The sequence below is a fragment of the Chondromyces apiculatus DSM 436 genome (assembly GCF_000601485.1).
Lineage (GTDB): Bacteria > Myxococcota_A > Polyangia > Polyangiales > Polyangiaceae > Chondromyces > Chondromyces apiculatus.
The window spans coordinates 1-55884 of sequence record NZ_ASRX01000021.1 but is presented as its reverse complement, the minus strand read 5'-3'; the positions used below and the strand labels follow the sequence as shown (position 1 = coordinate 55884).

At 70.4% G+C, this 55884-nt stretch carries 54 protein-coding genes and 2 pseudogenes; 37 read left to right on the top strand and 19 right to left on the bottom strand.

All coding sequences use genetic code 11. The features are described from left to right. Positions 1-160: 160 nt before the first annotated feature. The 5 genes from CAP_RS15525 to CAP_RS15505 all read left to right on the top strand — a co-directional run bounded on the left by CAP_RS15525 (position 161) and on the right by CAP_RS15505 (position 7818). Positions 161-742, top strand: coding sequence for a hypothetical protein (locus CAP_RS15525; RefSeq protein WP_156040843.1), 582 nt, complete (start codon positions 161-163; stop codon positions 740-742). Positions 743-773: 31 nt separating this feature from the next. Beyond that, positions 774-2174: a hypothetical protein gene (locus tag CAP_RS15520; RefSeq protein WP_044241352.1), complete on the top strand. Its 1401-nt coding sequence runs from the start codon at positions 774-776 to the stop codon at positions 2172-2174. 126 nt (positions 2175-2300) lie between these two features. Continuing rightward, positions 2301-4817: a U32 family peptidase gene (locus CAP_RS15515; protein WP_044241350.1), complete on the top strand. Its 2517-nt coding sequence runs from the start codon at positions 2301-2303 to the stop codon at positions 4815-4817. Positions 4818-5307: 490 nt separating this feature from the next. Next, entirely contained in the window at positions 5308-7086 is a 1779-nt protein-coding gene (locus tag CAP_RS44685; protein WP_052375334.1) for a tetratricopeptide repeat protein, read from the top strand. 108 nt (positions 7087-7194) lie between these two features. After that, the gene (locus CAP_RS15505; RefSeq protein WP_081864920.1) at positions 7195-7818 is read left to right on the top strand and encodes a Uma2 family endonuclease; all 624 of its coding nucleotides are present in this window, start codon (positions 7195-7197) and stop codon (positions 7816-7818) included. A 33-nt stretch (positions 7819-7851) separates the two neighbouring features. Here the strand turns inward: CAP_RS15505 and CAP_RS15500 are convergent, their stop codons facing one another. The 3 genes from CAP_RS15500 to CAP_RS15490 form a co-directional block, all read right to left on the bottom strand. Then, positions 7852-8652 (bottom strand): nucleotidyltransferase family protein, encoded by an 801-nt coding sequence (locus CAP_RS15500; RefSeq protein WP_044241346.1) that lies wholly within the window; start codon positions 8650-8652, stop codon positions 7852-7854. Positions 8653-8803: 151 nt separating this feature from the next. Then, the gene (locus tag CAP_RS15495) at positions 8804-9643 is read right to left on the bottom strand and encodes a hypothetical protein (protein WP_231511494.1); all 840 of its coding nucleotides are present in this window, start codon (positions 9641-9643) and stop codon (positions 8804-8806) included. Positions 9644-9701: 58 nt separating this feature from the next. After that, positions 9702-10184: a GNAT family N-acetyltransferase gene (locus CAP_RS15490; RefSeq protein ID WP_044241342.1), complete on the bottom strand. Its 483-nt coding sequence runs from the start codon at positions 10182-10184 to the stop codon at positions 9702-9704. Between the two features lie 126 nt (positions 10185-10310). Here CAP_RS15490 and CAP_RS15485 point away from each other — a divergent pair, with 126 nt between their 5' ends. Continuing rightward, positions 10311-11564 (top strand): threonine/serine exporter family protein, encoded by a 1254-nt coding sequence (locus tag CAP_RS15485; protein WP_197041194.1) that lies wholly within the window; start codon positions 10311-10313, stop codon positions 11562-11564. A gap of 461 nt (positions 11565-12025) precedes the next feature. On the opposite strand, the gene CAP_RS15475 is transcribed toward CAP_RS15485, so the two are convergent. Continuing rightward, a complete protein-coding gene (locus CAP_RS15475; protein WP_052375325.1) occupies positions 12026-13138 on the bottom strand; it encodes a threonine aldolase family protein in 1113 nt (370 codons plus the stop codon). Positions 13139-13283: 145 nt separating this feature from the next. Here CAP_RS15475 and CAP_RS15470 point away from each other — a divergent pair, with 145 nt between their 5' ends. From CAP_RS15470 to uraH, 5 genes are read left to right on the top strand one after another with little or no spacing between them, the layout of a single operon-like run. Continuing rightward, the gene (locus CAP_RS15470) at positions 13284-14699 is read left to right on the top strand and encodes an FAD/NAD(P)-binding protein (RefSeq protein WP_044241338.1); all 1416 of its coding nucleotides are present in this window, start codon (positions 13284-13286) and stop codon (positions 14697-14699) included. 10 nt (positions 14700-14709) lie between these two features. Beyond that, positions 14710-16113 carry an allantoinase AllB gene (gene allB / locus CAP_RS15465; protein ID WP_044241336.1) on the top strand — a complete coding sequence of 468 codons (1404 nt, stop codon included), beginning with the start codon at positions 14710-14712 and terminating at the stop codon, positions 16111-16113. A 33-nt stretch (positions 16114-16146) separates the two neighbouring features. Further along, positions 16147-17169 carry an allantoicase gene (gene alc, locus CAP_RS53635; protein ID WP_044241335.1) on the top strand — a complete coding sequence of 341 codons (1023 nt, stop codon included), beginning with the start codon at positions 16147-16149 and terminating at the stop codon, positions 17167-17169. Beyond that, entirely contained in the window at positions 17166-17726 is a 561-nt protein-coding gene (uraD, locus tag CAP_RS53630) for a 2-oxo-4-hydroxy-4-carboxy-5-ureidoimidazoline decarboxylase (protein WP_231511493.1), read from the top strand. The genes alc and uraD overlap by 4 nt, the downstream gene beginning before the upstream one ends. Continuing rightward, positions 17723-18073 (top strand): hydroxyisourate hydrolase, encoded by a 351-nt coding sequence (gene uraH / locus CAP_RS15450; RefSeq protein WP_044241334.1) that lies wholly within the window; start codon positions 17723-17725, stop codon positions 18071-18073. The genes uraD and uraH overlap by 4 nt, the downstream gene beginning before the upstream one ends. Positions 18074-18144: 71 nt before the next feature. On the opposite strand, the gene CAP_RS15445 is transcribed toward uraH, so the two are convergent. Together CAP_RS15445 and CAP_RS15440 are read right to left on the bottom strand one after the other, a co-directional pair. Continuing rightward, entirely contained in the window at positions 18145-19206 is a 1062-nt protein-coding gene (locus CAP_RS15445) for a saccharopine dehydrogenase family protein (protein WP_044241333.1), read from the bottom strand. A 98-nt stretch (positions 19207-19304) separates the two neighbouring features. Next, positions 19305-20738 (bottom strand): DUF6986 family protein, encoded by a 1434-nt coding sequence (locus tag CAP_RS15440; RefSeq protein WP_044241469.1) that lies wholly within the window; start codon positions 20736-20738, stop codon positions 19305-19307. A 45-nt stretch (positions 20739-20783) separates the two neighbouring features. Between CAP_RS15440 and CAP_RS15435 the strand changes: the two genes are divergently transcribed. The 4 genes from CAP_RS15435 to CAP_RS15420 all read left to right on the top strand — a co-directional run bounded on the left by CAP_RS15435 (position 20784) and on the right by CAP_RS15420 (position 23292). After that, positions 20784-21176, top strand: a complete 393-nt coding sequence (locus tag CAP_RS15435) for a c-type cytochrome (RefSeq protein WP_044241467.1) — start codon at positions 20784-20786, stop codon at positions 21174-21176. Positions 21177-21180: 4 nt separating this feature from the next. Beyond that, entirely contained in the window at positions 21181-21399 is a 219-nt protein-coding gene (locus CAP_RS15430) for a hypothetical protein (RefSeq protein ID WP_044241332.1), read from the top strand. 239 nt (positions 21400-21638) lie between these two features. Further along, on the top strand, positions 21639-22127 hold the full coding sequence (locus tag CAP_RS52325) for a thioredoxin family protein (protein WP_052375321.1): 489 nt from the start codon (positions 21639-21641) through the stop codon (positions 22125-22127). 70 nt (positions 22128-22197) lie between these two features. Next, positions 22198-23292: an oxidoreductase gene (locus tag CAP_RS15420; RefSeq protein WP_231511492.1), complete on the top strand. Its 1095-nt coding sequence runs from the start codon at positions 22198-22200 to the stop codon at positions 23290-23292. A gap of 78 nt (positions 23293-23370) precedes the next feature. Here CAP_RS15420 and CAP_RS15415 read toward each other — a convergent pair whose 3' ends face one another. After that, entirely contained in the window at positions 23371-24015 is a 645-nt protein-coding gene (locus CAP_RS15415; protein WP_044241329.1) for a glutathione S-transferase family protein, read from the bottom strand. 204 nt (positions 24016-24219) lie between these two features. Here CAP_RS15415 and catB point away from each other — a divergent pair, with 204 nt between their 5' ends. Then, the gene (gene catB, locus CAP_RS15410) at positions 24220-24864 is read left to right on the top strand and encodes a type B chloramphenicol O-acetyltransferase (RefSeq protein ID WP_044241328.1); all 645 of its coding nucleotides are present in this window, start codon (positions 24220-24222) and stop codon (positions 24862-24864) included. A 58-nt stretch (positions 24865-24922) separates the two neighbouring features. Here catB and surE read toward each other — a convergent pair whose 3' ends face one another. Beyond that, positions 24923-25642 carry a 5'/3'-nucleotidase SurE gene (surE, locus tag CAP_RS15405; protein WP_044241327.1) on the bottom strand — a complete coding sequence of 240 codons (720 nt, stop codon included), beginning with the start codon at positions 25640-25642 and terminating at the stop codon, positions 24923-24925. 109 nt (positions 25643-25751) lie between these two features. On the opposite strand from surE, the gene CAP_RS44675 reads away from it, so the two are divergent. Continuing rightward, positions 25752-26609: a diacylglycerol/lipid kinase family protein gene (locus tag CAP_RS44675; protein WP_052375319.1), complete on the top strand. Its 858-nt coding sequence runs from the start codon at positions 25752-25754 to the stop codon at positions 26607-26609. Between the two features lie 31 nt (positions 26610-26640). Here CAP_RS44675 and CAP_RS15395 read toward each other — a convergent pair whose 3' ends face one another. Continuing rightward, positions 26641-27027, bottom strand: a complete 387-nt coding sequence (locus CAP_RS15395) for a Spx/MgsR family RNA polymerase-binding regulatory protein (protein WP_044241326.1) — start codon at positions 27025-27027, stop codon at positions 26641-26643. A gap of 116 nt (positions 27028-27143) precedes the next feature. Here CAP_RS15395 and CAP_RS44670 point away from each other — a divergent pair, with 116 nt between their 5' ends. From CAP_RS44670 to CAP_RS15360, 6 genes are all read left to right on the top strand, one after another. Continuing rightward, positions 27144-27926 carry a hypothetical protein gene (locus CAP_RS44670; protein WP_052375316.1) on the top strand — a complete coding sequence of 261 codons (783 nt, stop codon included), beginning with the start codon at positions 27144-27146 and terminating at the stop codon, positions 27924-27926. Continuing rightward, a complete protein-coding gene (locus CAP_RS15380) occupies positions 27853-28593 on the top strand; it encodes an MYXO-CTERM sorting domain-containing protein (protein WP_044241325.1) in 741 nt (246 codons plus the stop codon). The genes CAP_RS44670 and CAP_RS15380 overlap by 74 nt, the downstream gene beginning before the upstream one ends. 126 nt (positions 28594-28719) lie before the next feature. Beyond that, the gene (locus CAP_RS15375) at positions 28720-29451 is read left to right on the top strand and encodes an MYXO-CTERM sorting domain-containing protein (RefSeq protein WP_044241324.1); all 732 of its coding nucleotides are present in this window, start codon (positions 28720-28722) and stop codon (positions 29449-29451) included. After that, entirely contained in the window at positions 29396-31723 is a 2328-nt protein-coding gene (locus tag CAP_RS15370; RefSeq protein ID WP_156040841.1) for an Lcl domain-containing protein, read from the top strand. The genes CAP_RS15375 and CAP_RS15370 overlap by 56 nt, the downstream gene beginning before the upstream one ends. 235 nt (positions 31724-31958) lie before the next feature. After that, positions 31959-32285, top strand: a complete 327-nt coding sequence (locus tag CAP_RS15365) for a 2Fe-2S iron-sulfur cluster-binding protein (protein ID WP_044241321.1) — start codon at positions 31959-31961, stop codon at positions 32283-32285. A 78-nt stretch (positions 32286-32363) separates the two neighbouring features. Further along, positions 32364-33563: a cytochrome P450 gene (locus tag CAP_RS15360; protein ID WP_052375314.1), complete on the top strand. Its 1200-nt coding sequence runs from the start codon at positions 32364-32366 to the stop codon at positions 33561-33563. On the opposite strand, the gene CAP_RS50425 is transcribed toward CAP_RS15360, so the two are convergent. The 4 genes from CAP_RS50425 to CAP_RS15340 all read right to left on the bottom strand — a co-directional run bounded on the left by CAP_RS50425 (position 33535) and on the right by CAP_RS15340 (position 36742). Continuing rightward, positions 33535-34422, bottom strand: coding sequence for a hypothetical protein (locus CAP_RS50425; RefSeq protein WP_156040840.1), 888 nt, complete (start codon positions 34420-34422; stop codon positions 33535-33537). The two genes, CAP_RS15360 and CAP_RS50425, sit on opposite strands and share 29 nt — an antisense overlap. Positions 34423-34505: 83 nt before the next feature. Continuing rightward, positions 34506-34748 (bottom strand): hypothetical protein, encoded by a 243-nt coding sequence (locus tag CAP_RS15350; protein ID WP_156040839.1) that lies wholly within the window; start codon positions 34746-34748, stop codon positions 34506-34508. 222 nt (positions 34749-34970) lie between these two features. Next, the gene (locus tag CAP_RS15345) at positions 34971-35780 is read right to left on the bottom strand and encodes a hypothetical protein (protein ID WP_044241318.1); all 810 of its coding nucleotides are present in this window, start codon (positions 35778-35780) and stop codon (positions 34971-34973) included. A gap of 32 nt (positions 35781-35812) precedes the next feature. Next, positions 35813-36742, bottom strand: coding sequence for a LysR family transcriptional regulator (locus CAP_RS15340; RefSeq protein ID WP_044241457.1), 930 nt, complete (start codon positions 36740-36742; stop codon positions 35813-35815). A gap of 136 nt (positions 36743-36878) precedes the next feature. Here CAP_RS15340 and CAP_RS15335 point away from each other — a divergent pair, with 136 nt between their 5' ends. The 4 genes from CAP_RS15335 to CAP_RS15320 all read left to right on the top strand — a co-directional run bounded on the left by CAP_RS15335 (position 36879) and on the right by CAP_RS15320 (position 43597). Further along, on the top strand, positions 36879-37763 hold the full coding sequence (locus tag CAP_RS15335; RefSeq protein WP_044241316.1) for an alpha/beta fold hydrolase: 885 nt from the start codon (positions 36879-36881) through the stop codon (positions 37761-37763). A 149-nt stretch (positions 37764-37912) separates the two neighbouring features. Further along, positions 37913-38665 carry an SDR family NAD(P)-dependent oxidoreductase gene (locus tag CAP_RS15330; protein ID WP_044241315.1) on the top strand — a complete coding sequence of 251 codons (753 nt, stop codon included), beginning with the start codon at positions 37913-37915 and terminating at the stop codon, positions 38663-38665. A gap of 146 nt (positions 38666-38811) precedes the next feature. Further along, the gene (locus tag CAP_RS15325) at positions 38812-43125 is read left to right on the top strand and encodes a DUF6531 domain-containing protein (protein WP_044241314.1); all 4314 of its coding nucleotides are present in this window, start codon (positions 38812-38814) and stop codon (positions 43123-43125) included. 40 nt (positions 43126-43165) lie between these two features. After that, entirely contained in the window at positions 43166-43597 is a 432-nt protein-coding gene (locus CAP_RS15320) for a DUF4240 domain-containing protein (RefSeq protein ID WP_044241311.1), read from the top strand. Positions 43598-43643: 46 nt separating this feature from the next. Here CAP_RS15320 and CAP_RS15315 read toward each other — a convergent pair whose 3' ends face one another. Beyond that, on the bottom strand, positions 43644-44624 hold the full coding sequence (locus tag CAP_RS15315; RefSeq protein ID WP_231511491.1) for an NmrA/HSCARG family protein: 981 nt from the start codon (positions 44622-44624) through the stop codon (positions 43644-43646). Positions 44625-44658: 34 nt separating this feature from the next. On the opposite strand from CAP_RS15315, the gene CAP_RS15310 reads away from it, so the two are divergent. The 3 genes from CAP_RS15310 (at position 44659) to CAP_RS15300 (ending at position 46754) form a co-directional block, all read left to right on the top strand. Further along, a complete protein-coding gene (locus CAP_RS15310) occupies positions 44659-45624 on the top strand; it encodes an AraC family transcriptional regulator (RefSeq protein WP_044241309.1) in 966 nt (321 codons plus the stop codon). A gap of 202 nt (positions 45625-45826) precedes the next feature. After that, positions 45827-46276 (top strand): hypothetical protein, encoded by a 450-nt coding sequence (locus CAP_RS15305; RefSeq protein WP_044241307.1) that lies wholly within the window; start codon positions 45827-45829, stop codon positions 46274-46276. A 121-nt stretch (positions 46277-46397) separates the two neighbouring features. Continuing rightward, positions 46398-46754: an ImmA/IrrE family metallo-endopeptidase gene (locus CAP_RS15300; RefSeq protein ID WP_156040838.1), complete on the top strand. Its 357-nt coding sequence runs from the start codon at positions 46398-46400 to the stop codon at positions 46752-46754. A 293-nt stretch (positions 46755-47047) separates the two neighbouring features. Here CAP_RS15300 and CAP_RS55750 read toward each other — a convergent pair whose 3' ends face one another. Beyond that, positions 47048-47578: an HNH endonuclease family protein gene (locus CAP_RS55750; RefSeq protein ID WP_197041193.1), complete on the bottom strand. Its 531-nt coding sequence runs from the start codon at positions 47576-47578 to the stop codon at positions 47048-47050. On the opposite strand from CAP_RS55750, the gene CAP_RS53625 reads away from it, so the two are divergent. After that, a complete protein-coding gene (locus CAP_RS53625) occupies positions 47492-47809 on the top strand; it encodes a hypothetical protein (protein WP_231511490.1) in 318 nt (105 codons plus the stop codon). The two genes, CAP_RS55750 and CAP_RS53625, sit on opposite strands and share 87 nt — an antisense overlap. Positions 47810-47838: 29 nt before the next feature. Here the strand turns inward: CAP_RS53625 and CAP_RS55745 are convergent. The 3 genes and pseudogenes from CAP_RS55745 to ggt form a co-directional block, all read right to left on the bottom strand. Then, positions 47839-48006, bottom strand: a pseudogene (locus tag CAP_RS55745) (AAA family ATPase); the annotation flags it as partial. Between the two features lie 121 nt (positions 48007-48127). Continuing rightward, positions 48128-48796: a class I SAM-dependent methyltransferase gene (locus CAP_RS15290; protein WP_052375309.1), complete on the bottom strand. Its 669-nt coding sequence runs from the start codon at positions 48794-48796 to the stop codon at positions 48128-48130. A gap of 41 nt (positions 48797-48837) precedes the next feature. Then, complete coding sequence (gene ggt / locus CAP_RS15285; RefSeq protein WP_156040837.1) at positions 48838-50628, bottom strand: gamma-glutamyltransferase; 1791 nt, start codon at positions 50626-50628, stop codon at positions 48838-48840. A gap of 320 nt (positions 50629-50948) precedes the next feature. Here ggt and CAP_RS55740 point away from each other — a divergent pair. Beyond that, positions 50949-51260, top strand: a pseudogene (locus tag CAP_RS55740) (ArsR/SmtB family transcription factor); the annotation flags it as partial. 30 nt (positions 51261-51290) lie between these two features. Beyond that, positions 51291-51770 carry an SRPBCC family protein gene (locus tag CAP_RS55735; RefSeq protein ID WP_044241455.1) on the top strand — a complete coding sequence of 160 codons (480 nt, stop codon included), beginning with the start codon at positions 51291-51293 and terminating at the stop codon, positions 51768-51770. Positions 51771-51777: 7 nt separating this feature from the next. On the opposite strand, the gene CAP_RS15275 is transcribed toward CAP_RS55735, so the two are convergent. Next, positions 51778-52545 (bottom strand): SDR family NAD(P)-dependent oxidoreductase, encoded by a 768-nt coding sequence (locus tag CAP_RS15275; protein ID WP_231511488.1) that lies wholly within the window; start codon positions 52543-52545, stop codon positions 51778-51780. Between the two features lie 608 nt (positions 52546-53153). On the opposite strand from CAP_RS15275, the gene CAP_RS54970 reads away from it, so the two are divergent. The 4 genes from CAP_RS54970 (at position 53154) to CAP_RS15260 (ending at position 55756) form a co-directional block, all read left to right on the top strand. Continuing rightward, complete coding sequence (locus CAP_RS54970; protein ID WP_269324308.1) at positions 53154-53285, top strand: hypothetical protein; 132 nt, start codon at positions 53154-53156, stop codon at positions 53283-53285. A 211-nt stretch (positions 53286-53496) separates the two neighbouring features. Next, the gene (locus CAP_RS15270) at positions 53497-53880 is read left to right on the top strand and encodes a hypothetical protein (RefSeq protein ID WP_044241294.1); all 384 of its coding nucleotides are present in this window, start codon (positions 53497-53499) and stop codon (positions 53878-53880) included. 122 nt (positions 53881-54002) lie between these two features. Beyond that, a complete protein-coding gene (alr, locus tag CAP_RS15265; protein ID WP_231511487.1) occupies positions 54003-55328 on the top strand; it encodes an alanine racemase in 1326 nt (441 codons plus the stop codon). Between the two features lie 8 nt (positions 55329-55336). After that, on the top strand, positions 55337-55756 hold the full coding sequence (locus CAP_RS15260) for a VOC family protein (protein WP_052375307.1): 420 nt from the start codon (positions 55337-55339) through the stop codon (positions 55754-55756). The last annotated feature ends 128 nt before the right edge of the window (positions 55757-55884 follow it).

Here is a 55884-nt window from a genome sequence, read left to right as displayed (position 1 = left end):
GCCTCGACGCGCGAGGGGGTGCCGGTAACCGTGGTGTCGATCGCGCCCCTCCCTGCGCCCGCGGAGCCGTCCTCGCAGCAGGCGCCCGCGGCACCCGCGAAGCCTCCGGAGCGCTTCACGCTCGCGGCGGAGGGGCGCTTCGTGCAGCTTCTGCCTTTCGATGGCGGCGCGTTGCTCGTGGGTCTGCCCGGAGACGCGCAGGCCGTGGTCGGGCTGGTGGGCCCACGGGCGGGTCACCGCCCCCGAGGCGGCCATGCTCACCGGGCTCGACGTGCAGGGGGGCGTGATCGAGGGCGTGCGCGGGGTGGGGTTTCCCGACGAGGTCCTGCTGACGAGCCGCCCGTTCGACAGGTGGGGGCCGGTCGATGCCGTCGACGTGCACCGCTTCGTGGGAGACCGCTGGGTGAAGGTGCACGGCGGGCAGCGCCACGCGCAGGTGCTGGACGCGGTGCCCTTCGGCGAGGGCGGGCTCCTCGTCGAGCGGCGCGACAAGCCCGCCCGGGAGGAGCGCTCGCGACGCTCGGGAGCACGCCATACCAGCCTGCGCTCGCGCCTCCCGGAGGGGGAGCGACGGGGCCCGGCTCCAGCCGCGCCACCTGCACGTCGAGGCTCTTGCCCACCTCGGCGCGGGTGGGGCCTCGGATCGCGTGTGGACCGCCAGCGATGGGTCGCCCCGTCACGCCTTCATCCGCCCATGGGGACGGCCGGATCCGCCGGCCCTCCCTTGCACCAGATACTGTAAGCTCCTCCCGTTGAGCCCCGTTCTTCCGCCCATGCCCCCCTCGGTTCTCACCGGCGCCCGTGTCCTTGCGGTCGGCGCCCTGTCGGGTGGCGTGAGCGTGGCCGCCCTGGTGGTCACGGGCAGCTTCGCGGCAGCACTCGACCTCCCCTTCCCTGCCCTCTTCGCGGCGGCCCTGCTCGCCGCGACACCGCTGCTGGCGAGCGTCGCACGCTGGGCGGGCGTGGACAGGCCGTACACGGCAGCGGCGTTCGCGCCTCTCGCGCTCTTCCCGATGCTCCTGCTCTACGCGAGCTACGGTCTCTCCCAGCCCCACATCGTCTCGCACTGGCGCTGTGGCACCGGAGACGTCGGGCTCCTGATGCTCGCGCCCTTCGCGTTCGGCATGCTCGGCTCCCTCGGAGGTCTCCTCGGGGTGGCGCTGGCGGGCCGCGAGCGGCGCACGATGGACACCGTCCTGCGCGCCTTCGCCCTCGCCAGCACGGCACTCGCGGTGGCGCTCTGGGCAATGTCCGCGGTGAAGGCCGCGCGCTACCCCGTCATCGCGGACTACGTGGAAGCGCTTCCGGGAGCGGTCACCGTGCCCCCCGTCGCAGGCGAGCCCCTGGAGCGTCGGCCGCGTACGGAGATGCCCGGGGGACTCGCCCTGCCGTCTGGCGAGGAGGGAGCGAAGAAGCCGCTCGTGGAGGAGCGGTTCGTGGATCCCGTGCCGGGGCACCCCGTCACGCTGGTGCGTGCCTGCGTCGACGAGCACTGCACGTTCACGCTCTTGCCCACGGCCGGCGGCGGGACACCGTCCGAGGCGCTCCCCGATCATCTGGCGGGCGGCACGTCGAAGCGCGCGCAGCCGATCGTCGTCCGGCACGATCCCGCGCACCGGCTGTGGATCCTGGGCGGCGTACACGACGTGCAGGCCGTGGCCTTCGAGGAGTCCGGAGGCAAGCTCTCGCTCGCGGACGTCGGCCCGCGGGACGTGGGCGACGCCCTCAGCCCTCCCCTGGACTGGCTTGTCGCCGGGGCGCTCGGCCTCCTCTTCGCCGTGCTCGCGCAGGCCTGGCGCTGGCGTGAGGCGGCGCGGCTCACGCACGTGGGACGCGCCCTGGAGGGCACGCTCGGCGAGCAGGGGTGGGTGAGCTTCGCAGGCGCGATGCCAGCGCGGCGGGTGGCGCCCGAGCTGAGCCTCCCGCCAGGCCCGGTGCTGGTGCTCGACGCGCCCTCCAGCTCCGACGCGCACGCGGACGCTCCGGCGCAGGGAGCGGCAGGAAGCGGGGTGTACCGGGATGGCTTGCTGCTCGGCGCAGACACGGTGGTGGCCGGCGAGCGGACAGCCGTGATGGCACCGCTGCGCGCGCAGTGCGTCATGCTCGACGGGCTCACGCTCTCGGCCGTGCTGCTCACCGCCGCGCCCCTGCTCTGCACCTGGCTCTTCGCCTGAGTCTCTACGCGGAGAGGCGAGGCGCCTCGCGCTGCGTTCCCCTGGAGCGGGGCAGGCGTCCTGGGCCTCGCCTGGGGGCGCCCCGCGCGGGGTGCGCTCGCGGATCCGTGGTAGATACGGCGCCCCATGAGCACACCCCTGCCCCCGCGTCGACGTCCCGAGGTCCTCGCGCCCGCCGGTGACGAGGCCGCGCTCGATGCAGCCATCCGCGCCGGCGCCGACGCGGTGTACTTCGGGCTGCAGGGGTTCAACGCCAGGGCCCGCGCCAGGAACTTCGATACCGCCGGTCTCGCGCGCACCCTGGCGCGGCTGCACGAGCGGGGCGCCAAGGGGTACGTCACCCTGAACACGCTGGTGTTCGACGACGAGCTTCCGTCGGTGGAGGCCGCGGCGCGGGCCTGCGCAGCGGCCGGGGTGGACGCGGTGATCGTGCAGGACCTCGGCGTCGCGCGGCTGGTGCGCGCGGTGGCGCCGGACCTGCCCATCCACGCCTCGACGCAGATGACCTGCACCGACGCAGGGGCCGTGGAGCTGGCCCGGGAGCTGGGCGTCGAGCGGGTGATCCTGGCCCGGGAGCTGTCGCTCGACGACATCGCCAAGATCCGGTCGCAGACGGACATGGATCTCGAAGTGTTCGTGCACGGCGCGCTGTGCATCGCCTACTCGGGGCAGTGCCTGACCAGCGAGGCGCTCGGGGGCCGCAGCGCCAACCGGGGAGCGTGCGCGCAGGCGTGCCGGCTCCCCTACGAGCTGGTGATCGACGGCGTGCTCCAGGACCTCGGCGACCGCGCCTACCTCCTGTCCCCCGAGGACCTGGAGGCCAGCACGCTGATCCCGAAGCTCGTGGAGCTGGGCATCGCCTCGGTGAAGATCGAGGGCCGCCTCAAGGGGCCCGAGTACGTGGCGGCGACGACGCGCCTCTACCGCGCAGCCGTGGAGGCGGCCGTCGCGGGTGACGCTGGCGCGGGCTCGGAGACGCGCGTCGCCCCCGGGCTGCGCGAGGCGGCGCTGCAGATGTACTCGCGCGGGTCGGGGCCCGGGTTCCTGGCGGGAATCGACCACCAGCGGCTCGTGGAGGCCCGGGCGTGCGACCACCGGGGTCTGCTCACGGGCGCATGCCTCGGCGTGGCACGGCACCGGGGTCGGCCGCACCTGCAGGTGCGCCTCGAAGCCCCCATCGCACGCGGGGACGGGGTGCTCGTGGAGGGCGGCTTCGGGGGCGAGGGTGAGGTGGGGGGACGGGTGTGGGGCGTGCTGCGGCGCGGCGAGGACGTGGAGCGCGCCGCGGCGGGGGAAGAGGTGCTGGTCTGGCTGGGCCCCGAGGTGAACGTCGCGGGCGCGGCCTCCGGGCGCCGGGTGTGGAAGACGAACGATCCCGCGCGGGAGAAGGCGGTGCTCGCGGAGATCGAGCGGGCACCGCACCGGCTGCGGGTGGACGTGCGGGTCAGCGGCGAGGTCGGCGAGGTGCCGCGGTTCGAGGCCCGCGCCGAGAACGGGCTCGCGGCCGAGGTGACAGGCGACATGGCCGTCTCAGAGGCGCGCAGCGGGACGGGGGCATCCCTCGCGGAGGCTCTGAGAGACAAGCTCGGGCGCCTCGGAGACACGCCCTTCGAGCTCGGCGCGCTCACGGTGGCGCTGCCGGCCGGGAGCCTGGTGCCGCCGTCGTCTCTCAACCGGGCGCGCCGCGCACTCGTGGAGCAGCTCCTTGCGTCGGCGTCGCGGGCCTGGCCGACCACGGCGCGGGGCGGAGCGGACCTGCTCGCCTCCGCGAAGCCGCCGGACCGCGAGCCGCCCCGTGGCGGCCTGTTCGTGCTGTGCAGGAGCGTGGCGCAAGCCGAGGCCGCGCTCGATGCGGGCGCCGACGGCGTGTACCTGGACCTGCTGGAGCTGACCGGGACCGGCCCCGCGGTGAGGACGCTGCGCGCCCGGGGCGCGGGCTTCGTGGGCGTGGCGCCGCCGCGGATCCGCAAGCCAGGAGAGGAGAAGATCGACCGCTACCTCGCCTCGCTGGAGCCCGACGCGGTGCTCGTGCGGGGGCTCGGCGCCCTGCGCGACGGCGCCGGCTCGGGGATCCCGCGCATCGGCGACTTCTCGCTCAACGTCACGAACCGCCTCAGCGCCGCGGAGGTGCTCTCCCACGACCTCGCGGCGTTCACCCCCTCGTTCGACCTCGACGCCGCGCAGCTCGCAGCCCTCCTCGACGGCCCCTTCGCGCCGTTCGCGGAGGTGGTCGTGCACCACCCGATGCCGCTCTTCCACATGGAGCACTGCGTGATCGCGGCGCTCCTCTCGGAGGGGAAGGACCACCGTGACTGCGGCAGGCCCTGCGAGAAGCACCAGATCGCGCTGCGCGACAGGACAGGGATGGATCACCCGGTGGAGGCCGACGTCGGCTGCCGGAACACGGTGTTCCACGCGGCGGCGCAGAGCGCAGCGGGCGTCGTGGCAGCCGCGCAGCAGGGCGGGGCGCGGCGCTTCCGGATCGAGCTGGTCCGCGAGGCGCGCGACGAGGTGGGGCGCCTCGTGAGCACCTACCGGAAGCTCCTCAAGGGCACCATCGGCGCCGCGGAGTTGCGGCGGACGCTGAAAGCAGAGGGCGGCTACGGGGTGGTGTCAGGGTCGCTGCGGGTGCTGCAGGCCTGAGCCGGGAGCCCGGGGAGCGCGGGGTGGCTCCGGCGCTCCGGCGCTCCGGCGCTCCGGCGCCTCCCCGGCGTCGCTTGACGGGCCGACAGCGCAGCCATCCGGAATCTCCGTGCCATCCAGCTCTGGCCGGGCACGGGGAGCCTGGTCCAGAAGGTGGGCGCCGTGCCTCGCTCCAGTTCGACGACCCTCCTCGCAACGCCTCCCTCGGAGAGGTGCCCCGCGCCTTCAACCGTCCCGTGGAGGTGCGCTGGTTCGACGAGTACCGCATCGCCCTCGATCGCGCCCGCACCCGCTACCGCATCCGGGGCTGAAGACGCGCGCGCGAGCACCCCTGGCGCAGTCTTCCCGTACGCGCAGATCACGCTTCATTCCCCTCAGGTTTCTCCCGAGCGCCCGCGCCTCTGCGGCACCTCCATCCAGATTGCGCCTGGAAACTGCCCGGATACCATCCCCGCCCATGCGAAATCGGGGACTCTTGGGCTTGTCTCTCGTGCTGTCTCTGCCGGGCTTTGCGGGCTGCGGCGCCGGCGCTCCGGCGGAGGCGATCCGGCCGAAGGAAGCCTCGTCGGCCGAGGCGCTCGGCGAGGCGGAGTGTCGTGACGTGAGCGCCGGCGGCGAGCCGCTGGTGGTGGACTGGAAGCCGGACCAGCGCGGCGACCTGGAGATCGCCATGCGCGAGGGCGTGGCCGTGGTGTCCTACAGCTGCGAAGGGATGAAGCTGCTCAAGGACTGCCACATCGACGGCAATTACGGGTTCATGGGGATGACCCGGAAGGAGCAGGTGGTGCGGCTCCAGGGCGCCGACGAGCTGCGCGCGAACCTCCCCTTCAGCGGCGGCTCGATCGGTGGGGAGCTGGCGCGCGGCTCGACGCTCGACGTGGCGATGGTGATGGTGGGCCGCTCCAAGACCACCTGGACCTCGCCCACCAAGGACGATCTCAAGGGCCAGTGCGACGGTGCCACCCACTTCGTGCGGGGAGCGACGCTCGGGGCCTTCGCGGTGGGCACCGGGACCAGCGCCAAGGTGCGCGCGGCGGCGGAGATCTTCGGGGCCGGGGCGTCCGGCGGCTCCACCAGCGACAAGCAGGTGAACACCAAGGAGGGAGACCTCACCGACTGCGCCAAGGCGACCCCGGCCGCCGACACACCGCCGCCCCAGTGCGGCGCGCTCATCCGGCTGGTCCTCCAGCCCATCGCCAAGGAGGCCCCCAAGGCCCCGGCGGAGCCGGCGCAGGCAGCCCAGGCAACGCCGGAGGTGGCCTCTGCCGAGCCCTCGTGCCCCAAGGGGCTGGTCCTCGCGGAGGGCAAGTGCACCGCGGCAGCGTCGGCGCCTGCGTACCAGTGCGACCCCAAGAACGCCGACGAGTGCAAGGCGCAGTGCGGGAAGAAGCACGCGGGGAGCTGCGCGGCGCTCGGCGCCCTGTACCTGAGCGGGTCGGAGCGCGACCCTGCGAAGGCCGCCGAAGCCTTCAAGACCGCGTGTGACGGCGGCGCCGCGGCCGGCTGCGTGCGGCTCGGCGTGCTGACGGCGGAAGGGGCGGGCGTCACCAAGGATGCAGCGGCGGCCACCAAGCTGTTCGAGAAAGGGTGCACCGAGGGCGAGGCTGCGGGCTGCGGGCTGCTCGGCAAGGCGTACCTCACCGGCGAGGGCGTCACGGCAGATCCGGCGAAGGCGGCAGCGCTCCTCGCGCAGGCCTGCGACGGCGGCGATGACAGGAGCTGCGGCGCGGCGGGTCCCCTCTACGCAGAGGGCCGCGGCGTCCCGGCCGACGCCAAGCGCGCCGCGGAGCTTTACAAGCGCGCCTGCGACGGCTCGGACGCCCCGAGCTGCGACGCGCTCGGGATGATGCACGAGACCGGCAACGGAGCCCCCAAGAACGCGATCATGGCGGGGATCCTCTACCAGCGCGGCTGCATCCGCGGCCACGGCGACTCCTGCGCGGACCAGGGCCGGATGGAGCTGGCGAAGCCGGGCGGTGGCAACGCCGACATGGCGCGCCGCAGCTTCGAGCAAGCGTGCACCTGGCGCTCCGCGGTCGGATGCGCGGTCCTGAAGTCCGTCTACGGGCAGAACCGGCCGGTGATGCCCGACGTGCAGAAGAGCCAGGCGCTCCGGAAGAGCTGCGACAGTGGCAACGTGCGCGACTGCGCGACGCTGGGCATCCTCTCTGCCGCTTCAGGGAACAAGGCTGGCGGCAAGATGGACCTCGATCGGGCCTGCACGCGCGGTGACGCCTGGGCCTGCTCCGTGGCGAAGCAGCTCAAGTGACCGCCCCGCCCCGCTGACCCCTCCTCGACTCCGGCCCCACGGCGGCGCCCGCCCATGCTGCACTCCGGCAGCCAGAGGGCCAGCCCGCCGCGTGTGGTACGCTGCCGCATGCGTTCCAGAGCGACCGCCGAGGTGTTGCGACCGACCCCCATGACGCTCGAAGCCTGGGCTGGTCTCGACGAAGACGAGCCCGGTGAGCTCGCCGACGGTCACCTGGCGGAGGAAGAAGTGCCCTCGAACCTGCATGAGCTGGTGGTCGCGTGGCTGCTCCGGGTGCTGGGCACCTGGGCCGCTCCACGCCGGTACGTCGTCTTCGGCTCCGAGCACAAGCTCGCGATCTCCGCGACCCGGGGGCGCAAGGCCGACGTGTGCATGTACCCCCCTGGAACGCGCCTGGGCGCGCGCGCGGCGCTCTCACGCACCCCGCCCGTGGTCGTCATCGAGGTGCTCTCACCGCGCGCACGCGACGTGCGGCACGACCGCATGGAGAAGCTCGGCGACTACGCGCGCTTCAGGGTGCAGTGCTACTGGCTCCTGGACCCCGAGGCGCGCCTGCTGGAAGTGCTGGAGCTGGCCGACGACGGCATCTACCGTCACGTGCTCTCCGCGGGCGAAGAGCAGGTGAATCTCGCCAGGTTCGAGGGACTCACCCTGGATCTCCAGGCCCTCTGGAGCGAGGTGGATACTCTCCTCACGGACGAAGAAGAGGGGCCTGAAAGCGAGGAGGGCTGAAGCGCAGCCCCCCCTGCGCTCCCCTCCCCTCTCTCAGTGGTGCTCGTCGATCGCCGCCGTCCAGTGGGCGATCTCTTCCTTGCTCATGTGCCCGTTGGCGAGGCGCGCGTCGACGTAGTCCCACCGGCTGACGTCGACCAGGTACTGCTGGCGCGAGAGCAGCGTTCCCTGGCAGAGGGGCTCGCCGCCCGAGCTCTGCTCGTCCGCGAGCCTGTCGAGGAGGGTCTTGAAGGGCTCCGAGGGGATGCGGTGCCGCTCGCCCGGGTAGACGAAGCCGAACATCACGAGGTGCATGAGCAACACGCGCCAGTGCTCCCCGAAGCGCTCGATGAGGCGATCCCAGTTGAGCTTGTCGGCGCAGGCGCGCAGGACGTGGGCCACGTCGGCACCGTCGAACCGCTCGCGTTCCATGATGTACGCCTTGCTCCAGATCATCTCCTCGGCAGGCGTGAGGAGCACCGGCACCCCGAGCACCTCCCCCTTCGGCGCGAACTCGAACCAGCGGTCGTCCACGCGGGCGACGTTGTTGCCGGAGCTGAAGATCACGTCGACGAAGTCCTCGGCGCACCGGGCCTTGCCGAGCCAGTGGGGAAAGATCAGATCGCACTGGTAGCCCGCCTCCGAGAGGGCATCGAGGGCTGGTTGCGCGTCCTCCGGCCTCACGAACACATCGAGGTCCTTCGTGTGCCGGCCGATCCCGGTGTACCGGGCAAGCGCATAGGCACCTCCGACGAGATAGGGCACCCCGGAGGCATTCAGTGTCCGCAGCGTGTGGATGTAGAACTCCCGCGCGTGCGGCTCGATCACAGGTTGTGCGGAAGTCGCCGAATTCACGTTGAAACCCTCCTGGACATCAATCGAAAGGTGGCTCTGCCGGAGGGGATCGTCGATTCGGTGGATCCCTGTACATGCCGTTCAGGAGGCTCGGCGAGCGCAGCTCAGGCCCCGTCAGGCCCTGGATCCCACCTCGTACGCGCCACGCGCCTCAGGAGCCCGGCGCTCCTCGCGACCCTTGCGATGACGCGCCGCTCCGGGAGGCGCGGGCCAGCTTGCGGAGGATCGCGCGCGTCAGGGCGAGGAGGTTCGGGCCGGTGAAGCGGAACCAGAAGCCGACGTAGCAGCCGTTGGTCCGGTACTCCGGGTTCACGGTGGCGTAGACCCTCGCCGCCGGACGCTCGAAGAAGCTCGGCGGATAACGGCGCAAGGTCTCCTCCGTCATGAAGATGTCGACGAAGGCGAGGCCGGTCTCTTCATCGATGCGGTAGTCGCTCCTCCGGGCGAGCGAGAGGAAGGCCTCGCGCACTGCCTCCGCTTCCTCGCCCCGCGCGCGCGGGTCGAAGAGCGTGTACGCGGCGAGGCTCTCCGTGAGGGAGACGAAGCCGAAGAGGCTGGCGAGGGAGAGCCGATAGAAGCGGGTGCGCGGCTGCCTGAGCTGCAGCTCCAGGTAGTAGAGGAGACCCGCGAGCAGGTGCAGGCCACGGCTCCTGAACGCGGGCAGGATCCGGAGCTTGCCCCCCACGATGATCCGGCTCCGGGGCAGATCGATGGGCTCGGTGCTCCAGAACTGGAACCCGACCAGCGCCCCCGAGTCGGCGCGCCGGAAGAGGTAAGCGCGCTCGTTGCTCTCGGCGTGCACCCGGAAATGGTCGAAGTCCTCGGCCATGAGGGTGTTCGCCAGGGTGTGCAGCTCGCGCAGGAGGGGCTCCGTGAAGTCTTCCCGCCGGAGGATCTCCATGCGGGTAGCGGGGCGGAGGGCTTCCAGTCGGCGCAGCAGTCGGCGCAGCAGTCGGCGCAGCAGATCGAGCATGGCGGGGCGCAGTAGCACGCGCGCCTCTCCAGCACGCGGTACAGCGGCACCCGCGATCCATCGGTACAGCGCCGTCCTACAGGGAGAGCTTCATGCCCTCGTGGCTCTTCGTGAACCCGAGCCGCTCGTAGAACTGGTGGGCGCGCTTGCGCACCTTGTTGGTGGTGAGCTGGACCCGGAAGCAGCCGCGCCGGCGGGCCTCGTCGATCGCCCAGCGCATCATCACCTCGCCCACGCCGCGGCTGCGCAGCTCCGGCTCCACGATGACGTTCTCGATCATCGCCACCCGCCCTCCCATGTAGGCCACGTACTGGATGATGGTCAGGTGAAAGGCCCCCACGATGCGCCCCTCGAGGTCGGCGACGAGGAGGGCATTGTGCGGATCGTCGGCGATGCGCTCCAGCGCCTCCGCGTAACAGGCGGGCAGCGGAGGGCCCGGGTCCTCGCGCTTGGTGTTGCCCTCGTCAGGCAAGGAGAACAGCCGGACCACCTCCGGGAGATCGTCCAGGGTGGCACGGCGGATCGCAGGCTGAAGCGGGTGCGCGGCAGTGTCGGTCATGGCGCAGCTTAGATCGCCGCGGCGGAGGCGACCTCCTCGGGCGTCATCCTCTCCCGTTCATCCTCGGGGTGCCCGTTCATGGTACAGGGCCTCCGCCACCGTGGCCCTGCAATGCTCCGCTTTCCCATGTCCCTCGACGCGCCCCTGAGCACCGATCCCAGCCACCCGCTCCGGGTGGATCGCGCCCATGCGGAGGCATTCATCCTCACGCTCGCCGAGGCGCTCCACGCCCATGGCGCCGCCGCGCACCGGCTGGAGGGCTTGCTCACGCTGGTGGCAGCGCGGCTTGGCATCGAGGCGCGCTTCTACTCGACACCCACCGTGGTGCTCGCGTCGTTCGGCGTGCTCGCCGAGGGGCACACCTGCCTCGTGCGGGTGCAGCCGGGGGCGATCAACCTGGAGAAGATCTCGCTGCTCTACGAGACCACGGTGAGCGTCATCCGCGCCGAGATCGGCCCCGAGGAGGGACGCGCCAAGGTCGCCGCCATCGTCAGCGCGAAGCCGCGCTACGGGGCCCCCTGGACCGTGCTCTCGTCGGCCGTCTTCTCGGCCTCCGCAGCGGTGCTCTTCGGGGGTGGAGGCCGCGAGGTGCTGGCCTCCGGCGCGGTGGGGCTCGTGGTGGGCCTCATCGTCCAGGCCATGCGGCGCTGGTCCGCGCGCTCCGCGGTGGTGGAGCCCGTCGCTGCCGCCGTCGCTGCCGTGGCGGCATCCCTCGCCGCGCACCTGACGGGTCCACTGTCGACGCTGATCGTGACCCTGGCGGGCGCCGTGATGCTCCTGCCGGGCCTCGGCATCACCACCGCCATGACCGAGCTGGCGACGCGCAACCTGGCCTCGGGCACGGCGCGCTTCTCGGGGGCGCTCGTGCAGCTCGCAGGGCTGGGGTTCGGGGTGGCCTTCGGCACCGGCCTGGTGCGGCTCCTGCCCGCGCTGCCCGCGCCCCCTCCCCCCACCGAGTGGTCCACGCTGGCCCTCGGCTGCGCCGTGCTCGCCGCCTCGACGGCCATCTCCACCTACCTCCAGACGCGCCCCCGGGACCTCCCCTGGATCGTCGCGGTGTGCGGCCTCGGCTTTCTCGGCACCCGCCTCGGCGGGCGGCTCCTCGGCCCCGAGCTGGGCGCCTTCCTGGGCGCGCTGGTGATCGGCCTCGCGAGCAATGCCGTCGCCCGCAAGTACGATCGTCCCGCGTCGGTGGGGGTGGTCCCCGGCCTGCTCCTGCTCGTGCCCGGGAGCCTGGGCTTCCGCGGGGTGGTGTCGATGCTGGAGAACGACGTGGCCTCCGGCGCGGAGGCCACCTTCAAGGCGGGGATGATCTCGGTCTCACTCGTGGCGGGGATCCTCTTCGCCAACCTCTGGCTCCCGCCTCGACGCGCGCTTTGAGCGGCCGGGTGGGAGTAGCGCTCACGACAGCCCCCATCCCCTCACCCGATGGAGAGCACGGCTCGCGAGATTCGAGCGCCCTTCAGGTCAGAAGAACGTCACCTCGGAACGCTCCGACCTCTCTTCCTTCCAGAAGAACGTCGCCCCGGAACGCTCCGACCTCTCTTCCTTCCAGAAGAACGTCGCCTCGGAACGCTCCAACCTCTCTTCCTTCCAGAAGGACGTCAGGGGGAAACGCTCCGACCTCTCTTCCTTCCAGAAGGACGACGCCTCGGAACGCTCCGACCTCTCTTCCTGCTTCCAAGCCCACGCCTGTTGGCACGGCGTATGCACTCATTGAGCTGCACTGCAAGCCGCTGCGAGCCTCGGTTCATGAGCGCACGGCTGCGACGGTCGGCGCTGTGGGCTCCTCTCCTGCCGGGCGCATGCCAGCAGCACGCTCCCGCTTCCTCTCGACAGGATCAGGGCATTTCTCGTCCCCCGTGAGCGCGCTCCAGCAGCGAGGTGAAGATCTGGCCGATCTCCTCGGTGTCCATCGCCAGCCCCCCCTCGCCGACGGTCACCTCCACGCGCTGTACCGAGGGCACGCCCGTGCGCATCACCTTGCCGAAGAGCCACACCTTGGTCTCGTCGGCGATCTCCAGCGCGGCGCGCTCCAGACCCTCGGGCGTGCCGCGCAGGGCGAGGTGCATCATGTTGGTGTGCGGCGGATCGGGAATGACCTCGACGCCGGGAAGGAGGGCGAGGCGCGCTGCAATGGCGACGGCTTTGTCCCGGTAAGCCGACATCTTACCGAGGTGCGCGTCGAGGCCGGCCATGGCGGAGAGGAAGTAGGGATAGAGAGCGAAGAGATTGCCACCGTGGCGGCGCTGCCAGACGCGGGACTCGGCAATGAAATCCGCGGGCCCCGCGAGGAGGCAGCCGGCAATGCCGCCGAGGCCCTTGTACGTGGAGACGTACACGGAGTCGAACAGGGCAGCGATCTCGGCGTAGGTGCGGCCGTAGAACGGGGCGCTCTCCCAGAGGCGCGCGCCGTCGAGGTGGAGGGCGACGCCGTGCGCGCTGGCCCAGGCGCGGATGGCGAGCAGGTCTTCCCAGGGAGGCAGGACGCCGCCGATCTCGCGCTGGGGAAGCTCCAGCAGGAGGGCGGTGATGGGCTCGCGGAGCTTCTCGACGTGAGCCGGCGTGAGCAGGCCGTCGGGAGGGCCCACGAGGACGGCGGAGAGCTGGTGGAGGCGCGCGTAGCCGCGCTCCTCGTGGATCTCCAGGTGGCACTTCGGGTGGAAGGCGACCACGGGGTGATGGCGCCGGTCGCACCAGATGCGGAGCGCGATCTGCTGGGCCATGGTGCCGCTCGGCATGAACACGGCGGCCTCCTTGCCGAGCAGGTCGGCGATGCGCCGCTCGAAGCCGGCGAGAAGCTCGCCCTCGCCGTAGAAGTCCTGCTCGAAGTCGGCAGGGGCGAGCGCCGCCAGGGCGGCCAGGCGTGCCGCGGCGCGGCGCTCGGCAGGAGCTTCGTGGGAAAGGGCGCGGGTGCAGCGGGCGCGGATGGCGGCGAGGTCCAGCTCGGTCACGGCTCCTCCTGGCAGGTCGACGCACCGTACCAGTCCAGCCGACGCGCAGACCACCAGAGCTGCCGAGCACCGCGCCGTTGGACGGTGGACGCGGGTGGACGCGGTGGACCAGAAAGAGGGTTTGTGATGGCATGCGGCCCGGAACATGACTGCTGATCCCATCGGCCTCCCCGCGCTGGAGGCCGCCCTTCGCCGCGACCTGGAGCTCCTCGACTACCCGCGCCGCGCCTGGATCCCGGAGCGGCGCACGCGTGACGGCGCCCCCATCCTCGACGTGCTGATCATCGGCGGGGGCCAGAGCGGCACCTCGCTCGCGTTCGGGCTGATGCGCGAGAAGGTGACGAACTTGCTCGTCATCGACGAGAACGAGCGCGGCCGCGAAGGCCCCTGGCTCACCTTCGCCCGGATGATCACCCTCCGCACCCCGAAGCACCTGGTCGGCATCGAGCACGGCCTGCCGAACCTCACCCTCCGCTCGTGGTTCGAGGCGCAGCACGGGCAGGCCACGTGGGAATCTTCCGGCCTGATCCCCAAGGAGACCTGGGCGGCGTACCTCGCCTGGTACCGGGACGTCACCGGCATCCCCTACCGGAGCGAGACCCGCGCGCTCGAGATCCTCCACGTGCCCGACGATCGCTGCTTCGCCGTGCGCGTCGCCCAGCGGGGACGCGGCGAGGAGACGCTCTTCGCGCGCAAGGTGGTGCTCGCCACCGGCATCGACGGCTCCGGGCGGTGGGAGGCGCCGCGGGTGGTCTCCGAGAACCTCCCGCGCGAGCGCTACGCCCACACCCACGACCCCATCGACTTCGACGTCCTCCGCGGGCGGCGCATCGCCATCCTCGGCGCCGGCGCGTCGGCCTTCGACAACGCCTCGGTCGCGCTGGAGAAGGGCGCCCGCGAGGTGCACCTGTTCTACCGCCGCGCCTCGCTGCCCCGGGTGAACCCCTACCGCTGGGCCGAGTTCGCGGGCTTCCTCAAGCACCACGGCGACCTGCCGGACCTGGAGCGTTACCGCTTCATCTCCCAGATCCTTCGCATGGGCCAGCTCCCCCCCGCGGATACCCACGAGCGCGCCACGCGCCACCCGGGCTTCAAGCTGCACGCCGGAAGCCCCTGGCAGGCCGTGTCCATGGAGGGCGACGAGGTGATCATCACCACCCCCCAGGGTCGCTTCGCTGCGGACTTCGTCATCGTCGGGACCGGCTTCGTCACCGACCTCTCCCTGCGGCCCGAGCTGCGCCACCTGGAGCCCCACATCGCCCGCTGGTCCGACCGCTTCACCCCGCCCGCGGGCGAGGAGCACGCCGATCTCCTCCGGCACCCCTACCTCGGCCCCGGCTTCGAGCTGCAGGAGCGCACCCCGGGCGAGGCCCCGTACGTGAGCTCCGTGTTCAACTACACCTTCGGCTGCTTGCTGAGCCTCGGCTTCGGCGGGGCGAGCATCTCCGGCCTCAAGTACAGCCTGCCGCGCATCGTGAACGGCGTGACCCGGCAGCTCTACGCCGAGGACAGCGAAGCGCACCTGCGCGCGCTCTCCGCCTACGACACGCCCGAGTTCTGAGGAGATCACCATGGTGGATCCGCTGCGCCCCGCCGGGGTGTTCGATGTCGTCCTGAAGAGCCGCCGCGTCGTGCTCCCCGACGGGGTCCGCGAGGCTGCGGTGGCCATCCGGGGGGAGACCATCGCCGCGGTGCTCGACCCCGCCGACATCCCCCCGGACGCGCGGGTGATCGACGTTGGCGACCGGGTGATCATGCCCGGCATCGTCGACACCCACGCGCACATCAACGACCCCGGGCGCGCGGAGTGGGAGGGGTTCGAGACCGCCACGCGCGCCTGCGCGGCGGGGGGGATCACCACGGTCGTGGACATGCCCCTCAACTCCATCCCCGTGACCACCACGGCGGACGCTCTGGCGCAGAAGCTCAGAGCTGCCGAGGGGCGCGCCTTCGTCGACCACGGCTTCTGGGGCGGGGTCGTCCCCGGCAACGACAGGGACCTGGAGGCCCTGGTGGCTGCCGGCGCGCTCGGCTTCAAGGCGTTCCTCGTTCACTCGGGCATCGACGACTTCCCCATGTCCACCGAGGCCGACCTCCGCCGGGCCATGCCGATCCTCGCCGCCCTGAAATCCCCGCTCCTCGTGCACGCCGAGGTGGAGGGCGCCGTCGCCGACGCCCTCGCCAGCGACCCGCGGGACCCGCGCAGCTACGCCACCTACCTCGCCTCGCGGCCCCCCTCCTGGGAGGTCACCGCGGTGCGCTCCATGGCCTCCCTCTGCCGGGAGCACGGCGGCCCCGTGCACATCGTTCACCTGTCCGCCGAGGGCGCGATCGCCGAGGCTCGCGCGGTGCGCGCCGAGGGCCTGCCCTTCTCCATCGAGACCTGCCCCCACTACCTCCTCCTCGCGGCCGAGGAGATCCCCGACGGCCGCACCGAGTACAAGTGCGCCCCGCCCATCCGGGAGCGCGACAACCGCGAGCGGCTCTGGACCGCGCTCGCCGACGGCGCCATCGACCTCGTGGTCTCCGATCACTCCCCGTGTACCCCGGCGCTGAAGCTCCCCGAGGAGGGAGACTTCATGCGCGCCTGGGGAGGCATCGCTTCGCTGCAGCTCGGCCTCACCCTGATCTGGACCGAGGCCAGCCGCCGCGGCTTCGGGCTGCGCGACATGGTCCGCTGGATGTGCGAGGCGCCCGCGCGGCTCGCCGGCCTCGCGCACCGGAAGGGACGCATCGCGCCTGGCTTCGACGCGGATCTCGTGGTGTGGGATCCGGAGGCGAACCTCACCCTCGACGCGAGCCGGCTGCATCACCGTCACCCGGTGACCCCCTACCTCGGGCGCTCGCTCCTGGGTCAGGTGCAGACCACGTACCTGCGGGGCCGCCCCATCTACGACGCTGGTGAGATCAAGGGGACGCCTCGGGGCGAGCCGTTGCTCGGCCGCCACGACGCCCCGGCATCCGATGTCCGATGACTGCTGCTTGAGGGGTATCGAGGGATCAACGACATGACCGACTTCCAGAGACTGGTGGACCTGGCCTCCGAGCGCCTCGGCGGCGCTGCGCTGTGGGCGACCGACGAGTTCTTCGCATCCAAGGAGAACCTGCTCAAACCGGGGCGCGGGACCTTCGTCCCCGGCAAGTACACCGACCAGGGCAAGTGGATGGACGGCTGGGAGTCTCGCCGCCGCCGCGAGGGCGACCGCGACGTCTGCCTGATCCGCCTCGGCCTCGCCGGGAGGATCCACGGCTTCGACGTGGACACCAACCACTTCCTCGGCAACGCCCCGGCCCGCATCTCGGTGGAGGCAGCCTTCTTCCCCGGCTACCAGCCGCTCGATCGGCTGCTCGCGGGGGACGTCGTGTGGCAGGAGATCCTCCCGCCCTCGCCGGTGCAGCCCGGCTCGCAGAACCTCTTCCCCATGGACGCCGTGGGTCCCTACTCCCACCTGCGCCTCACCATCTTCCCCGACGGCGGCGTCGCGCGCTTCCGCGCCTACGGCGAGGTCGTCCCGGACTGGGCGCTGCTCACCGCCGAGCACCGGGTGCTGGACCTCGCCGCCGTCGAGCATGGCGGGGTGGTGATCGGGGCGAGCGACGAGTTCTTCTCGGACCGCAGGAACCTCCTCCTGCCCGGCGTCTCCCGCGACATGGGCGATGGCTGGGAGAGCCGCAGGCGCCGCGGCGTGGGGCACGACTGGGCCGTGGTGCGGCTCGGGCGCCCTGGCACCCTGGTGCGCGCCGAGATCGACACCACCCACTTCAAGGGCAACTTCCCCGAGAGCTGCTCGCTGGAGGGCTGCGCCGCGCCCGATGCCGGGGTCTCCGTGGAAGCGCTCGCCAACGCCGCGTGGATCGACCTGCTCCCCCGCACCAAGCTTGAGGCGCACACCCGCCACACCTTCGCGCTGCGCGCGGAGGCCGCCTTGCCGGCCCCGCTGACGCACGTCCGGCTGAACATCTACCCCGACGGCGGCGTCGCGCGCCTGCGGCTGTTCGGCACCCCGGCCGAGGTCCACGCGTCGTGGTGAGCGAGCGCCACGAGGTGAGCGGGCGTCACGAGGTGACCGGAGAGGAGAGCGCGCTGCTCGACGCGATGCCGGCGGACGAGGCCCGGGCGGCCCTCCAGCGCTGCTGCGGCAGCCACCGCTGGGTCGAGCGCATGCTCGGAGAGCGCCCCTTCGGCACGCGTGCGCGCCTCGTCGAGGCCGCCTCGCGCCACTGGAACGCGCTCGACCCCGCGGACTGGGACGAGGCGTTCTCGCACCACCCCCGCATCGGCGAGCCAGGGCGCGTCGCGGCAGGCGCCGCCTCGGCAGCCGCGACCGCGAGCTGGGCCTCGAACGAGCAGGCCGGCGCCGCGCGGTCGGCGGACGACGTGAAGGCCGCCCTCGCCGAGGGAAACCGCGCCTACGAGGCGCGCTTCGGGCGGATCTACCTGGTGTGTGCCACCGGCAAGAGTGGTGAAGAGCTGCTCGCCATCCTGCGCGCACGCCTCGCCAACGACCCCGAGACCGAGCTCCGCATCGCCGTCGGGGAGCAGGAGAAGATCACCCGCTTGCGCCTGGAGAAGCTGCTTTCGTCATGAGCCAGAGCCCGATCACCACCCACATCCTCGACACCAGCCGCGGCCGCCCTGCGGCGGGCGTCCACGTCACCCTCGAGTACCTCACCGAGCACGGCAAAGCCTCGGTGCTCGGCCACGGGCTGACCGACGCCGACGGGCGCCTGCGCACCCTCCTGTCCGGCGACGAGCGCCCCCAGGTCGGCACTTACCGGCTGACCTTCGACACCGGCGCCTACTTCAGCGCCCTCGGCGTGGAGGCGTTCTACCCGAGCGTGAGCATCGTGTTCCTGCTCCGCGCCCCCGAGGAGCACCACCACGTGCCCCTCCTGCTCAACCCCTTCGGCTACTCCACCTACCGCGGGAGCTGAGACCGCGGGAGCGAATTCCGCGGGAGTGAATCCCGCGGGAGCCGACCTCACCAGGTGCGCGCTCGGCGCCTTCAGGCGAGCTTGTCGAGCCGCCTCGTGCTCTCGATCTCCAGCACGAAGTCCGCGCCAAACGCGAGCGCCGGCGTGAGCGCACCGACCGGGCGCGTCTCCAGGATCTTCTCCACGGCCCGCACCCCAGCCTCCGCCGTCAACCGGTACGCCTCGACCGTATCGAGCCACGCCTCCTTCGCGTGCCCCTCCCGGTCTGCAGCGCGCGCCCACACGTACGAGCGCATCGTGTCTCGATCCTGCTGGCTCGGCCCCTTCACCAGGCGATCGATGGCCTTCTCCCCCCACTGCTGCACCGCTGGAAAGGCCGTCGCCCACTTCAGGAAACCGTTCACCGGCTCCATGAGCGGCGAGCCTGCACCCGGCATGGCCATGTACGTGGTGATGTTCGGCACCGCCGTGGTGCGGTAGGCCGTCGCCAGGTCTCCCCAGGGGATCGCCATCACCACCTGCTCCCGGTCAGGGAACCGCACCCTGCGCGTGACGGGAGCCTCAGGCGCCGGCAGGAGCGCCCCCTCGCGCCTGAAGAAGTTCCCCCTGGAGAGTATCTCCAGCATCGTCTTGGCGGTCCCCGCGCTGGGCGCGCCGCTCGTCGCGATCGCCAGCTCCAGATCCGTCGCGCCGGGCACCGCGTCGGCCACGTACCGCGCGAGGCAATCGGTAGGGACCACGTCGAAGCCCAGCCCCGAGATCAGCGCCACGCCGGCCTCCTTCGCCTGCGCATCGAGGCTCAGCGTGTGCTCGAAGACGGAGATCTCCCCGGTGATGTCCCCGTAGCTCGTCTTCGTGGCGAGGCAGGCGCGGAGGAGGGGGGCGCTGGTACGGCTGAACGGCCCCGCGGCGTTGAAGACCAGGTCCACCTCGCGCAGCGCGGCGTCGAGCGCGTCCGCATCGTCGAGCGCGACGGTGACCATCTCCAGGCGGAGCCGCTCGGCGAGGGGACGCAGCTTCTCGGCGGAGCGCCCGGCGAGGATCGGCTTGTGTCCACGCCTCACCGCCTCCTCTGCCAGGAGCACCCCCGTGTACCCGTTCGCCCCGTACAGCATCCAGCATGGCTCGCGCATGGCGCGCAGTGTTCGGTCGACGCGCGCCCGCCGTCAAGCGAGGCCCGGGGACGTGGAAGCCTCTGACCGCCGCCGCGCGCCGCGAACCGTGGTGCCCCTCAGGCCTTGCTCCGCCTCCCCTGCAGGATGCGCGCGAACTGCCGCATCTGCAGCTCCTCTGCCCGCAGCCCCGAGAGCGCCTCGGCCTCCTCCTCGGTGATCGCCCCGCACGCCACCGCCCGCAGGAAGTAGTTGAGCAGCGCCTGGCCCGTGGCCACGTCGTCGAACACGTCGCCGAGCAGCGTCGCCTCCGTGGCCCGCTGCAAGAATGCCCGCAGCCGCCCCCCTGCCGCCTCGATCCCCTCCAGGAAGAAGGCGTACACCGCCCCGTACCGCGCCGGGAGCTGCGCCGGGTGCAGGTCCCAACCCTGGTAGATCCCGTCGACGAGCGCGTGATGCACGTGCCCGTAGCTGAGCCGCCATCCCCGGTGCACCGCCGCGCGGTTCTCTGCGCGCTGCGCCTCGCTCAGCGCGCCTCCCTCGGGCGCTCGGTGTGGACCGAGGGGCATCACGATCGTCGATCCGTCCGAGATCAGCACCTCCGTCCCGGCGAGCGACACCTTCATCACCTGCCGCGCGAACTCGCAGGACGGGTGCCCCAGGTGCTGGTGTGCCGGCGCGATGCTGTTGCTCGTCGTGTAGTCGTACGTCCCGAGGTGCGCTCCCGTGCACCTCCCACCCGCCGCCGCCACGAGACCCGGCAGCGCCACCTTGCCGTCGGGCCCGATCACCGAAGCGGTCGTCTCCACCATCATCTCGAAGCGCAGCGACCCGTCGGCGAGCCCCAGCGCCCCCTCCAGCGCCGCGAGCACCGCGGCCAGCGCCTCCGGCTGTTCCGGTACAGTCACCTTGGGCAAGGTGATTACGAGCCCCCGCGGCAATTTGCCACCTAGCCGAGTCACCAGCGTGGTGACAAAAAGGTCGAGCGTTCGCACGCTCCGGATCCGCATCTCCTCGGTGAGCGGCTTGATCCGCAGCCCCACGAACGGCGACCGGATCCCTTCATTCTCCGCCGCGGCCACCTGCTCGGCGGCATGAACTGCATGCGCATCCTCCTCGGCATCGGGCCTCATCCCGTACCCATCCTCGAAGTCGATCCGGTAGTCCTCCACCGGCTCGCGGGTGAGCTTGCCCAGGACACGCGCGTGCACCGTCGCCGCGAGCCATCCGGCCGAGCCGCGGGGGGCAGCCGCGAGCGCGCCAGCCGCGCCAGCCGCGTCGGCCGCGTCGGCCAGCGTCTCGCTCCCGGCCAGCCCGAGCGCCCGCGCAAAGGTCACCGGATCGGGCGCATGCAACCGCATCGCCTCCAGCGCGATCTCGCCCGCGCGGACCGCAGACTGCGCCTCGAAGAGGTGCGCACCCCCGTAGAGGGTGTGCACGGGCTGGCGCCGCTCGGGCTCGCCGGGAAAGGCCGCTGCGAACACGCGGTTCGCCTCGGCGAGCCTGGACAGCACGGCGCGCGGCAACCGCTCGGGAGTCAGGGAAGTCTTCACGCGCGCATTCTCCACGCGCAGGTGGCTCCCGAGAAGGCCTCCGAGATGGCCCGCATACGGCTCGTCCCCTGGTGGGCAGCGCCCGTGCTCCTCGTGCTGCTCGCCTTCGCCACGGGGTGCACCCGCCCCGAGCGTCAGCCCGAGGTCACCGACGGTGACCCCGAGCTGGGCAAGGTGGCCATCCAGCGCTACGGCTGCGGCACCTGCCACACCATCCCCGGCGTCCCTGGCGCCGAGGGGCGGAGCGCGCAGCTCCTCTTCGGGTTCGCCGACCGGGCCGACATCGCCCGCTCTGCCCCGAATACCTACAAGAACCTCGTCACCTGGATCCAGAATCCCCAGAAGCTCGACCCGAGCACCCGCATGCCGAGCCTCAACGTCACCGAGAAAGACGCGCGTGACATCGCAACCTACCTCCTCACCCTCCGGTCGGAATGAGCCCATGACCAGCGACGACAAATCCTCCTTGCCCAAGTGCCGCTGTGGTCACGACCGCACCCACCACCTGGTCAGTGCCGAGCCCGAGTACACCTTCGGCGGCTACCTCCTGCTCCTGCTCGGCGTCACCGTGAAGCCGATCAAGCTCAAGTACCGGTGTCGCCAGTGCGACACGATCTTCGAGACCACCACCGACCCGAAGCTCATCGGCGGTCAGATCTAGGCCTGGAGCGGGGGGTCTCGGGAAGCGGTCCCCCTGTCTCTCACCCTAGCCCACTGCGACCGGAGCGTGTTTTTCCTGCCTGGTACTGCCAGCGGCCGACCTATTCCCGAAAAACGACGGCGAAACGACCCTTTGGCAGCCTCGACCGGAGCGACTACCCCCCTGGCCCTGCCCACTGGCCCGCGTTAAGCTCTTCTCATCGACCGTGCAGTGCCGCGAGGCGGCACCGAAGGAGACCCGTGAAGCTCGACGCTGTGAACCGATTCCGAGGTGCCCTGGGCCGGCCGCGGCGCGTGGTGCTGGTCCTCGGCGCACTGACTGCTGGGGCGGGGCTCTACATCGCCAACCTCCGTGGCTCCGTCATCCCTTGCAGCGGCGAGCAGGCCTGCGACGCCAGCATCCACGCTGCCCCCGCCGCCGAGGGCCTGACGGGCAAGCCGCGCCTCGTGGAGTTCACGAGCGGCTACTGCCCTGCGTGCAAGCGCATGGCCCCCATCGTCGCCGAGCTGGAGAAGAAATGCGCCCGTTCGGTCGCGGGCGCCATCCACCAGGTCGACGTCGACGACCCCGACGGCGAAGCCCTGGCGACGCGCTACGGCGTCCGCTCCCTGCCGACCTTCCTCGCTCTCGACGCCCAGGGGAGCGAGGTCGCCCGCCTCGTTGGCCTGCAGAGCCAGGAGAAGCTCAGCAGCACCCTCGACACGATCCGCGCCTGCCCCACCCTCTGACGCCGACTCCCGCACGGCTGCTCGCCGAGCGCGCTGCGCGCTGATGCAGGCGTGGAGTAGCCTCCGCGCCGTGACCACCTCCGACCTCTTCACCCCCCTCGCCTTCCGCAACGGCATCCGCGCGAAGAACCGCCTCGCCGTGGCTGCCATGACGAACTCCCAGAGCCACGCCGACGGCTCGCTCTCCGACGACGAGCTGCACTGGCTCGACGTCCGCGCCCAGGGTGACTTCGGCATGGTCGCCACCTGCGCTGCCCACATCGCGCGCGACGGGCAAGGCTGGCCTGGCGAGCTCGGCATCTTCGACGACGCCCTCCTGCCCGGCCTCACCCGCCTCGCCACCACCCTCCGTGAACGGGGCGCCCTCTCCATCGTGCAGATCTTCCACGGCGGCCTCCGCTCCCCTTCCTCCCTCATCGGCGAGAAGCCCTGGAGCGCCTCCGAGCACACCGAGCCCGAGCCCACCCGCGCCGCCGAGCCTGCCGACATCGCGCGCGCCATCCAGCAGTTCGCCGACGCCGCCATGCGCGCCCACCGCGCCGGCTTCGACGGCGTCGAGCTGCACGGCGCCCACGGTTACCTGCTCAGCCAGTTCCTCAGCGCCACCCTGAACCGCCGCACCGACGCCTGGGGTGGCGACCTCGCTGGCCGCGCCCGCCTCATCCGCGAGGCCACCCGCGCCGTGCGCGCCGCCGTCCCCGCCTCGTTCCTGGTGGGTGTCCGCCTCTCCCCCGAGAACTTCGGCAATGCCCAGGGGCTCGACCTCGACGAGAGCCTGACCACCGCGGGCTGGCTCTGCGAGGACGGCATCGACTTCCTCCACATCTCCCTCTGGGACGTCCACCGCAACACCGCGAAGCGCCCCGACGAGCACCCCATCCCCCTCTTCCGGCGCGCCTGCCCCGCCGACATCCCCCTCCTCGTCGCCGGCAAGGTCTGGACTCCTGCCGAGGCCCAGGCCGTCCTCGATCAGGGCGCCGACATGGTGGCCCTCGGCCGCGCCGCCATCACCAACCCCGACTGGCCCCTCCGCGCCCGCGAGCCCGGCTGGGCGCCCCGCCGCCCGCCCCTCACCCCCGAAGAGCTGGTGGCGCGCGGCGTGAGCCCCACCTTCGTGGGCTACCTGCGCCACTGGAAGAACTTCGTCAGCGACACCCAGCCCTGACGCCCCGCGAGCGGCGCCCGCGCCGTCAGGGAGAGGCTCTCCGGGAGCGCACGAGAGCCCCCCTCCCCGCGCAGACGATCACGCCTCCTTTGGCTGCAGGATCGACATGAACGGCGCCGCGTCCGCCAGCACGCGCTGCATCGAGGGACGCTCGGCGAGCCGCGCCGTGTACGCCTTCAGCCCCCGCTGCTCGAAGGGGTGGATCTGCTGTCCGTACAGAAGCGACGGCGCCGCCGCGCAATCGGCGACCGAGAAGCTCTCGCCCACGGCCCAGGTGCGCCCCGCGAGCCGCGCCTCGAGCCAGGCGTACGCCTTGTCGAGCGTCGCCTTCGCCCGCGCGACCCCCTGCGGATCCCGCGCCGCCGCGGGCTTCAGCGAATCGAACAGCACCGTGACGACCTGCTCGTTGACGTAGTGGTCGAAGACCCGATCGAGCAAGCGCGCCTCCAGCGCGTCCTCCCTCCCCTCCGGAAAGAGCCGCGTGCCCGAGTCCGGGTAATGCACGTCCAGGTGCTCGATCATGACCGTCGACTCGATGAGCGTGCGGCCATCATCGAGCACGAGACACGGGATCTTCCCGAACGGGCTCACCTTGTCGAGCAAGGCCCGCCCCGCCGGATCCATCATGGTCACCAGCTCGGGCGTGAACGGCACGCCCTTCTCGTAGAATGCCATGAGCACCTTCTGCGAGTACCCCGAGAGGAAATGACAGTAGAGCTTCATGGCCGCGCATCCTACGCCATCCGGCCTCCCCCCGTGCGTGCCTGCGCTCCAGCCCTCGCGCTCCCGCCTCCCGCGCTTCCGCACGCGCCGGCTCCGGGTGGCCCCCTTGCAAAGCGCCACCAGGGTCGGCAAACTGCCGCATCGACATTCAACGCGCGAGCCAGCGGCCATTGCGGCGTTGCGCCACGCAGGTACGAGGATCTCATGAACTTCTTCGAAAGCCCCTTCAAAGGCAAGCTGCTCTCGGAACAGGTCACCCATCCCAACATCTCGGTGGGCCGGTACAGCTATTACTCCGGCTATTACCACGGGCATTCGTTCGACGATTGCGCCCGCTACCTGATGCCCGACCGCACCGACGTGGACAAGCTCATCATCGGCAGCTTCTGCTCCATCGCCACGGGCGTGTCGTTCATCATGGCCGGCAACCAGGGCCACCGGAACGACTGGGTGACGACCTTCCCCTTCTTCTTCATGCCCGAGGAGCCGGCCTTCGGAGATGCCATCAACGCCTTCCAGGGCGCTGGCGACACGGTCGTCGGAAGTGACGTGTGGATCGGCTCCGAGGCCATGATCATGGCCGGCATCCGCATCGGCCACGGCGCCATGATCGGCAGCCGCGCGCTCGTGACCAAGGACGTGGAGCCCTACACCATCGTCGGCGGCAACCCGGCCAGGCCAATCCGCAAACGCTTCTCCGACGAGCACATCGCCATGCTCCTGGAAATGGCCTGGTGGGACTGGCCGCTCGACCGGATCAAGGGCGCCATGAAGCTCCTCTGCTCGCCCGACATCGACGCGCTCTACAAGCACTGGCAGAGCTGGCGCGACAGTGCCCAGACCCCCTGAGATTCAGCCCGGGATCTCCGACGCCGCCCTCACGGTGCCTGGCGCGCGTCGCCAGCGCCTACGCCGCCTGCAGCCGCCCCAGCGCCTCGTGATCGGTCAGGTCGAGCCGCAGCGGCGTCACCGATACCAGCCCCTCCTGCACTGCCCACCGATCGGTCCCTGGCTCCGGCGCCTCGATCGGCACCGGCACGAACCAGAAGTGCTCCCGCCCCATCGGGTCTTTCGCCGGCACCACCCGCCCGTCGTAGTGGCGCACCGACTGCGACGTCCACTGCACCCCCCGCGGCTTCGACGGGAAGTTCACGTTCACCAGCTTCAGCTCAGGCCGTGAAATCGCCTCCCGGATCACCGTGTCCAGGTAGCTCCGGAGTGGCCCGTAATCCGGCTCGTCCCCCGTCTCCGGCGCGCTGAACGCGATCCCCCGAAACCCGAGGAGCGCGGCCTGCTTGGCCGCCGCCAGCGTCCCCGAGTGCCACATCGAGTTCCCCACGTTCAGCCCAAGGTTGATCCCCGAGAACACCAGGTCGACCTTCTCCCAGAGGTGCGTCCCCAGGGCCACGCAGTCAGCGGGCGTCCCGTTCACCCGCCACGCATCGAACTGTCCCACCCGCGCCCGCCGCTGCAAGAGCGGCCTCGACGACGTGATCGCGTGCGCCATCGACGACTGCTCCACGTCCGGCGCCACGATGCGCACCTCCCCGAACCGGGAGGCTGCCTCGGCCAGCGCGCACAGCCCCGGACTGAACACGCCGTCATCGTTTGTCACGAGAATGCGCATGCCCCCGCGGTATGCAGGAGACCGGCCAAGGCGAACGCTGCCTCGCTGCCTCGCTGCCGCGCCGCCGCGCCGCCGCGTCCGAAATGTGCATACCCATCCCTCACCCCCCATGCGCGCCATCCTCATGCACAACCCCGACTCGGGCACCGCCGAGGACGAACGCACCCTCATCGCCACCTTCGGCGACATCGGCTGGGACGTCCGGCGCACCCTGACCATCGACCGCCTCACCGAGGCCATCCGCGCCCCCGAAGAGGCCCTCATCGTCGCCGGCGGTGACGGCACGGTCACCGAGGTCGCCAAGCGCCTCGCCGGCACCGACATCCCCCTCGCTGTCGTCCCCACCGGCACTGCCAACAACGTCGCTCGCTCCCTCGGCGTCGGCGCCGAGGCCCGGCCCGCCATCAAGGGCCTCGCGCACCCCATGGAGCGCCGCGTCGATCTCGGCGTCCTCCGCCAGGGCCGCGGCGAGAAGCACTTCTTCGAGGGCTTCGGCGTCGGCGTCTTCGCCTACGTGCTCGGCGAGCTCGCGACCGACAGCCACAAGAAGCTCCCCCACGCCCGCGAGCTCCTCGCCGAGGCCATCGAGCACTACACCCCCCGACACGTCCACCTTCACGCCGACGGAGAGGACCTCTCTGGCGAGTACTTGCTCGCTGCCGTGATGAACATGCGCAGCTTCGGCCCAGCCCTCATCATCGCTCCCGACGCCAGGCTCGACGACGGCCTCTTCGACCTCGTCCTCATCCGCCCCGAGACCCGGCACACCCTCCTCGACTACCTCCGGTGCGCCGACGACCGCGAGCCCCTCGGCCTCCCCACCGACGCCACCCACCGCGCCCGGCATGTACGGCTGCGCAGCGACGGCGCCTGGTCCAACCTCGACGAGACCCCCCGCAGGATCGACGGCGAGGTCGACATCCACGTCCAGCCCGCCGCCGTGCGCTTCCTCCTGCCCTCCCTGTGACCTCGGGCCTCAGTTCTCGCTCAGCCCTCGCTCACCCTTGGCCTCCGAACAGCGCCTCGTACGCCTCCTCCTTGAACCCCACCAGCACCTCCTTCCCCCGCACCAGCACCGGCCGCTTCACCAGCTTCCCGTCCTCCGCGAGCCACGCCGTCACCTGCGCATCGCTCGCCGCGTCCACCTTCTTCTTGCCGAGCGCCCGGTAACTCTGCCCGCTCGTGTTCAACCACTTCCGCACCGACACCCCGCTCCGCGGCACCCACGCCCCGAGCTCCTCCGGCGTCGGCGGCTCCTCCACGATCGGCCGCACCCGGTAGCTCACCCCCTGCGCATCGAGCCACTTCAGGGCCTTCTTGCACGTCCCGCACCCCGCATACGACAGCACCAGCACCTCGGTCTTCTTCGTCTTCGTTGCGCTCATCGCGCGCCTTCTAGCAGAGCCCTGGCCTGCCACCAGCAGGCCGCGCACGGCGACAGGCGTCTTCTTGCGTGAGCCTTGCAAGGCGCGTCCCCGGCGCGGTGCTACGTTGACCCTCCATGCGTATTCCGGCCTTCGCCCTCGCTTTCTCTGCCGCCCTCGCCATCCTCTCTCCGACGAACGACGCCCTGGCGTGCAGGTGCACCCCTCCCCGGACCGTGGCCATCGCCATGAAGGACGCGACGGCCGTCTTCAAGGGCAAGGTCACCGCGGTGGTCAAGGGCGCCGCGCCTGGCAGCACCCTCCTCGTGAAGTTCGACGTCTCGACCTCCTGGAAAGGCCCTCCGGGAGCCACCATCGAGGTCCGCACCGCCTCCGACGGCGCCGCCTGCGGTCTCTACTTCACCGAGGGTGCCGAGTGGCTGGTCTACGCCTCCACGAATGACGGAGCCCTCTCGACGGGCCTCTGCTCTCGCTCCAAACCCCTCGCCGACGCTGCCGAGGACCTCGCGCAGCTCGGAGCCGGCACGCCACCGCCTGCCCCTGCCCCCACGCCCTCCCCCGCGCCTATCCCCGACCCCTCCGCCCCTTCACCTTCCCCCTCGGACAGCACGCCCTCTACCTCGCCTCCCGGTGCACCTCCCCCGGCCCCTCCCGGCAACGAACCCTCACCCGTAGCGCCGGGTGCTGGCGGGTGTGCCTGCGCCCTCGCTGTGGACGCCTCCGATCCTCACCCCCTCTGGCTCGCCGCCCTCGGCGCGCTGGCCCTCGTCGCCCGGCGCCGCGCCCGCCCTTCCAGTGCTCCCTCCGGTGCTACAGTCCCCGCCCATGCGCGCCCTGGCCTTCATCCTCGCGACTGCCCTCGTCACCCTGTCCCACGCGCGACCTGCCGCGGCGTGTAGCTGCATCGCGCCACCGCCTGTCGCGGAAGCGCTCCAGAAGTCCACCGCCGTGTTCGCGGGCCGGATCGTCTCCGTCTCCCGCCCTTCCGCGGACGCAGGCAACGTCGTCGCGAAGTTCTCCGTCTCCAAGGCCTGGAAGGGCGTGCAGGGCAAGACCATCGAGGTCTCCACCTCCTCCAGCGGCGCCTCCTGCGGCCTCTCCTTCAAGCAAGGCGACGAACGGCTCATCTACGCGAACGCGCACGACGGCACCCTCTGGGCCAGCCTCTGCTCCCGCTCCGCGCGCCTCGCCGACGCCAAGGACGACGTTGCCCAGCTCGATGCGGGCCCGCCCCCTGCCGCCCCCTCCACGCCTCCTGACCCCACCCCCGCGGCCCCTGGCAGCAGCCCACCCTTTGCCGAGCCACCCCCCACGAACGACCCGGCCTCCCCCGCGCCATCATCCCCGACCCCGGCCCCTGCACCGCCCACCGAGCCTGCCCCCACGGACAACGCTCCTCCGCCCTTGCCGCCTGGCTCGGGAGGTTGCGCGTGCGCCACCGCTCCCGCTCCCGCCGCCACCACCTCCTGGGGCTTCCTCGCGACGCTCGCCGCCGCAGCCGCCGTAGGCCTGCGACGCCGTGGCCGGAGCCCCCGCAGCACGAGCGCGCCCACGCGCACCGGCTGATCCGAAGCCGCATTCACCAGAGCCGCATTCACCAGAGCCGCATTCACCAGAGCCGCATTCCCGAGCCGCCCCGAGCCTCCCGTGCAGGCACACCACCGGTGCTACCGTCGCTGCTACCGTGGCGTCATGCGCACTCTCGCGGTCCTTCTCCTCGCCGCGCTCCTCACCCTCTCCCTCCCTGGCCGTGCCCATGCCTGCTCCTGCGGCGAGCGCCCCCCGGTCGCCGAGGCCCTCGCGCAAGCCGTGCATGTCTTCACGGGCAAGATCACGGCCCTGGCCCCCGCCAGCAACGACCCGTACGCCCCTCTCCTGGCCACCTTCACCGTGACGAAGGTGTGGAAGGGTGCCGTCACCGAGCGCTTCGAGGTCAGCACCGACGCCACCGACGCCATGTGCGGCCTGCGCTTCAAGGAGGGCCAGGAATGGCTCCTCTACACCGACCGCTACAGGGAAGGCGTCACCTCGGCGAGCCTCTGCACCCGCAGCAAGCTCCTCGGCGAAGCCTCGAAGGAGGATCTCCCCCAGCTCGGAGCCGGCAGCGCGCCCGTGGCCCGGCTTCCCCTCCCCGCCCCCGCAGCTTCCTCGGTGACGGCCTCGTCCACCGCCAGCGCTGCCTCTTCCTCCCCTCCGAGCGCTTCCACGCCCTCGGGCTCCGCTGCGAAGCCAGGCGGCTGCACCTGCGCCCTCACCCCCGCGGCATCGCCTTCCTGGGGTATCCCTGCCCTGCTCGCCACCGCCGCCCTGCTCCTCCGGCGACGCCAGTCCAGGTCACGACGTACCGACCATCCCCGCCGCGCCCTCCGTGGCCCGCTCTCTCACCTCGATCCAGCCACCGGACGTCGCCCCCGACGACATTGACGCCCGCAAGTGTCCGGGCTTTTTACCCCCGGTGTCGCTTCGTGGCCTGCTCCTCGTCTCGATGGTCACCGGGTGCAGCGCATCGGGCTCCCTGAGGCCAACCTCGTCGATCCCGGCGCCCACCTCGCAGGCGGTGCAGCCACCCGCCGCCATCGCGTCAGCGGAGCGCATCGCGCCAGCGCAGCGCATCGCCTCGGCGCAGCTCGCGGTCGCCGGCACCGTGCTGTTCGCGGATCGCCACGTCGAGCCGTGCTGGACGACGACGCGCGTGCTGGTTCATGCCGAGGCCATGCTGCGCCCGACGACGCGGGATGACGACGAAGACCCGAGCGGCGGCCTTCTCTGGTTCGACGCGCGTTCACCGCGCCCCGGGGCAGATCCTGCCTGCGAGGTCCGCGCGCCCTATGCTGGAGACCTCGCGTTGCTGCAACCGGGCACGCGCGTCGCCGTGTTCGGGCTTCATGCGAAGACGGGCGACGACGGCATCCTGCTACGACCCACCTCCCTGACCCTGAGCTACGCGGCGCCCTTCGACGCTCTCCCCCTGCTGGCGGAGCAGCTCGGTCCCGCCCAGACGGCGCGGCGATGGCTCGCTCCCGCGCGGCCGGCGCTGGAACGCCGCGGCGACGTGGTGACCGACGCTGCGACTGGCCTCCTCTGGCAGCACGGAGCGTCGCCCCGACCCCTCGCCGAGGGCGCCGCGCACGAGTACTGCGAGGCGCTCGCCCTCGGTGGCCGCGACGACTGGCGCGTCCCGAGCCCCGCCGAGGTCGAGACGCTGTTCGACCGGACGGGCCACGGCGTCGATCTCCTGCCCTCCGACGCCAACGACTGGTACTGGACCGGGGGCGACGGGCAGGAAAGCGAGCCGTACGTGGTGTCGTACGGCGACGGAACGCTCGCGGACACCCACTACGACGACCCGGGCCCCTTCGGCCCGTACCTCGTGCGCTGCGTCGCCGGTCACCTCGCCGCCGCCCGCCGCATCCTGGTGTCGAAGGCATTCTCCGAGACGGCCACCGAGATGGTCGACCCCGACGCCGGGCTCGCGTGGTCGAAGCAACCCCGCACCGCGACCTCTCACGCCGAAGCGAAGCGTTCTTGCGCGGCCCCCTGGCGACTGGCCACCGGAGCGGAGCTGCGATCGCGTGAGCGGCTCCTCGACCCCGATCGCGACGACGAGATGCCGGTGTGGTCGGCGGACTCGGAGCACCTCGACGATCCCGCGATGGCGAGCGTGCGCGAGCTGGCCACTGTCGGAGCCGTGGTCTGCGTACAACCACGCCCGCGCCCGCGCCTGACGGGGACGCGCTCCTATCCCAGCGGCGAGGTCTTCGCCGACGGCGCGAAGCGGTACTGGGAACCCGGCCAGCTCGCCTGGGATGGCACGCGCTCGCTCTACCCCGATGGCCGACCGGCCTCCGAGGTGCGCAGGGTCGACGGCGTGCCCGAGGGCCCGGCGACCTTCCACGCGCGTGACGGCAAGGTGCTCGCGACGCTCACGTTCCACCGCGGCCGCCTCGATGGAGCCATCACGATCACGGCGGAGGAGATGCGCGTGACCGCCACCGCGACCGCCGGGGTGCTGCGCGGTCCGGCCGAGATCCAGCGCGGCGAGAGCACGGTCCGCGGTGCGTACGCGGACGGCACGTGGGATGGCGTGTGGACGCACCTCCGGGGCAAGGACGTGGTGGCGAAGGCCACGTTCCGCAAGGGCATGCTGCACGGTGCTGCGACGGTCGGCGGCGAGAGCGGGCGCTATGCGGACGGGCTACGGGACGGAACGTGGCGCGGGACCGACGGCGCCACCCGGAGCGAGGGCACGTTCGCCCGCGGCACGGGCGTGTGGCGCCAGTGGACGGGCGCGCAACTGAGCCGCGAGGAACCCTACCAGCGCGATCTACGGCACGGCGAGATGAAGGTCTGGAGCGCCTCCGGTGCCCTCACGCTGCGCCTCGTCTACGACCGCGGCCGCGAGGTCGAACACGACTACCGCGATGCATCGGCGCACTGGGCGCGCACCCCGACGCGCGAGACCCACTTCCATGCGAACGGCACCAAGCGCGAGGAGACCGAGCGGCGGGATGGCGTCGCGCATGGCACCTACACCCGCTGGAACGAGCAGGGGCACGTGGTGGAGTCCGGCGCGTACCAGCAGGGGAAGCGCACCGGGACGTGGCGCCAGCGGGCCGAGGGCGCGGGCAAGACGCGAACGCAGGTGACCGTCTGGCGCGAGGGCCGGCTCGTCGAGGTCCCGCGCTGGGAAGAGTGACCCGCCTCGGCGCACGCCGCTGCCGGCTGCCGGCTGCAGGCGCTCACCAGCTCCTGGCCCATCCGTAGCTCCCGGCGCCGACGGCCCTGCCAGGAAGCTACACCCGAGATGTACGGCATCCCCCCGGAGCACGAGGTGAGACGCCGGTTTCAGTCAGTTGACTTTTAAGTCACCTGTCTCAAGGGTTCTCGCGTGGGCTCGCTGACGGGCCGCACCTCAGGAACCCAGGAGACCCATGGTGAGGATTACGTTCATCGAGGCAGACGGGAAGGAGCACGAGGTCGAGGCCGAGGAGGGGCAATCCGTCATGCAGGCGGCGGTGAACAACCTCGTGCCCGGCATCCTCGCCGAGTGCGGAGGCTTCGCGAGCTGCGCGACCTGCCACGCCTACATCGACGAGCCCTGGCTGGGGAAGCTCCCCCCGCCCGACGTGGCGGAAGAGGGCATGATCGAATGCGCCTTCCACGTGCGACCCAGCAGCCGGCTGACCTGTCAGCTCCAGGTGACCCCGGCGCTGGATGGCCTCGTGGCCCGTCTCCCCGTCTCGCAGACGGAAGAGTGAGGGCCGGACAGGCCACCGTGCATTTCTCCCAGCACCCAGAGAGGTTCGAACATGCAACCCGATAGCGGAAGCCACAGATTGGACACGATCCCCGCGCACGTCCCACCGGAGCTGGTCTACGACTACGACAACGCCAGGGATCCGCGAATGCTCGAAGATCCGCACGCCCGGATGCGCTCCCTGATCCTCGAAGCGCCGCCCCTCTTCTTCTCACCATGCAATGGTGGCCAGTGGTTCGCGACCCGGAAGAAGCTGATCATGGACATCACCATGAACCCCGCGGTCTACAGCAACGTCTTCAGGCTCGCCCCCGAGGGGCAGCCGGAGCCGGAGCAGGGTTTCAGGATGCTCCCCATCATGACGGATCCACCGGAGCACACGGCCTACCGCGCGCCGCTCAACCAGCCGCTTTCCGCCAAATCCCTGGCCGGGCTCGAGGCGGCGATCCGGGCCATGACCAACGAGCTCATCGACCAGGTGCTCGACGCGGGGCGCTGCGATTTCTTCTCGGACATCGCCGAGCCGCTCCCCGTCACCCTGTTCATGAAGCTCGCCGGCATGCCGACCGACCGCCTCGTGGAGTTCCGACACCTCGCCACCCAGGCCACGTCCGCCACGGTGGACCACGAGACCCGCTCCGCGACCTTCAAGCAGATCGCCGGGATCCTCGCGGAGACCATCAAGTCCCGGCAAGAGAAGCGCGAGGAGGATCTGATCAGCCGCCTCCTCGACGCGACCATCCAGGGCCACCCCCCCACCTTCCAGGAGATGCTGGGCTACAGCGTCACCCTCTTCCTCGGGGGCCTGGAGACCGTGGTCAACGCCCTGAGCTTCGGCGTCCGGCACCTCGCGCGCGACCAGGAGCTGCAAGCGAAGCTCCGCGCCGACCCCAGCCTCCTGCCCGGCGCCATCGAGGAGCTGCTGCGCCTCTACGGCATCGCCTCCACGCCCCGACGGCTGACCCGCGACGAGGTCTGCCACGGCGTCCAGCTCAAGCAGGGCGACATGGTGCTCTTGCTCCTGCCCGCGGCCAACTACGACGACACCGCGTTCCCGAACCCCGAGCAATTCATCCTCGGCCGGACGGAGCCGCACATGACCTTCAACACGGGCCCCCACCGCTGCGTCGGCCTGAACCTCGCCCGCCTGGAGATGAAGGTCTTCTACCAGGAGTGGCTGAAGCGCATCCCGCCATTCCGCCTCGACCCTCAGGCACCGCCGCGCTTCATGGGCGGCTTCAACCTGGCAATCACCACCCTGCCCCTGCTCTGGAAGTAGGACTGCTCTCCACGAACGCCACGCGCCTCCCATCGGACACCACCACGCACGCGGCGCTCCCCCATTCCCCCCGGCCCGTCTCCTGAGCCGCCCGCCGGCGCGCCTCCCCCTCCGACAGCTCCCCCGTGGCTGCGAGCACCATCCCGCGTGGCGCAAAAGCGCGCGTCCTTTCCCCGAACAGCCCGACCAGCGCCTCCACCTGCTCCCGCGACGCGCGCCCGCGCCCGCGCCCGACGCCACCTGCCCCGGCGAACAGAGCCTGCACGAGCGCCACCGCGGCCCCTGCCTCGATCTCCACGAACGCGACACTGCTCTCGCTCGGCGGCAGCACCTCCCTGAAGACCTCGTCGCGGCCTGCCATCTCCTCCAGCCACCCCTCCTCGGCCACCACCCCGAAGACGCGCTCCTCCAGCCACCCATCCGTGACCCCGCGCCCCTCCTCCTCGCCAGCGAGCACCCAGCGGTAACACTGCGGCTTCGGCCGCCGCCGCCCGCACTCCCCCACGCTCACCTCGAATGGCACCACCCGCCACAGCGCCGCCATGCACATGTCCACGCTCGGCACCCCGCTGTCCAGCGCCTGCCACAGCGTGAGCGCCGCATCGGCCAGGTTCACCTGAGGCACCTTCCCCAGCTTCCCTTCCCCCCGCCTCCCCTGCACCAGCATCTCCTCCTCCCTATCGACCCACGGATACGCCTCTCGCGTGTACCGCAGCGCCGCCAGCAGGAACTCCGCGAGGTTCAGGCCGTGAACATCGACATCCAGACGCGCCCGCCCATCGAGGAGCCCATGGCTACGGAGGAAGCCTTCAACGCGCGCCCGGAGCGCCGGAACTGCCTGGCAGGGAAACCGAGACATGACCATGCTGAAACGCCATCACCCGACAGGTTGCGCTGGAGGCTCGACGCAACACGCCCGCCGCCAGCGCGACGTCATACCGTTCAGGACCTCGTCCCCTCGAAGAGTTGCTCCGCGGTAACGACCACCGCAGCGCGGCGAATCCACAGCTCAAGCTCCGCAAGCTCCTGGCTCGCGAGCACCCGCTCCCGCACCGCGGCAGGAACGTCCAGCCCCCGCGCCTCCAGAACCGCGATCACATCCTGAGCCTTGGAGGCGACTGCCCCCTTCTCCACCCACGCGCGCACCAAGGCACTCTGGATCACGTAACCGCTGTTCGACATCATCTTCAGACTCCTCCGCGCCGCCTCGTTCATGAACATTACCACCAGATCCGCATAGACAGTGGCCCGCTCCTCATCGAGCCCCTCGGCGGCTTCCAGGAAAGCTCTGCCGATCGCCTCACCATTGCCAGCAATGACGGAGCGCTTCGTCCTGGCGTGCGGTCTGGCGTGCGGCCCCGGGAGCCCCAGGTACTTCGAGCGCCACGCGCCGCTACCCTGACGCCGTCACCTTGCGTAAGCAGCAAACGCCGCGCGGACGCCCGGCTTCATGACCACCCTCTCGAAGTGGTTCTCGCTGTCCTCCCCCGGGCACAGTTCCACCTTGCCGTGCCTCAGACAGTCCGGTGCCTTCGGGGCCGTCACCGTCACCGTCGCCGTCGCCGTCGCCGCCGCCGCCGCCGCGTGAAGCTGCATCTCGTAAGGCTCCCCGTCGAAATCGACCAGCGCCCTCTGGGCGATGCCCGTCGGGGCCCGGCGCAGCACCATCACGTTCGCCACATCGATGCGATGGCCACGCATTGCCGCACACAGCGCGCGCAGCTCCGGCTTGAGCGCCCCTTCATCATCCTCGTGCAGGAAGGCAAAGATCCCCACGATCCCCAGCGAAGTCACCAGGACCGCGCCGAAGATCACCGGCAGTATCGACCGACGCGCCGGCAGGGGCACGGCATCCAGCGCGATCGTCGCCGCATCCGCGCGGGCATACGCCGCCAGCGGCACCTGCAAAACCGTCCAGTTGGCGAGGTCCTCATCGGCCAGGCCAACGACCACGTACTCGCGGCCGAGCCGCCCCTCCGGCAGGAGCAGCTCGAACAGCACCCGGTGCTGCGTCATGCTGATCCGCCGGTAGCTCTTCACGATCACCTGGCAGCGCGTGCCCTCCCTCCGCAGCCGCTCCATAGCTCGCCGCTCCGAGCGGCTGATCAGCGCAAAGATGACGGCCGGCAAGAGCACGAACCCCCCGATGAAGACGAGGAATATCCCGCCGGCCGTCACTCCGGCCCAGAGCTTCGCCGCCAGATTCCCGGAGATCATGGTGCTCCCGACCCTACGTGAAGCCCTGCCCTTCAGCCAGCGCGCTTCTTGCTCCCCGCCCTGTCCCACGGAGGCATCCCCCGGAACGCCTCCGCGAGGAAGTCCACCATCACCCGCACCTTCGCACTCAGGTGGCGCCGGCTCGGGTAGATGGCCAGCACGTCGATGTCCGGAAGACGGTATCCCGGCATCAGCGCCACGAGCCTCCCCTCCCGCAGATCCTCGCCGATCAGGAACGTCGGCTGCCAGGTGATCCCCTGCCCCGCGAGCGCCATGGCCCTCGCCGTGTCCCCGTTGTTCGTGTGCATCACGCAGCTCACCTTCACCACGTGCACCTTCCCCGCCTCGTCCGTGAAGTGCCACTCGTCGGCCATGGCCGCATACGTATACCGCACGCACCGGTGCGCCCCGAGATCCGCGGGCACCTCCGGGCGCCCATACCGTCGCAGATACGCAGGTGACGCGCACACCACGTTGCGCGACGCCGCCAGCTTGCGGGCCACGTGCGTCGTCGACCCTCCCCGCGAGATGCGGATCGCCAGGTCATATCCCTCCTCCACCAGGTCCACCACCCGGTCCCCCAGCGACACGTCCAGCTCCACCTCGGGGTGCGCCTCCATGAAGCGCGGCCACAGCGGCGCGAGGTGCAGGATCCCGAAGCTCAGCGGCGCATTGATCCGCAGCCTCCCCCGCGGCTGCACCGACGCCGACGATGCCGCCGCCTCCGCCTCCGCCACCTCGTCGAGGATCGCCCGTCCCCGCTCGTAGAGCGCCTCCCCGCTCTCCGTCAGGGACAGCTTGCGCGAGCTGCGGTTCAGGAGCCGCGTCCCGAGGTGCGCCTCCAGCTCGTTCACGTACCGCGTCACGTTCGCCGGAGACGTATCCAGCGCCTCGGCAGCCCGCGTGAAGCTCCCCCTGGCCACCACCGTCACGAACACCTCGAACGCCCGGAGCCTGTCCATCGCACCGCCCATCTTCACAAAAGCTGAACGATGAATCAACGCCCCGGCCCTTCCACCAAACGAAGCTGAAGCCTACGGTGTGTTCAGAGGCTGGCGCACAGGGCGCCGCCGAACGAAGCGTCCCGAGGAGGCTCCCATGAACACCACTGCAACCCCCGCCACCGCGAGCAACACCGCGACCCCCACCCCCCACGATTTCACCGAACGCTTCGCCGACGTCAATGGCGTCCGATTGCGTTACCTCATTGGCGGCGAGGGCACCCCCGTCGTCCTCCTGCATGGCTACACCCAGACCGGCCACATGTGGTCCCCCGTCATGCCGCTCCTCGCGCAGCGCCACACCGTCATCGTCCCCGACCTGCGCGGCGCCGGCGCCTCGGCCAGGCCGGAGTCCGGCTACGACAAGAAGACCCTCGCCGTCGACATCCACGCCCTCGTCGCGAGCCTCGGCTTCGACCGCGTCGCCATCGTCGGCCACGACATCGGCATGATGGTCGCCTACGCCTACGCCGCCCAGTTCCCCGACGCGACCGAACGCGTGGTGCTCATGGACGCCTTCCTCCCGGGCATCGGCACCTGGAAGGACGTCTGGCTCCTCCGCGACATGTGGCACTTCCACTTTTACGGCGAGGTCCCCCTCGCCCTCGTCGCCGGCCGCGAGCGCATCTACTTCGAGCACTTCTGGAACGACTTCGCCGCCGACCGCACCCGCTCCATCCCGGAGTCCGACCGAGCCCTCTACGCCGAGTCCTACGCCCAGCCCGGCGGCATGCGCGCCGGCTTCTCCTACTTCCGCGCCTTCGAGCAGGACGCCCGCGACTTCGCCGAGCTGGCCAGGACCCCTCTCCCCATGCCCATCCTCGTCCTCGCCGGCGAGGTCTCTGGCGGCCCCTTCCTCGTCACCCAGGTCGAGCAGGTCGCCACCAACGTCCGCGGCCAGGTCTTCGCCGGCTCCGGCCACTGGCTCCTGGAAGAAGCCCCGAAGGCCGTGATCCCCGCCCTCGTCGACTTCATCGGCTGAGCGCCGCGGTGCGTGCCGCAGTGAACGCCGCGCCGCCCCCCGCGCGCCCTGCCCCCGCGCGCCCTGCCCCACCCCACCTTGACGATCCCTCTGCGGGAGCAATGCTGGTCCGACCTCCAGCCCCCTACCCTTCCTCGCAGGAGCCCGCCATGTCCGACCACGCAGACAAAGTCGCCCTCGTCACCGGCGCCGCCGCCGGCCTCGGCGAAGCCATCGCTGTGAAGCTCCACGCCGAGGGCGCCCGCGTCGTCCTCGCCGACACCGATGCCGACCGCGCCTCCGCGGTGGCCCACCGCCTCGACCCCACTGGCGCCCGCACCCAGGTCCTCCAGACCGACGTCTCCGACCCCCGCGCCGTCGAGGCCTTGGTCGCCGCCACCGTGAAGCGCTTCGGCGCCCTCCACCTCGCCGTCAACAACGCCGGCATCACCGGCCCCCACGAGGTCGACACCGCCGACTACGACATCCAGACCTGGAACCAGGTCCTCGCCATCGACCTCGGCGGCGTCTTCTTCGGCATGAAGTACGAGATCCCCGCCATGCTCGCCAGCGGCGGCGGCGCCATCGTCAACATGTCCTCCGGCGCCGGCGTCGTCGGCCAGCCCGGCACCCCCGCCTACGTCGCCGCGAAGCACGCCATCATCGGCCTCACCAGGGCCACCGCCCTCGAATACGCCGCCCGCAACATCCGCGTCACCGCCATCGCCCCCGGCTTCATCGCGACCGAGTCCATGCGCACCCTCCCCGACGACGCGCGCGCCGAGATCGCCGCCCAGCACCCCGTGGGCCGCATGGGCCGCCCCGAGGAGGTCGCCGAGCTGACCAGCTTCCTCCTCTCCGACCGCGCCGCCTTCATCACCGGCAGCGTCCACCTCATCGACGGCGGCCTCACCGCGCGCTGACCGCATGGCGCCGCGACACCGCGCGCCGACTGCGTGGTCACCGCGGTGCGCCTTCTCTGCCGGAGGTGCGTGAAGTACGATCACGCCCCGACACCCGCGGGAACGTCTCGATTCGACTGCATACGCTCGGCTGGCGAGGAGGGGGCATGGCGCACAACTTCCACGACATCAACGGCTGGCTGATCGTCGGCCTGGAGATGCACCAGGGCTTCCACATCTTCCCGCCCGCGCCCATGAAGTTCCTGAAGCTCACCCTGCTTCACCCCTTCACGCTGGGCGACCGGGAGCAGCCCACGGTGCACTTCAATGGCGTCCCCTCGGTCACCCACCAGCACGCGCCCGCCTTCCTCTGGCCCCACCTCGGCATCATCCCCGACCCGCTCGACGCCCTGACCCCGCTCCACATCCTCTTCGGCTCCCACAAGTGCTGGCTGCCGCGGGGAGCCGTGGAGATCTGCGGCGAGAAGGCCACCTGCTGCGTGGTCGGCGGCCCCGTCTCGCTCAACGCCGACTGCTGGGACCTCGGCTGGTGGCCCACCTCGCTCGTGCTCAACCCGGGCACGGTGCAGACCACCCCCACCTTCGGCGATTTCGCGATGGGGGCCGTCACCCTCGCCATCGACCTGGTGATCGATCTCCTCTTCCACGGCGCCTTCAAGCTCGGGGGCAAGCTCGCCAAGAAGCTGGGGAGCAAGGCGCTGAAACCGCTGGCGAAGAAGGGGAAGGATATCGCCAGAAAGGGGTTCCGCGCGGCGGCGCGGGGCACGGGACGGGCCGGGAGGGCGGCGGCACGGGGAGCGCGATCGCTCGCCAAGAAGGGGGCGTCGGCCCTCCGCAAAGCGAAGTGCTTCGTCACGGGCCACCCCGTCGACGCCACCTCGGGCGCCGTCGTCGACACCAAGGTGGACCTCACCCTCCCCGGCCCCATTCCCCTCTTCTGGCAGCGCCATTATTCATCGAGCCGCGCCCTGGAGCGCACCACCCTGGGCCGGGGCGGATGGGCCCATGGCCTGGAGCAGTGGATCACCCGGGACGAGGAGGGCCTCACCCTCCGCGACGAGCAAGGCCGGGACGTCTACTTCCCGCACCTCGCGCCAGGGGAGAGCGCCTTCCACCGGCCGGATCGGCTCACGCTGAGCGCCCATCCCGACGGCAGCTTCTCGGTCCACAGCCACGAGTCCCGGCTCACCCGCCGCTTCGAGCCCGCCGTCGACCAGGGCCGAGCCCGCCTCCGGGCCATCCACGACGCCCACGGCAACGCCATCACCCTCGACTACACCGGAGACCGACTCCACCGCGTCCGCGACACCGCCGGCCGCGAGATCCGGATCAAGCAGACCCACGGCGGCCGCATCGCCCGCCTCGAAGTCTGGGTCGGCGACAGCCTGGAGCAGTGGGTCGACTACGCGTACGCCAGGACCGGCGAACTCGCCGCCGCGACCGACGCCCTCGGCCACGCCGAGCATTACGGCTACGACGACGACCACCGCATGGTGAAGACCACGCTGAAGAACGGCGTGAGCTTCCATTACGAGTACGACCCCGACACCGGCTGGTGCAAGAAGACCTGGGGCGACGGCGGCCTCCACACTGTCGAGCTCCGCGTCGATCGCGAACAGCGGATCACCTGGCTGACCGGCAACGACGAACCGCGCACCCTCCACTGGAACGAGGACGGCCTCGTCGTCCGCGAGGAGACGCCGGACGGGGTCGTCCTCCGCACCTGCGAATTCGACGCCGATCAGTACCTCCTCGCCGAGGCGAACGGCGCCGGCGAGACCACGAGGTACGCCTACGACGCGCGCGGGAACACGATCCAGCGGACCGACCCCGCGGGGAACGTCACCCACTGGGAATACGAGGACGATCTCCCGGCCGTGCGCGTCGCGCCCGACGGCCTCTCCACCCGGTATGCGCACGACGCCCGCGGCTCGCTGACCGAGATCGTCCTCCCCTCGACCCTGCGCTACGCGCTGGGCTACGACGACCACGGGCACCTCCTCTCGGTCCAGTGCGACGGCGAGGCGCTCGCCACGTACGTCGTCGACTCCCAGCACTGCGTCGTCGAGGAGACCGACGCCCGCGGCGCCACGACGGCGTACGCCTACGACCGGCTCGGACGCCCCGTCTCCCAGCGCGACGCGCTCGGCAGGGTCACCACGGTGAGCTACGACCTCCTCGGCCAGCCCACCCAGGTCCAGCGGCCGGATGGCACCGTGATGCAGTCGACCTACGACGCGCTCGGCAACCCGAGCAGCATCGTCGACGCCCTGGGCCAGGTCACGGCCATGCAGTATGGCGGCACCGGCGTGCTCGCCAGGCTCACCCAGCCCGACGGACATGCCTGGTCCTTCAAGTACGACGCCCTGGAGCGGCTCCGGCGCATCACCAACGCCAGGGGCGAGACCTACGACTTCGCCTACGACAGCGCCGGCCGCGTGAAGGAGGAGCGCCCCTTCGACGGCCGCGTGCTCCGCTACCACCACGCCCCGAGCGGCCGCCTCTCCCGCATCGACTACCCCGACGGCACCTTCCGCGCCTTCGCCCACGACCCCCTCGGCAACCTTGTCCTGGAGGCCACCCCGGAGGGCCCGGCCACCTTCCACCGCGACCGCATGGGCAGGCTCCTCGGCGCCGTGGTCGAGCAGGACGGCCAGCGCATCACCACCCTCTTCGAGCGCGACGCCCTCGGCCGGGTCGTCGCCGAGGCGCAAGGAGACCGCACCCTCCACTTCGCCCACGACCTCCGCGGCCGCCGCGCCGAGCGCGTGATGCCGGACGGGTCGAAGACCGCGTACCGCTACGACGCGCTCGACGCTCTGGTCGCCGTGGAGCACGACGGCTTCCAGCTCTCCCTGCAGCGCGACGTCCTCGGGCGCGAGACCGCCCGCGGAGACGCCCCGGGCCGCTTCTCCATCCGCAGCGAATACGACTCGATGGACCGCCTCATCGAGCAGCGGGTCGACGTCCGCTCTCCCGGCAGCGGCGCCCTGACCATGGCCGTGCAGCGCCTCTGGCAATACGACGCCCTCGGCCGCGTCAAGCACGTCGAGGACGACCGGTGGGGCGCCACCCGGTACGAGTACGACGCCCTCGGCCAGCTCCTCGAGGCCCGCCAGGGCTCCTTCCGGGAGGTCTTCACCTACGACGCGGCCGGCTCGCTCCAGCAGGCCCTGGAGCGCCTGGACACCCGCCCCCAGCAGGACACCCGCCCCCAGCGCGACGCCCGCCCCACCCAGAACGCGCTCCCCGAGCTGGACGCGCCCCCCGAGCTGGAGACTTCGCCGGAGCCCTGGCAGATCGCCGAGGGCAACCTCCTCCTGCGCACCGACCAGACCCGCTACGCTTACGACGCGCGAGGACGGCGGACCCTGAAGCTGGGGGCCGGCGACGGCCCCGACGCGGAGCGGACCGAGTACCACTGGGACTCACGCGACCGCCTCCGGCAAGTCCGCCTTCCCTCCGGCGCGCGCGTCTCCTTCACCTACGACGCCTTCGGGCGCCGCGTGCGCAAGGAGATCACCGACGCCCACGGCACCCCGGACCACGCCGTGGACTTCCTCTGGGACGGCGACCTCCTCGCGGCCGACCTCGACACCCGCCACGGCACGCGCTGCTTCGTCCACGCCCCCGGCACCTTCACCCCCCTGCTCCAGGCCGAACGCGGCGAGGTGTTCAGCTACCTCGTGGATCAGGTGGGCGTCCCCAAGGAGCTGCTCGACCAGACCGGCAAGGTGGCGTGGTCGGCGACGCACCGCGCCTGGGGACGCATCGCCGAGGAACACCTCGATCCCGACCGCGAGGGCGGGCCCCACCGCCCCGTCTCCTCCCCCTTCCGCCTCCTGGGCCAGTACCTGGACGAGGAGACCGGCCTCTGCGCCACCCGGTTCCGCTACTTCGACGCCGAGGTCGGCAGGTGGTGCAGCCCGGACCCGCTGGGCATCGGCGGCGGCAGCAACCTCTCCGGCTTCGACGGCAACCCGGTGACCTGCGCCGACCCGCTCGGCCTCAGCTCCGACGGCGGCCTGATCGAGTCGGCCGAGATGCACACCTTCGACCTCACCGACGACTGGCGCCGGGTGACCCTCTCCAGCGACCAGCAAGGCGTCGTCTACATCCTCAAGGACGCCCGCACCGGAGAGGTCCTCAAGGTCGGAAAGACGGAGGCCTCCAAGCTCCAGGGCCGCTTCGAGAAATACGTGACCGCGGGAAACAAGACGAACCGGGCCCTCGTGGTCGATGCCTTCACCATCCCCAAGTCCTCCACGATGACCATCGAGTCCGTCGAGAAGCAGATCCGCGAGCACTTCCTGTCGCTCGGCCACGACCTCCCCTGGGACAACACCAACCAGAGGCTGGGCGTCGGCCCTGGCGTGCCCCACACACGCCTCAACAGAAAGCTGCGTCGCACGCACGAGTGGGTTGGTGAGAAGCTGGTCCCCAAGACCGGCAGATGCTGAAGACACGCAGGAGCGGCCCTGGCCGCGAGGAGCACGAGGCATGGAGGACGAGCAGCCTTTCCGACCGACCGACATCTCCGAGTGGTTCTGGACGCTGATCCGGAAAGCCGGCAAAAACCGCGAGACGCTCAGGGCCCTCCTGTCCACACTCTCGCGTGACGAGATCCACCGCTTCCACCGAGAATTTGAGGATGCGTCCGTGGAGCTCCAGACCGACCCTTTCCTGCAGCACATCGACGAGGACGAGTCCGAGGACGGCGTCGAGGACATCGCCAACTGGGTGGTCAGCCAGGGCTTCGAGGTCTACCAGGATGTCTGGGACCACCCGAGCCACATCCCGCCCCACGTCGACGTCGGGAACCGCGAGGACCTGTACGGCATCGCCGGCGAAGTCTACGCGGCGCGTTTCTCTCAATCGATCGGCGAACACGAGGAGGAGGACGACGAGGAGAACGACGACGACGACGATTGAGGATCGCGCATTCACACGCACCTCTCTTCACGCCGACGCACCAACCTCACGCCTTCGCGCCCGCCTCCCTCCCCGCCTCCGCGCGCCTCAGATGCGCCTTCGCCCAGGTGCGGAAATCCGTGGTCGCGAGCCCCAGCGCGCGCGCGTACTCCGGGCGTGCCGGGCTATCGACCACGTTCATCCGCTGCTGCGAGATCACGAAGGCAGGCCAGAGCCCCTGCGCCAGCGCCTCCTCCGCCGTGAGCGACGGCGCCTCGATGTGCGTGCCCAGCGCCTCCGAGAGGACCACCGCGACCTCGCGCATCGACAGCCTGTCCCCCGCCAGCTCCAGCTCCACCCCGTTCCAGGCCACCGGGTCCGCGAACGCCGCCGCCGCCGCCGCGCCGATGTCCTGCATCGCCACCATCGAGAGCACCGTGCTCGGCGCGAGCATCGTCAGCAGCCGGTCCTCCACCCCGTTCGCGAACAGAAATGACGGACGCACGAAGTTCTCCATGAAGAACCCCGGTTTGAGCAACGTGAACGAGCGAAAGCCAGCCTCGCGCACGAGATCCTGCGTGTACGCCTTGCTCTCCCAGTAGTGAACCTTCGACTCCGGCGACCCCCACCCCGGCTGCTGGCGGTGGTACTCCCCCGCGCCCGAGACCGACGTATGCACGAACTGCGGCACCCCCACCGCCCGCGCCGCCTCCACCAGGTTCTTCCCCTGCCGCCGCTCGGTGTCGTCGTCGAGATCCTTCAGGTTTGGCATCTGCACCGAGAACACCCCCCGTGCCCCCGCGCCGGCAGCCCGCAGCGATTCAGGGTCATCCAGGTCCCCCCGCACCAGCGTCGCGCCCAGCTCGCGGAGCGCCCGCGCCCCTGCCGCGTCCACATCGCGCACCAGCGCCCGCACCGGCACCCCCTGCGCGAGCAGCGCCCGCGCCACCGCGCCCCCCTGCTTGCCCGTCCCGCCCGTCACCAGGATCGGATCGGCCGCCGTTGCGCCCATCGCGAGAATCGAATCGGCTGTCGTTGCAGTGCTCATGGGCATTTCATACGCCCCGCGCTATGGACGATCGATGCCTCGCCGTCCAAACCTCGTATCCAGGACGCCAGAACAGCTCGACCTCCAGGACCCCCGCGGCGACGTCCTCGCCGACGTGCTGAGCGTCTCCCTGCTCCCGAACGCCCTCTACAAGTGCATCGAGGCCCGCTCCCCCTGGGGCCTGCGCGTCCCCACCCGCGACCGCGCCGTCTTCTACCTCATCGTCCGCGGCCACGCCCTCCTCGAGGTCGACGGCGAGCCCCCCCGCCTTCTCTCCACCGGCGACGTCGCCTTCATCCCCCACGGCATGGCCCACACCCTCCGCGACGAAGCGGCCCGCCACCTGTTCCCAGTCCACGACGGCCCCGTCTGCGTCGCCACCGGCCCCGCCCGCATCGGCGGCACCGGCCCCCTCACCACCTTCCTCGCGGGCTTCTTCCCCTACACCGGTGGCCTGAAACCCCTCCTGCTCGAGCACGCCCCGCACGCCGTGGTCCTCACCGCCTCAGGCGACGCCCCGAGACCCTGGAGCACCGCCACCATCGACCTCATGCTCGCCGAGATCGCCTCCCCCGGCCCAGCCAGCACCCTCGTCCTCCAGCGCCTCGCCGACATTCTCTTCGTCCAGGTGCTCCGCTGGCTCTCCACCCACAAGGGCTGCGGCCTGGTGCAGGCCCTCTCCGACCCCCCCGTGCACCACGCCTTGAACCTCATGCACACCCGCGTCGACGAGCCCTGGACCGTCGCCAAGCTCGCCTCCCGCGTCGGCCTCTCCCGCTCCGGCTTCGCCCAACGCTTCACCCAGCTCGTCGGCGACCCGCCCCTCCAGTACCTCGCCCGCTGGCGCATGTCCCGCGCCGCCGAGCTCCTGCGCGAGACCGACGACACCGTCGCGCAGATCGCCCAGCGCGTCGGCTACGAGAGCGTCCCGTCCTTCAGCAAGGCCTTCAAGCGCTGGCAAGGCAGGAGCCCGGCCCACCACCGGGCCTTTCAGGGGTAGCCGCCTTCACCCCGCTGCATGCGCTCCCCGCAGCGCGCCGGGGCGACGCGCGGAGCACCCTGACCCGCGACATCGAGGCATTCCTGTTCGCGCCGGCAATCCCGCCTTCCTGCTCTCGCTCCCCCTGGCCTTGACGGGCCTCCTGAGTTACTCACGGGCGTCGTAAACAGGTGCATTCCTCGTGGTGCGCGGGGATGGGGCAATGAATTCAACGGCCAGAGGGGACAAGTTCGAGGCAAAAATCTTTGCCTTCCTCCAGCACGAAGTGGCGACCCGGCAGTTCTTCATCCTGCAATTTGCCGCGAAAGTCGCCCAGGTGTCAGGCGCGAACGTCAAAGAAATCATGGGCTCGACGACGGCCTTCTCGAAAAGCACCTTCGAGTATTGCAAGTCGAGGGGGATCGGACTGCTCAGGTACTACGACCGGTCCACCCTCAAGTGGGAGCTGTCCAGGTCGCCCTCATCAATCACGTACTCGCCCGCAGCCTGGGTCGACGTCCGGACGGCACTCCTGTCAGAGCTGCACCAGAGCCGCTATTTCGATTTCTACGGCTACACCGAGAACGTGTACACGAACTCGCTCTATGTCTTCTTCAGGGCCCTGACGCAGAAGTCGACGGACACTCCTGGAATGTTCAGGTCGAGACGCTGAACAGGCTTCAGCAGCCCCTGGTCCAGCCCATTGCACCGAGCTGTATCGAGAAGATGGCCCAGGACGTTCTCGACCGAATCGCTTACGCGGGCGGAGCCATACCCCTCGACAAGATCTGTCAATGGCATTCCAGGGAGGCTGGCCTGGGGACCTCGAACGTGAGACGCCTGCAGCGTTCGGGCTTGAAGATGCGCGACGCATGGAATGGCAGGCCAATTATTTTGCCTCCTGCCTGCTCCTCCCTGTGCATCATTTCAAGGGCAGTTTCTTCGCGCTGCTGCGCGAACTCAACGTGAAGAACCGCAGCTTCGGCCCCCTGTTCCTCGACGAGCAGGCGTGCAATCAACGCACCTTCTACCGTATCACGGATGCTCTCAAGCTCCATTACGATGCGCCCCGGAGTGCGGTCGCGCTCCGCCTGAAAAGCCTCGGGCTGCTGAACGACGAGTCGGGGCTCACACGAAGGTTGAGCACCTGACGCCCTGCGAGCGCGCGTGGCACCGCTGCCCCTGCCGGAAGACCGAAAACGCCACACAGGTGCTACCTCGAACGCTTCCGCGTCCCGGCTCGTGGTCTGCAAGAGCGACGAGCCACACCTGCTCCTCCTCGACCGAGCTCTCCAGGTAGTCGAATCGCGCGACCTCCTCCCCGAGATCTTCTTCGAGGAGCACCAAGCCTCGGTCAGGCCCTGGACCCCTGTGCCCCCACGGAGCCCTCCGGCGCGGCCCCCAACTACTGCAAGTGACTGCATCGAGACGTGATCCTCCCCAGCTATCCGGCAAGCACCCGCTCCCTGTGGGACATCGGCTCGCTCACAGGCGGGCTTTCTCCCGCGGATGCTTGAGCGTCGGTCTGGTGGTCGAGGATCCGGACAGCGACTTCGGCCCGACGCTTCCGGCCCTTGTTGCTGCTCGGGATTGCAGGGTTGACGCCAGGGCTGCCGGTGCTGACGTCGAAGAGGATGAAGTCCCTGGGATCCCCGCGCACTGGATCCGGTAGTGACCGGGAGTTCTTCAACCGATTGCAACCATCGCAGCTCACGCGCCAGTTCGACCAGCGGAACATGCTCGCACTGTCCTTGCTCTTGGCCTTGCAGTGATCGATGGTCCGTCCAGGCGCATGATCGCAGTACATGCACCGTCGGCCGTAGCTCGTCTCCAGCTTCGCAAACCAGCTCTGGCCACACGGAGAGGCCCGAAAGCGCTTCCAGACAGCTTGCAGATCGCCATCCTGCGCCTGCTGTTCGTGTTTCGCGAGGCAGGCTTTCAGCGTTGCGCTCCTGGGGCGCAGCCGTCGCGCCACGGGCATTATGAGCGGTTCTCTCCCTCCCTGGCTGGCCTGCCCTTTTTCCGCACCTTCACGGCCGGACCTGGCACCTTCGCTACTTTGCCGGCAGAAGAGGCCTTCTTCGTGCTGGCCTTCGTGCGTTTCCTGCTCGTCTTCTCGGCACGGCCAGGCCCTCGGTCATCAGGCCCTTGCTGGATCATTGTTCCGATCACCCCGCAAGAGCTACCTTCCCGCACCCATCCCTGAGCGGAGGGCATGAGCGCATTCAATGCGGGCTGCCCGGTTAGCGCTACCCCGAACGCCTTGAGGAGCGTGCTCTTGCCCAGGCTGTTGTCGCCATAGACAACTACCCATTTATGAGGCCGATCTTTGCCGATGCGCAGATCGACTTCGACATTATCGAAGCACTTGATGCCATCCAGGTTGATCCAGGTTGCCAGCATCGTGTGTCACTGCACCCGGAGGACGGACGGGCTATTCGGATGGGTAGGGGAGCGGCGCATCCGCAATGTTCTCAACGTACCACGGCAAGGCCGCGCATCGGGCTTCCCTGCGCGTGCGGGCTTAACCCTCCCGCCTGCACCGCAGCGCCAGCAGCCTCGGCACCTCTCCCTTCCCCTCCCCATCCCGCCACTCCTCCAGCCCCACGATCCTGAACCCCGCCTCCAGCGCCGCCTGCACGTACTCCGACACATCGTGCACGTACGCCTGCACCAGCACCGTCTCCCCCGTCTCCGGGCTCGTGAACCGCGCCTGCTTCCCCAGGATCTGCCGGAACGGGTGCAGCTCGCACAGGTAGTACTCTCCACCTGGCCGCAGCACCCGGAACGCCTCCTTGAACACCCCCTCCAGCGCCTCCACGTGCTCCAGCACCAGGTTCCCCACCACCAGGTCCACGGCTCCATCCGCGAGCGGCCACGCCTCCCGCACGTCGTGCTGCACGTACCGCACATGCGCCGCGGAGACCCGCTGCCGCGCCTGCGCCAGCATCCCCTCGGAGAAGTCCATCGCCGTCACGCTGCGCGCGTGCTCCGCGAGCCAGGCGGTGTTCTTCCCGGTCCCGCAGCCGACCTCCAGCACGTCACGGCTGGCCAGCGGGAACGTCTGACGCCGGAGGACCACCGCATCGAGGTCGCGCGTGGGGTTCTCGTTCCCATCGTAGACGACCGACCAGCGATCGTAAGCCGCAGCAACCTCGTCCTTCTTCGTTGATTCCGGCGTCATGCTTATCATGCGTTCACTCCTCTCCTTTTCACTCCTACCTTCTCACTCCCTCACTCCGCCTCCACCACCATCGCGCTCCCCCCATTCCTCCTGACCGGCTCCGCGGCGGCCGTCACGCTCCCATCCGCGTGGAACTGGATCGCCGTCGCCGCCCCGATCAGCCCTGCATCCGCGAACTGATGCCCGAGCGCCTCCAGCGCCATCGCCTCGGCCGAGCCCAGGAACGCCGGCTCCGCGTTGCTCGTCGCGTTCCCCGAGTTCCGCTGCGACACCCGCGGCGCGGCCACCGCGTCCTCGATCGGCATCCCCAGGTCCAGGTGGTTCACCAGGATCTGCAGCACCGTCGTGATGATCGTCGCGCCTCCCGGTGCTCCCGCCGCCAGCACGGGCTTGTCGTCCTTCAGCACGATCACCGGGCTCATGCTGCTCCGCGGCCTCTTTCCCGGCTCCAGCACGTTGGGGTGCACGTCGTTCGTGGTCGGCGGGATGTTGAAGTCCGTCAGCTCGTTGTTGAGCAGGAAGCCGTGGCCGGGCACCACCATGCCGTTGCCGCCCTCGTACTCGATCGTGCAGGTGTACGAGACGACGTTCCCCGCCGCGTCGGTGATGGTGAGGTGCGTCGTCTCGGGGTCGAGATCGCCGGGCGCATCGCCGGACACGTCGATGTCCACGCCCGCACCCATGCCCGCGCTCACGCTCCACCCAGCGCCAGCCCACACGCCGCTCGGATCGTTCTGGTAGGCGAAGGGGTCACCGGGCATCGCCGCGGCCACCGAGGCCAGGGCTGGATCGATCAGCAACCGCCGCTCGTCGGCGTAGCCTGCCGAGAGCATCCCCGCGACGGGCACGTTCACGAACTCCGGATCGCCCATGAAGGCATTGCGGTCGGCGTACGCGAGACGGGACGCTTCCAGGTAATGGTGGAGCGCGTCGCTCTGGCTCATCGCCGGCAGGTCGAAGCCTCCCAGCAGGTTCATCGCCATCGCGCCGGTCAGCCCACCGCTCGACGGCAGCCCCACCCCGAAGAGGGTGTGCCCGCGGTACGTCGACGTCACCGCCGGGCGCACGCGCGCCTCGTAGCCGGAGAGGTCGGACTTCTCCATCAGCCCGGGGCGCGACACGATGGTGGAGCCCGCGATGAACGGCGGGTTCTTCACGGTGGCCACGATCGCGTCTGCGATCTCGTCCTGGTAGAAGGCCGCGGGCCCGCCCTCGGCGATGGCGCGGTAGGTCGCGGCGAGGTCCGGGTTCTTGAAGGTGCTCCCCACCGGGAGCGGGTCGCCCTCGGCGGTCAGGAAGAGCGCGCGTGAGCTCTCGATCTGACGGAAGCGCTCCAGGTTGCGGGTCGTCTGGTCGAAGAAGGTCTGGTCGACGTCGAGGCCGTTCTCGGCGACCAGGATCGCCAGGCGGAGCGTGTCCGCGAGCGGGAGCGTCCCGTAGCGCTGGAGTGCCTCCTCCCAGCCCCGCAGCGTGCCGGGGACGCCGACGGACAGCCCGCTGGTCAGCAGGGTGTCGAAGGAGAGCGGCGCGCCCTGCGCATCGTAGAACGCGGTGCGGTCCATGGCCTGGGGCGCGACCTCGCGGTGGTCGATGACCACGGCCTGCTTCGTCTCGGCCAGGTACACGAGCATGAACCCGCCGCCACCGATGCCGCACGAGAACGGATCGGTCACCCCGAGGACCGCCGCCGCTGCGACCGCGGCATCCACCGCGTTGCCGCCGTGCGAGAGCGTCTCGATGGCAGCCCAGGTGCCCCGCACGTCCACGGTCGCCGCCGCGCCACCGCGTCCCCTGGCCGTGGGCACGAACTCCGTGGGCGGGACCGGGTCGGGGTCGGTCATGCCCGTCGAGGAGGTCGAGGTCGACGAGGAGCTGGAGGACGAACCTGATGACGCGCTGGACGAGGAACTGGCCGTCGCATCGCTGAGCGCCGGATCGGACGCGCAACCCAGGAGATGGGCCGAGAAGAGAAGCACTGGCAGACGAGCTCGCATGAAACCTCCGCGTGGGCACGGGCGTGCCCCTCCCGAAGGAGTAACGCGAACCCCTGCCGCTGGGTGCGAAGAAGCTCCGGAAGAGGTCCCGAAGAACCTCCGCCAGGAGCCGGGCCGGGAGATCACTTAGCCCTTGCGCTTAGTGTTCGAGGTTGCTACTCAGCTCCATGGAACAGCATCCGGAACAGCTCAGCGGCATCTTCCAGGCGCTTGCTGATCCCACCCGCCGCGCCGTGCTGGGGCGGCTGGGCAAAGGGCCGGCGAGCATCAGCGATCTGGCGAAGCCATTCGACATGGCATTGCCGTCCTTCATGAAACACATCCAGTTTCTCGAAGGCAGCGGGTTGATCCAGACGCACAAGGAAGGTCGCGTGAGGACCTGTTCCATCGAGAAGAAGCCGTTTGCCACCATCGAATCGTGGCTGTCCGCGCAACGCGCCCTCTGGGAAAGCCGCACCGACAGGCTCGAGCAGTTCGTCATCAACGCCCTGAAAAAAGGAAAAACCACCATGAGCCTCACTAAGAATCCCGATCTCGACCTGACGATCTCGCGCATCATCAAGGCCCCCCGGTCCCTCGTGTGGAGCGCCTGGACCGACCGCGAGAGCTTCGAGCAATGGTGGATGCCGGCGCCCGCGAAGTGCAAGGTGGTGGAGATGGACCTGCGCCCCGGCGGCGCCTTCACGACCCAGATGAGCGAGAAGGGCGGCGACTTCGTGCCCCACCTGAGTGGCTGTTTCCTCGACATCGTCGATGGTGAACGGCTCGTCTTCACCAACGCGCTGCTCGGCGGGTGGCGGCCTGCCGAGCAGCCTTTCATGACGGCGATCATCACCCTGAAGGACCACCCGACCGGCACCGAGTATGCCGCTCACGTGATGCACAAGAGCAACGCCGACCGGAAGATGCACGAGGAGATGGGCTTCTTCGACGGGTGGGGGACCTGCATCGAGCAGCTCGCCAGGCTCGCCGAGAAGCGCGCCCGGTAGGCGCCTGCTACCAGGGGAAGGTCCCGTCGTCGTTGACGAAGCTGCCGCTCCCGGAGAGCGGCACCTGCACCGCCCGCATCACCATGCGGGCTCCCTCGTCGGTCGTGAGGGTGCCGGTGTTCCCGTTGAGGTCCGTGGCGACGAAACCGGGATTGACGACCGTGACGGCGATTCCCTCGCCGCGCAGCTCGTTGGCAAGCCCGACGGTGAGCGCATTCAGCGCCGTCTTCGAGGAGCTGTAGGCGAAGGCCGGCCAGCGCGAGAACCCGTTGCTCGGGTCGCTCTGCAACGCCAGCGATCCCAGCCCCGAGCCGACCATGACGATGCGGGCATTGCTCGTCGCCCGCAGGAGGGGGAGGAATGCCCTGGTGACCCGCAGGGGGCCGAAGACGTTGACATCGTACGTGGCGCGCAGGGTGTCGAACTGCACGGCGCTCGGCTGACCGTCGCCAGCCGCAAGGTAGATGCCCGCATTGTTGACGAGCAGATCGAGCGAACTCGTTTGCGCGCCGATCTGCGCGGCGGCCGCGGCGACGCTCGCATCGTCGGTCACGTCCAGCGCGACGAAGCGGACGTCGCCGGCCTCGGCGAGCGCAGACGCCGCTGCCTGGCCCCGGGCCTCGTCCCGGCTCCCGAGCCATGTCGTGTACCCCTGCGCCGCGAGCTGCCGCACGACAGCGAGGCCGATGCCCTTGTTGCCGCCCGTGACCAGTGCCGTCTTGGTGATGTTTCCCATGCGGTCAGCGTAGAGCGCGGGGGTCGCACCCTCCATCATGGGGCGTCCAGAATACTTGATGCGCCGTCCATGGCCCCGGGGGGCTGGTAGCTCCTGCGTGACCGGAGGGCCCGCCTTCGCAACGCCTCCGGCGCTCACCTGTCGCACGAATGACCATCTCACCAATGCAGTCGCGATGCACGGCCGCATCGATGAAGCTCCCGGGAACGCCTGGCGTCGCCGCCTCTGCGCAATCGTCAGCGCCAGGGCCAGGTCCGCCTCCCTCCCTGGGAAGAGCCTGGTGGAGGCCGACACGGAGGGGCTCCGCGCAGGACCCGGGTGTGCGCTTCGCAAGGTGAGGGTCGTTCGTGTGGGCCCGAAGTTCCTTCGTGTCGACGCGAAGTTTCGCGCCTGTTCACGAACGAAGCTCGTGTCCACGTGAGGGGTCTTCGTGCCCACACCAGAGGCGTCCACGTCCACACGAACCAGGGACGTGTCCACGGGAAGATCGTTCCCGTCTACATGAACGTTCTTTGCGTCGACACGAAGGATCCTTCGTGTGCGCGGACGAAACTCGCGTCCACGCAAAGGATCTTCATGACCACACGGGCGGCATTCACGTCCACACGAACCAGGGACGTGTCCACGGGAGGGTCCTTCCTGTCGACGTGAAGCCCCTCTATGTCGACGGGAAGCCCGCCTCTGTCGACGGGAAGCCCGCCTCTGTCGACGTGAAGATCCTTCGTGTCGACGTGAAGGGTGCTTCCCGTCGACGTGAAGGGTCGTTCGTGTCGACGTGAAGGTCGGCCACGACAACGGTGTCCCCTCTCACCAGATCGCGCCCGAAAACCCTGTCTGCAGGGAAGGGCATGTCGTTCGAGGTAGGATTCCTGTCGCCATCTTGTCCGCTGCCATCGCAACCACGGACCCACGTTCCCCACCTCTCTCACCTTGTCCTCCTCGTCGCCTGGCTCCGTCCGCACCGCCCCTCGTGCACTACACTGCGCCGCCATGACCTCCGACCGACGCCTCGCGATGCCCCCCGTGCTCCGGCGCGGCCTCGCCCTGCTCGGGGTGGTCCTCGCCATTCTCTGTGGCGTCGCGATCGTCGTGCCGTCACTCCGCAATGAGCTGCTCAATGCTTGGCTCGAAAGCTATGGCATTCCCGCGACGGGCGTGGTCGTTTCCGTGGAGCCATCGGAGCACGTGGTGAATCGTCAGCACCTCGCCCGCGTCGTCGTCGACGTGCAGCAGCAGGAGGGCGGGACGCTGCGCACCGTGGCGGATCAGCAGCTCGCGGGCTACCTCGCCCCGCGCATCGTCCCGGGGGCCGTCGTCTCGGTGACGTACCGCGCCGCCGACCCGCGGAAGGTGCTGATCGTCGCGGTGCGCTGATCGTCGCAGGGCGCGCTCTGCCAATGCACACGCTGCGCATTGCTCCGTGCGTGCATTGGCCGGCGAGGGAGCCACGGGAATCTTGACCCGCGCCCGTGGGTGGCCTAACGACGATAGCTTCGATGACACCGATGGACGCGAGCGCAGGTCCCGCCCGAGCGGCCCAGGAGGATGGCTGGGAAAACGGCTGGACCCGGCAGCCCGACAACGGTGCTCCGGCGATGCGGGTGAGATACCCGCGCCGGGCTCTGCCCTCGGACGCGGTGCGGCCCACGCAGGCCCAGATCGACCTGCCGCGCCTCCAGCACAACCTGCGGGTGGTGCAGCAGAGCGTCGGCGCATTGCCCACGCGCTTCGAGCGAATCGAGCGCACAGACGGGAGCGAGAAGGCGCCGCAGGTCTGGGGGGTGCTCAAGGCCGACGCCTACGGGCACGGGGCGCCCGCGGTGGCGCGGACCCTGGTGCGGGCAGGGATCGACGGGCTCTGCGTGGCGCTGCTCGAAGAAGCCATCGAGCTGCGCGAGGCGGACATCGCCTGCCCCATCCTGGTGATGGGCGGCTGCTACGGCCTGCGGCACGACGGCATCGTGGAACTGATCGAGCGCAAGCTCACCCCCGTGGTGTTCGAGGCCGGGCACATCGAGCTGCTCCTGGCCGTGGCCAGCCGCCAGAACAAGGGCCCCATCGGCGTGCACCTCAAGGTCGACACCGGCATGGGCCGCCTCGGCGCGAGCATCGAGGATCTCCCCGAGACCCTGAGGGCCCTCAAGGAAGCCTCGCCCCTCATCCGGCTGGAGGGCCTGATGACCCACCTCGCCTGCGCCGACGGCGACACCCTGGACGCCACCGAGGCGCAGCTCGCCCTCTTCGGCGAGGTGGAGCGCCAGACCCTGGAAGCCGGCCTGCGCCCCACCCTGCGCCACGCCGCCAACAGCGCGGCCCTGCTCCGCCTGCCCAGCTCCCGCTTCGACATGGTGCGGCCCGGCATCGCCCTTTTTGGACACGAGCCGCGCGCCGGCGTGGGTCCGCACCTCCTGCCCGTGATGCGCGTGCGCACCGAGGTGGTCAGCCTCCGCAAGCTCCCCAGGGGCCAGCGCATCGGCTACGGCCACACCTGGGAAGCCCCGCGCGACTCCGTGGTGGCCACGGTGCCCATCGGCTACGCCGACGGCTTGAGCCGCGCCCTCTCCAACCGCGGCGCCGCCCTGATCCGCGGCAAGCGCGCCCCTGTCGCCGGCACCGTGTCGATGGACCTCACGGTGCTCGACGTGACCGACATCGCCGGCGCCGAGATGGGCGACGAGGTGGTGTTCCTGGGCGCCCAGGAAGGCCCGCTGGGACGCGACGAGATCACCGCGACGGAGATCGCCGAGCAGACCGGGACCATCCCCTGGGAGGTGCTGACGAACATCTCCCGGCGGGTGCCGCGGTTCTATTCGCAGGCGTGAGGGGTGTCATGCCGAACGCGCCGAAGCTCTCCGTGAGACCGCAGCCCCTCCTTGCCGTGCGCGACGTGATGGCGAGCACGCGGTGGTACGCGACCCTGCTGGCCCTCGACTCCCTTCCCGAGCACCCCCACCGGAACCTCTACAACCGGCTGCTCAGCGGCAACCAGCTCGTGCTCCAGCTCCACCGCTGGGACGCCGAGGAGCACCCCAACTTGACGGGGGAGCACGAGGCGAAGCATGGGCATGGGGTGTTGCTGTGGTTCGAGGTCGACGATTTCGACGCGGCCGTCGCCCGCGCCAGAGCGCTCCGCGCGGAGGTGCTCGAAGAGCCCCACCACAATCCGGCTCCGGATCACCGGGAGATGTGGCTCCGGGATCCGGACGGCTATGTGGTGGTGATCGCGAGCCCCGATGGGGAGGCGGGATAGGCTCCCGAGCGTGCCAACCTATATCCTCACCTCGAACCCCGGCCGCTGGGTCTGGGACGATGGGGTTCAAGCGCGTCCTCACTTCGATCCCGTTCTTGTCTCGACTTGGGCACTTTTGCGCCCAGCAC

Bases quoted from the DNA above. Each gene is read 5' to 3' on its own strand.
- CAP_RS15305 (WP_044241307.1), top strand. From the start codon at position 45,827: ATGAATTCAACGGCCAGAGGGGACAAGTTCGAGGCAAAAATCTTTGCC.
- ggt (WP_156040837.1), bottom strand. From the start codon at position 50,628: ATGACCGACCCCGACCCGGTCCCGCCCACGGAGTTCGTGCCCACGGCC.
- CAP_RS15395 (WP_044241326.1), bottom strand. From the start codon at position 27,027: ATGAGCGCAACGAAGACGAAGAAGACCGAGGTGCTGGTGCTGTCGTAT.
- allB (WP_044241336.1), top strand. From the start codon at position 14,710: ATGGTGGATCCGCTGCGCCCCGCCGGGGTGTTCGATGTCGTCCTGAAG.
- CAP_RS15275 (WP_231511488.1), bottom strand. From the start codon at position 52,545: ATGATGGAGGGTGCGACCCCCGCGCTCTACGCTGACCGCATGGGAAAC.
- CAP_RS15345 (WP_044241318.1), bottom strand. From the start codon at position 35,780: ATGATCTCCGGGAATCTGGCGGCGAAGCTCTGGGCCGGAGTGACGGCC.
- uraH (WP_044241334.1), top strand. From the start codon at position 17,723: ATGAGCCAGAGCCCGATCACCACCCACATCCTCGACACCAGCCGCGGC.
- CAP_RS15435 (WP_044241467.1), top strand. From the start codon at position 20,784: ATGGCCCGCATACGGCTCGTCCCCTGGTGGGCAGCGCCCGTGCTCCTC.
- CAP_RS15310 (WP_044241309.1), top strand. From the start codon at position 44,659: ATGCCTCGCCGTCCAAACCTCGTATCCAGGACGCCAGAACAGCTCGAC.
- catB (WP_044241328.1), top strand. From the start codon at position 24,220: ATGAACTTCTTCGAAAGCCCCTTCAAAGGCAAGCTGCTCTCGGAACAG.
- CAP_RS15325 (WP_044241314.1), top strand. From the start codon at position 38,812: ATGGCGCACAACTTCCACGACATCAACGGCTGGCTGATCGTCGGCCTG.
- CAP_RS15380 (WP_044241325.1), top strand. From the start codon at position 27,853: ATGCGCGCCCTGGCCTTCATCCTCGCGACTGCCCTCGTCACCCTGTCC.
- CAP_RS15445 (WP_044241333.1), bottom strand. From the start codon at position 19,206: ATGCGCGAGCCATGCTGGATGCTGTACGGGGCGAACGGGTACACGGGG.
- CAP_RS15520 (WP_044241352.1), top strand. From the start codon at position 774: ATGCCCCCCTCGGTTCTCACCGGCGCCCGTGTCCTTGCGGTCGGCGCC.
- CAP_RS15470 (WP_044241338.1), top strand. From the start codon at position 13,284: ATGACTGCTGATCCCATCGGCCTCCCCGCGCTGGAGGCCGCCCTTCGC.
- CAP_RS15365 (WP_044241321.1), top strand. From the start codon at position 31,959: ATGGTGAGGATTACGTTCATCGAGGCAGACGGGAAGGAGCACGAGGTC.
- CAP_RS15290 (WP_052375309.1), bottom strand. From the start codon at position 48,796: ATGATAAGCATGACGCCGGAATCAACGAAGAAGGACGAGGTTGCTGCG.
- CAP_RS15350 (WP_156040839.1), bottom strand. From the start codon at position 34,748: ATGATGTCGAACAGCGGTTACGTGATCCAGAGTGCCTTGGTGCGCGCG.
- CAP_RS15375 (WP_044241324.1), top strand. From the start codon at position 28,720: ATGCGCACTCTCGCGGTCCTTCTCCTCGCCGCGCTCCTCACCCTCTCC.
- CAP_RS15330 (WP_044241315.1), top strand. From the start codon at position 37,913: ATGTCCGACCACGCAGACAAAGTCGCCCTCGTCACCGGCGCCGCCGCC.
- CAP_RS15430 (WP_044241332.1), top strand. From the start codon at position 21,181: ATGACCAGCGACGACAAATCCTCCTTGCCCAAGTGCCGCTGTGGTCAC.
- CAP_RS15485 (WP_197041194.1), top strand. From the start codon at position 10,311: ATGTCCCTCGACGCGCCCCTGAGCACCGATCCCAGCCACCCGCTCCGG.
- CAP_RS15525 (WP_156040843.1), top strand. From the start codon at position 161: ATGGCGGCGCGTTGCTCGTGGGTCTGCCCGGAGACGCGCAGGCCGTGG.
- alr (WP_231511487.1), top strand. From the start codon at position 54,003: ATGACACCGATGGACGCGAGCGCAGGTCCCGCCCGAGCGGCCCAGGAG.
- CAP_RS15270 (WP_044241294.1), top strand. From the start codon at position 53,497: ATGACCTCCGACCGACGCCTCGCGATGCCCCCCGTGCTCCGGCGCGGC.
- CAP_RS15300 (WP_156040838.1), top strand. From the start codon at position 46,398: ATGGCATTCCAGGGAGGCTGGCCTGGGGACCTCGAACGTGAGACGCCT.
- surE (WP_044241327.1), bottom strand. From the start codon at position 25,642: ATGCGCATTCTCGTGACAAACGATGACGGCGTGTTCAGTCCGGGGCTG.
- CAP_RS15335 (WP_044241316.1), top strand. From the start codon at position 36,879: ATGAACACCACTGCAACCCCCGCCACCGCGAGCAACACCGCGACCCCC.
- CAP_RS15340 (WP_044241457.1), bottom strand. From the start codon at position 36,742: ATGGACAGGCTCCGGGCGTTCGAGGTGTTCGTGACGGTGGTGGCCAGG.
- CAP_RS50425 (WP_156040840.1), bottom strand. From the start codon at position 34,422: ATGTCTCGGTTTCCCTGCCAGGCAGTTCCGGCGCTCCGGGCGCGCGTT.
- CAP_RS15490 (WP_044241342.1), bottom strand. From the start codon at position 10,184: ATGACCGACACTGCCGCGCACCCGCTTCAGCCTGCGATCCGCCGTGCC.
- CAP_RS15315 (WP_231511491.1), bottom strand. From the start codon at position 44,624: ATGAGCACTGCAACGACAGCCGATTCGATTCTCGCGATGGGCGCAACG.
- CAP_RS44670 (WP_052375316.1), top strand. From the start codon at position 27,144: ATGCGTATTCCGGCCTTCGCCCTCGCTTTCTCTGCCGCCCTCGCCATC.
- CAP_RS44675 (WP_052375319.1), top strand. From the start codon at position 25,752: ATGCGCGCCATCCTCATGCACAACCCCGACTCGGGCACCGCCGAGGAC.
- CAP_RS55735 (WP_044241455.1), top strand. From the start codon at position 51,291: ATGAGCCTCACTAAGAATCCCGATCTCGACCTGACGATCTCGCGCATC.
- CAP_RS15415 (WP_044241329.1), bottom strand. From the start codon at position 24,015: ATGAAGCTCTACTGTCATTTCCTCTCGGGGTACTCGCAGAAGGTGCTC.
- CAP_RS15320 (WP_044241311.1), top strand. From the start codon at position 43,166: ATGGAGGACGAGCAGCCTTTCCGACCGACCGACATCTCCGAGTGGTTC.
- CAP_RS15260 (WP_052375307.1), top strand. From the start codon at position 55,337: ATGCCGAACGCGCCGAAGCTCTCCGTGAGACCGCAGCCCCTCCTTGCC.
- CAP_RS15515 (WP_044241350.1), top strand. From the start codon at position 2,301: ATGAGCACACCCCTGCCCCCGCGTCGACGTCCCGAGGTCCTCGCGCCC.
- CAP_RS15505 (WP_081864920.1), top strand. From the start codon at position 7,195: ATGCGTTCCAGAGCGACCGCCGAGGTGTTGCGACCGACCCCCATGACG.
- alc (WP_044241335.1), top strand. From the start codon at position 16,147: ATGACCGACTTCCAGAGACTGGTGGACCTGGCCTCCGAGCGCCTCGGC.